The sequence below is a fragment of the Collinsella acetigenes genome, assembly GCF_012844445.1.
GTDB lineage: Bacteria > Actinomycetota > Coriobacteriia > Coriobacteriales > Coriobacteriaceae > Collinsella > Collinsella acetigenes.
Map to the genome: position 1 here is coordinate 288,357 of NZ_JABBCP010000001.1, position 57,671 is coordinate 346,027.

Here is a 57,671-nt window from a genome sequence, read left to right on the forward strand (position 1 = left end):
CGAGGATGGCTTTTTTCATGGGCGCTTCGTTGGTGCCGAGCAACGCTTCGAACAAGATGTCGGCTGCGATTACGCGTTTGCGGTCGAGGGCGTCGCCCAGCGCGTACCCCAATCCCACGAGGGCGTTATCCGGGGTGGTGACCATATCGATGCTCGTGTAGTCGCAGACGGTGGGCTCTTGGCGAGCAAGCTCGTTGGGGGCACCAGGGGTTTCGATGCCCTGCGCGCCACGTGCGGCAGCGTCATGTGCGCGCGCCTCGTCGCAAAGATAGCGTTCGTTGAGGAAGGCCAGGGCGCGCTCGGGGTCGAGGTTTCCGTAGAGCGTGATGTAGCTGTTTGCCAGGTTGTAGTGGCGCGCGTGGGTATCCAAGAACTGCTCATAGGTGAGCGAGGGGATGGCGCGCGGATTGCCGCCTGACTCGCAAGCGTAGGCGGTGTTGGGGAACAGCGCGCGGTTCACGGCGTTGTCCAGCACGTCCATGGGGTCGGAGAGGGCGCCTTTCATCTCGTTGAACACCACGCCGTTGTAGCGAAGGCGCTGGGGCGTGCCGTCTTCGGCGCGGTCGAGCTCGTAGTGCCAGCCCTCCTGCTCAAAGATGGCCTTTTTGGTATAGATGGCGGGATTTAGCACCGCGTCCATGTAGACGTCCATGAGGTTGTACAGGTCTTGCTCATTGGTGGACGCAACCGGGTAGATGGTCTTGTCGGGGTAGGTCATGGCGTTAAGAAACGTTTGCATGGAGCTTTTGATGAGGTCGACAAACGGTTCTTTGACGGGGAACTTGGCCGATCCGCACAGTACGGAGTGCTCGAGGATGTGGAAGACGCCCGTGTCGTTTGCCGGTGGGGTTTTGAAGCCGATGGCAAACGCCTTGTTCTCATCCTCGCAGGCAAGGAAAAGCAGGCGTGCTCCGGATGCGGCGTGATCGATGACGTAGGCCTCGGCGTCCAGCTCGTCGATGGTTTCGGCGCTTTTGACGGTAAAGCCGCTCACTGTGGCGCCGGGGACGAGGACCTTGGCAGCGCGTTCACGAGCGCTTATTGATTCGGTTGAGGGCATGGTGCCTCCATGAGTCGTGGTGAAGATGTGCTGTGCCCTTTTATACCCCCAAGTGGGGATGCGCGTCACGGGCATTCCTGCGGCATTTGGGGAGCGCATACTCCATTTGGGTGCAGTACCTGCGAAAACGTTGAAATTTGGCGCGTGACGAACGCCCGGTCACGACGTTTGGTGGGGTAAGGTTATACACGTGCGGCAGGTCGATTGGGCCTCTTGCTGCACGAAGAACAAGCGATGAAGATGCAAAGGGGTATGCACGTGGGCGTGCCGGCAGGGCAAACACAGCAGGAGACGGTATCGATGGGATCCGATGCGGAATCGCGCAAGCAGCGCCGTGCATGGCGCAATCGTTTGAATGGCCGCGAGTCGCGCAAGACCCTTGTGGGCGTGCTTGCTACGCTTGCGGGTGCAGGTCTTTGGGGTTTTTCGGGTACCTCGGCAAGCATGTTGTTCGACGTCTATCACGTGGACACGCTCTGGCTGCTCTCTGTTCGTCAGATCTTCGCCGGCTTGCTCTTCATGGTGCTCATCGCCTTTACCGCACGCGATCGATTCGTGCGACTGTGGACCAACCCGGCCCATATCCGTACTCAGCTGCTCTTCACCCTATTTGGACTTTTTGCTAATCAGCTCTTCTACTTGATTGCCATTCGTCTTACCAATGCCGGTACGGCGACGGTGCTGCAGTGCCTCGAGCTCATCATCATCATGGTGATCACCTGCGTGCGCCAAACGCGCGGTCCGCGTAAGCGCGAGCTTGCAGGCCTGATACTGGCTTTGCTGGGCACCTTTCTCATCGCCACGGGCGGCGATATCTCGGCGCTTGCCATCTCGCCTGCAGGTCTTATCGCCGGTTTGCTGACTGCGGTCTTTGCGGCGGCGACGGTCATGATCCCCGCAAGTCTGTTGCCCGAATATGGCTCCCCGGTGGTTACGGGTTCTGCCATGATGCTCTCGGGTATCATCACCTGCGCTTTCATCCAGCCGTGGAACAACGTGCCCGCGCTTGACATTGCAGGCATTGAGGCCCTGGTGGTCTTTATCGTTGCCGGTTCGTTCCTTTCCTACATGCTTTATATGCAGGGCGTCAAGGATTTGGGCGGCATGCGTGCGAGCATGATCGCCACGGTGGAGCCTGTCTCTGCGGCGGTGACGAGCGCCATTCTTTTGGGCGTGGCTTTCTCCGGCGCTGACATCGCGGGTTTTGCCGCGATCATCATCATGGTGTTTTTGACGGTCTAGGGTTCACGGCGCGTTTTTAGCCTTCGTTGTGCGGGCGAAAGCTTGCGATGCTTTGTAAGATGACGGCGCTTGCCAGAGGGTATCGAGGGCCCTGCACTCGCATACATAAAAACACCCGCGCAGGGTACGGGTCCATACGCGGGTGAAAAAGGAGTATGTGATGGCGCGGTGACAGATGCTACTGCTGCGGGTCCACCGGAGGAACGCTTCCCTGGCGCGTGGCCTCGCTGGCGCATAGCATCTGCTCAAACATGCTCGATGCCTGCTTGTAGTCGCTTGGCAGCACGACGGTCGCGCTCTTGCCGCTCTTGGCAAACTCATTCATCATTTCGGTCCACTGTGTGAACATGAATAGCTGATTTGCCTCGTCGTTGCCCACGCCCGTCTCCTGGATGGTCTCGAGCGAATCCTTGATGCCCAAGGCGATTGCCTTGCGCTGGTTGGCGATACCCTCGCCGGCCTTCTCCATGGCCTCGGCTTCTGCCTTGGCTTCGGTCACGCGGCGGATGCGGTCGGCCTCAGCCAGGTCCTGCGCGGCCGCCTTGGTGCGCTGCGCGGCGTTAATCTGGTTCATGGAGTCTTCGACCTCATGCGGAAGGGCGATCTTGGTGATAAGCGTCGAGACAAGGGTGAAGCCGTAGGCGTCCATCTGCTCGGATACGGTGGCGTTTACGTCTTTTGCGATGTCGTCCTTCTTGGCAAAGACCTCGTCGAGGGTGTAGACGGGAATGGAAGAGCGCAGGGCGTCGGTGATGAAGTCGCGCATTTGGGCAACCGGCTGCTGCAACATGTAGTAGCTCTTGTAGACGCCGGACTGCTCGGGCGTGGCGCCAAGCTCGTAGCTCACGTGGTACTGCGCGGAGACCTCGAGGCCGATGGTTACGTTGTCCTCGGTCTTCACGTCGATGTCAAAGCCGTTTTTCATGGTGCGCAGGCTTACCGTGGCTGCCTTGCGGTCCACGAAGGGAATCTTGGCGTGGAAGCCCGCGCCCACAATCTTGTTGAACTTGCCCAGGCGCTCGATGATCACGGCGTGCTGCTGCTTGACTACGAAGAAGATATTGCCGGTGAGGGCAAAGACAACAAAGAGAAGGATAAGAATCCAAAGGATGCTGCCGAGGGCTGCAAAAATCATCATGTCTGTTCCTTAGAACGGGCCGATATTAGTCTCGATTTTACCCGATATAGCAGATGACGAGTCCCCGTTTCGGGTTAGCGCTATGCAAAGGGGCGCCCATCGCGGCGGCCGCCCGATGTCGGGCTTGCCGTGCGATGGGCGCGTATGGACGGGTAAGGACGAGGGGCGTCTTTGTCTGAGCAGCCTACAAGTTATACAGCGAGCGGAACTTCTCGTTCAGATAATCGCAGTAGAAGTGGGCGTCGAAGGGGGCACCGCACGCGTTTTGGATAAGTTCCGGTGCGTCCTTGGCGCGGCCCCATTGCCAGATCTTGTTGCCCAGCCAAGCGCGGACGGGCGTAAGGTCGCCTGCGGCGCAGGCGGCGTCGATGTCCACGCCATCGGCTTTCATGGCGGGCACGTACTGCGCGTCGTAGGCGCTGCCCAGGGCGTAGGTGGGGAAGTAGCCAAACGAGCCGCCCGACCAGTGGACGTCTTGCAGACAGCCGTGAGCGTCATCGGGAACATCGACGCCCAGGTACTCGTCCATAAAACGGCTCCACAAGGCGGGGATATCGCGGGCCGTTGCCTCGCCGGCAAAGAGCAGGCGCTCGATCTCATAGCGCACCATGATGTGGAGGGGGTAGGTGAGCTCGTCGGCCTCGGTGCGAATGAGCGAGGGGCGCGCGATGTTGACGGCACGATAGAGCTCGTCTTCGCTCACCTGGCCGTAGACCTCGGGAACGTGCTTGCGCAAGACCTGCAGCAGCGGACCCATGAAGGCGCGGCTGCGCGCCACGGTGTTCTCAAAGAAACGGCTCTGGCTCTCGTGGATGCCCATCGAGGTGCCACCCTCGAGGCTCGTGAAAGCGTAGGCGGGGTTGACGCCCAGCTCGTAGATGGTGTGCCCGGCCTCATGGACGATGGAGAACACGTTGGAGAGGGCATCGTCCTCATAGAAGTGCGTGGCGATGCGCGCGTCTCCGGTGGCAAAGCCTTCGGAGAAGGGATGCTCGGTCACGGCGAGTGTGGTGTCGGCAAGATCGAGGCCCACGAGCTTCATCAGGTCGAGGGAGAGGGCCTTTTGTACCTCGACGGGCACGTGCGCATGTGCAAAGGGGGCATCCGGCTGCTGGCCGCGCTCGCCAATCTCGTGCACGAGCGGAACCACGGTGTCTTTGACCTGGGCACAGAAGGCATCGAAGGATGTGGTGGAAAGGCCGCGTTCGTGTTGGTCGAGCCAGACGTCATAAGGATCGGCCTTGGGATTCATGAGTTCTGCCTGGTGCTTGAGGGAATCGACGATGCGATCGATATAGGGCTCGAAGCTCGCCCAGTCGTTGGCGACCTTTGCCTTGTGCCAAACGGCCTGTGCCTCGCAGGTCAGGCGGGTCCAGGCCTCGGCCTCTTCGGCGGGGATGGCCAGTGCCTCGTGTTGATCGCGCGCGAGGACGCGCGCCTCGGCACAAAGCTGCTCATCTGCGATGTTGCTGGATTCTACGGCATCGAGCAGGTCTTTTACCTTTTTTACGGAGGATTTCTTGGTGAGCAGCTTGTGATATTCGCTTGCAAGCGTGCCCATCGCCTCGGTGCGTGCAGCGGCGCCGTTCTCGGGCGCGATGGTAGCGCCATCGAACTCAGCGATCTTCATCAGGTAGCTGCGGCACCAAAGCTTGCGCTCAAGTTTGCGCACGGAGGCGGCAGCCTTTTTGGTTTGATTTTTCTTTTTTCCCATGTTCACTCCCGTCGTGTGATGTCATAACACACCAAGTGTACCCACAGACGAGCTGGCGTGCGGTCGAGTGCCCCGGTCATTCTCCGAGCGGAAATACACGGCGGGGTGCCGTGCGCCGCGGGTTAGGCGTGGACGCTTTCGATTCGTCTACGCGCGTCGCTGAGAAGCGATTCAATGAGCGCACGCTTTTCGCCGTCGAGGCGGTAGGAGGGTGTGGTGACGCTCATGCCGTATGCCACGGTCCCGTTGATGTGGATGGGCACGGCGATGCAGGTCACGCCGTCGGTAATCTCTTCAAAGTCGGTGGCAAAGCCAGTGCGGCGCACCTCGACCAGCTGGTTCCAAAACTCATCGATGTTTTTGAGGGTATGCGCGGTGTAGGCGGGGAATGTCTCGGGCAGTAGCTTTTGGACCTCATCACGGTCCGATTCGGAAAGGATTGCCTTGCCAATCGCCGTGCAATAGGCCGGAAAGACCTTGCCGACATCCGAAATCAGACGGATGGGAGCGGGGGATTCGACCTTGGCAACATAGGCGACGTTTGAGCCCTCGAGAATGCCGAGCTGACAGGTCTCGCTACAGGCGTCGACGATGCGATGCATCTCCTCGGTGATAAACTGAAGCTCAACGTCTGAGCGCCCATACACCTTGCCTGCGAGGTAGGTGTTGACGCCGATGCTGTAGCGGCCAGTTATGGCGTTGCATGAAACAAAGCGCATGTGCTCCATGGTGTGAAGCATGGGGGATAGTGTTCCTTTAGGAATGTCGACCAGGCGCTGGAGCTCGGTAAACGTGAGGCCATCTTCATGTTGGGAGAGAATGCTGAGCAGAGTGAGCACGCGATAAGTCGTGCGATGGAGCTTGGTAGATTCGTCGGTTGTCATGAATGTTTCCTCTTTAGAGTGCAGCGGAACCGTCCCTGCCCAGAGTGTCGGGGGCTTTACTGGCCAATACTAACTCAAACCGCATCAGTTCGAATATACAAACTGAGTTTGCCATTTGCAGCCAAAAAATTACCGTTCATCTAGAAGCACCATCGCCATGCGAGCGAAAAAATGTAGAGTTTGAATTGCACCGAACACAGTTCGATATATCGAACTAGCGAAGGAAGGATGGATATGTTCGGATCCTCAGCTGGCCTCATCATTGCGGCGCTTATTGGCATCGCTGTGATTGTGTGCCTCATCGTGTTTGCCAAGGTCCACGCGTTCTTGGCCCTCATGCTCGGTTCGTTCGTCATGGCGATTCTCGCCGGCGTTCCGCTGACCGACTCGTTTACCTCGTTCACGACCGGCTTGGGCAGCACGGTTGGTAACGTGGGCGTTCTTATCACCTTGGGATCGATGATTGGCGTCTTGCTTACCAAGACCGGCGCGTCCGATCAGATCGTCGACACGATCGTTGCCCATTCCTCCAAGAAGGCGCTCCCCTGGGCTATCGCAGCTGTCGCCTTCATCATGGGCATCTCGCTGTTCTTTGAGGTCGGTCTGGTTCTTATGATCCCGGTGGTCATGAGCCTCGCCAAGCGTCAGAATATGCCTGCTATCGCTTTGGGTATTCCCGCTATCGCTGCGCTCGGCTGCCTGCACGGTTTTGTTCCGCCGCACCCCGGCCCGCTGACCGCTATCTCCTACCTCAATGCTAACCTGGGCATCACACTTGCTCTCGGCTTGCTCATTGCCATTCCCACCACGATCATCTCCGGTCCGTTGGTTGCTAAGTGGATGGCCAAGGCTGTGCCCGTCAAGGCAAACGAGGCCTATGCTTCGAGCGACACTTCAATCGCTGTCGAGGACCGTCCCTCCTTCCTCGCTTCGCTCATGATTGTGCTGCTCCCCGTTATCCTCATGCTCCTGAACGCCGTGTTCGAGCTTACCGGTCTTGATATCCCCTATGTCACCACGCTCGTTTCGTTCTTTGGCAGCTCGGTCGTGGCTCTGCTTACCGCTGTTATCTACGGCGTGTTTGCGCTCGGCCTCAAGGGCGGTCGTTCCTTCAAAGAGGTCAACGGCCTGCTCGGTGGTTCCTTCTCCTCCATCGCCGGCATCCTCATGATCGTTGGCGCTGGCGGCGGCTTCAAGCAGACCCTCGTTGACTCCGGCATCGCCGACGTCCTTGGCAGCTATCTCGTCGAGCTCGCTGTGCCCATCTTCGTCTCCGCTTGGCTGATCGCCGTGTTCATTCGCCTGGCAACTGGTTCTGCGACGGTTGCAACCATCACCGCTGCTGGTATCATCGCCCCGCTTGCTTCCTCTTGCACCACCGCTGAGCTCAGTCTAATCGTCCTCGCAATCGGCGCTGGCTCCATGTTCTTCTCCCATGTCAACGATGGTGGCTTCTGGATGGTTAAGGAGTATTTCGGGCTTACGATGGGTCAGACTTTTAAGACTTGGTCGTTCAGCTGCACGCTCATCTCCGTGATCGGTCTTATCGGCGTGTGCATTCTCAGCCTATTCGTCTAATGACACCGTATTGTTTGGAAAGTAGTACCTATGCGTAAACCAGAATTCATCGTCCCGGTCGTCACGGTCTTTGACGAACAGGGCCAGGTTGATCTCGAGGCCAACATCCAGGTTTGGAATGGGCTCATTGAGCGCGGCGTTGACGGCATCCTGCTTCACGGCAGCAACGGCGAGTTCTTCACCCTCTCTGCTGCCGAGCGCACTCAGCTCATCGAGGCGGCGGTTGCCGCAACCCGAGGCAAGGTTAAGCTCATCGTGGGCACAGGCACTAACGCGGTTGACGAAACCGTGGCGCTCTCGAACCGCGCCCTCGAGCTTGGCGCCGATGCTGTGATGGTCATCACCCCGTTCTACTTTGGCCTGGGGCACCAGGGCATCGTCGAGTACTTCTGCGCTGTTGCCAGCCAGATCGAGGGCGACGTCATGCTCTACAACTTCCCGGTTCGCACCGGCAACGACATTGACGCCGACGCTGTGCGCCAGATCGTGACCCGCTGCCCCAATGTTGTGGGCATCAAGGACACGGTCACCGACATGGGTCACACCCGCGCCATCATCGAGACCCTGGCAGACGTCGCGCCTGAGTTCATCGTATACTCCGGCTTTGACGAGAACTTCGCCCACAACGGCCTTGCCGGCGGCAACGGCTGCATCGCGGCACTCGCCAACATCTACCCCGAACTGACCCATGCTTGGGCCGAAGCTCTGGGCTCTGCTGACTGGGAGCTCGTGGAGAAGATCCAGCACGTGATCGACAAGCTTGCCGACGTCTATACCGTCGCGCCTCTGTTTGTCCCTGCGGTCAAATACGCCATGTCCGTTCGCGGCCTGCCCGTCAAGCCCATCTGCCGTTCAACGGTCCTTGAACTCACCGATGACCAAAAAGCGCAGGTCGAGGCTATCCTCGATAACGCGCGCCAGATCATCGAGAGTCAAGATCTTTTGTAAGCGCTTCGCATCCGTTTGATTTTGAGGGAAATCCTGGGCCTTGGACGGGCCCGGAAAAGAAGGGAAGCAATATGTCTACGCTCGATTCCATTTATTCCGATCAGCTTGAGGGAATCTACGATTCTCCTACGCATGCTGAGGGTGCCAAGGGTGAACTGCCCCTGACTGAGGAGATTCTGCGCGAGCGCCCCTCCGGCGATATGTTCGGCATGACGCTGAACGCCGGCATGGGCTGGGAGCCCAGCGAGCTTGCCAACGACGGCGTCATGATGATCTCCACGCTCGCCGGCATTCGCTCCACCGATGGCAGCCCCAAGGCGCTTGCTCTTCACACCGGTGGCTATGAGCTGGGAGTTCAGCTTGAGGCTGCAGCTGAGGTTTTCCGCGAGAACAACAAGCTGCCCTATGCCACGTTTGTCTCCGACCCCTGTGATGGCCGCACTCAGGGCACCATCGGCATGTTTGACTCGCTGCCGTATCGTAACGACGCGGCTGTCGTGTTCCGTCGCCTTATCCGCTCGCTTCCGACCCGCAAGGGCATTCTCGGCGTCGCGAGCTGCGACAAGGGCCTGCCTGCAACCATGATGGCGCTCGCTTCTCAGCATGATTACCCCGTCTGCCTGTGCCCTGGCGGCTCCACGCTGATGCCGACCTGCCACGGCAAGGACGACCCGGGCGAGGACGCTGGCACCATCCAGACCATCGGCGCCCGTTTTGCCTATGACGAGATCTCGCTTGAGTATGCTCGCCGTCAAGGCTGCCGTGCTTGCGCATCCGCCGGTGGCGGCTGCCAGTTCCTCGGCACCGCTGGCACCTCTCAGGTTGTCTCTGAGGGCCTGGGCCTTGCCATCACCCACTCCGCGCTCGCTCCCTCGGGCACCAAGATCTGGGAGGACATCGCTCGCGCTTCCGCTCGCGCACTCGTTACTCAGATGGACAAAGGCATCACCGCTAAGGACATCATCACCGAGGCATCGGTGCGCAACTCGATGATCATTCACGCAGCATTCGGTGGTTCCACCAACCTGCTGCTTCACATCCCGGCTATCGCCTTCGAGGCCGGCGTCAAGCGTCCGACCGTCGACGACTGGGCCGAGGTCAACAAAGCCGTTCCGCGTCTCGTCTCCGTCATGCCCATCGGACCCGTGCACTATCCGACCTCCATGGCGTTCATGGCAGGCGGCGTGCCCGAGGTCATGTTGCTGCTCCGCAAGCACTTCCCCGGCCTGCTCGACGAGTCCGTTATGACCGCTACCGGACAGACCCTCGGTGAGAACCTCGATTGGTGGGAGAATAGCGAGCGCCGCCAGCTCGTCCGTCAGCACCTCAAGGAGACCACGGGTGTCGATGCCGACGAGATCATCAAGACCCCCGAGGCTGCCAAGGCTGCCGGCATGACCTCCACGGTTACCTTCCCCAAGGGCAACATTGCCCCCGAGGGCTCCGTGGTCAAGTCGACCGCTATCGACCCGCGTGCCATCTCTGAGGACGGTTTCTATCGTCACACCGCTCCCTGCAAGGTGTACCCGTCCGAGAAGGCCGCTATGAAGGCCATCAAAGAGCATGAGGTCGTTCCGGGCGACATCATGATCGTCCTAGGCGTTGGCCCCAAGGGTACCGGCATGGAGGAGACCTACCAGCTCACCTCCGCGCTCAAGAAGGTGCCCGAGGGCTACAAGATCGCGCTGATTACCGACGCACGCTTCTCCGGCGTCTCCACCGGCGCATGCTTTGGTCACGTTGGACCCGAGGCTCTTGCCGGCGGCCCGATCGGCAAGCTGCGCGACGGCGACGTCGTCGAGATCATCGTCGACACCAACGCGCTCGAGGGCTCGATCAACTTCATTGGTACCGATCCCGAGAATCCGATTTCCTATGAGGAAGGCGCCACTGTCCTCGCAGGTCGTGAGACCGATCCGCGCGTCATGGAGGACGAGGACCTGCCCGACGACACCCGTTTGTGGGCTGCGCTGCAGGATGTTTCCGGCGGCACTTGGCAAGGTTGCGTCTATGACACCGACAAGATTGTCGAGGTCATCAACGCTGGCAAGAAGGCGCTTGCCGAGAAGTAATCTCTCGCTTCGCCCCCCTCTTTGGGGCTTGAGACTTGTCCAAAAGTCTTTCTCTCTCTTGAAACGGCGAGTCGCCTTATGCGGCCCGTCGTTTCTTTGTGCGTGGGGACGGAGGCGCGGGGCGTGCGCCCACGTCGGCGTCCCTCGCGGCTTCCAGCCTTTAGAGCGAGGCTCGTATTCCCGTGACGGTGCCTCTAGTACCTGCCTGATCCAAACGCGTGGATTTTTACGCGGCACCGTGCCCGACCTGTGCTATCAATTTGGCAAAAGTGTTGACTGAGAGGGTTTTTGTCCGCCGTGCCGGGTTTAGAGAAAAGAGGCCACAGGCTGCAAGTCCCTTCGCCTTGGCAAGGACAATGCGTCACTCCCATCATGTGATGTCGAAACACACCAAGTGTGCTCACAAGCGAGCCTGGCGTGTGCTCATGAAGGCGCCTAATCCCCGGGCGGACGGCTAATGCGGCTTGAGATGGCAGAAAAATCAAAATATGTACGATTGGAGGCTGACTTTTGTCGTGTATAGAGGCAGGGGGGCGGGTTACTGGCTGACCGCCTTCATGAACGCTGTTCATGAAGGCGGTCAGGGCGTTAGAAGGCTTTTTGAGTACTTTTGAGACGGCCGACATCGTACATACTTTGATTTTCCCGCCATTTTGACCAAGGGTCGCCGCTCAAATTCTCGAATCTGGATCATCTGGCGTTTTTCTATGCAAAACGATGACGTTTTTATTCATTTTAGAGGGCTCATCGCCCGAGTCCCCCGTCCCGTTTCCGCGGTCGGATGATGTCGTGGCGGGTCCAAGGGAGCTGGGGTCCATGCACTGGTAGAAGGGAGCGGCCCCGCCGAAAAGAAGTGCGAATGCGATGGCGCCGAGGGTGGTGCCTGCGAGCGCGCCCATAGCGACGAAGACGGCTGTGAAGTCCAAGACAAATCCGAGCGCGTCGCGCATTGCGGCGCACCCGCGAATTCCCTTGTGCTATCATTTTGGCCAATGCGTTGACGGAGAGGGTTTGGTCCGCCGCGCCGGGTTTAAGAGAGAAGAGGTCATGGGCTGCGAGCCTCTTCACCTTGGCAAGGGCTAAACGTTCACTCCCGAGCAGCGACCTGAACGGGCATTGCCTGAGTAGGGGAGCCGTGAGCCTCGCGACAAGAGGTCAAAAGAGGGTATGCCGGGCAAAACATCCGGTTGCCAAACAAGGTGGTACCGCGGAATTCAACCGTCCTTGGGTAAGCGAGAAGCGCCCAAGGACGGTTTTTTATTGCCGAGTGCGGGCGGGACGGGGCATGGGCCCCGTGCAGACAGGAAAGGAAGATAGATGAGTCTGATCGATGATCTGGCCAAGCTCGAAGCGGAGGCAAAGGAGCTTATCGCCAACGCCGACGACGCCGAGAAGCTCGAGGCCGCCCGCGTGGCCCTGCTCGGCCGCAAAGGTCGCGTGACCGGCCTCATGCGCATGATGGGCAAGCTCTCCCCCGAGGAGCGTCCCGTGATGGGCAAGCGCGCTAACGAGATGCGCCAGCTGGTTGAGGGCTTGTTCGAGGAGCGCAAGGCCGAGATGAAAGCTGCCGCCCTCAAGCACGCGCTCGAGCACGACGCCGTGGATATCACCCTGCCGGGCATCCGTCCGCAGATTGGTCACCAGCACCTCATCAAGCAGATCATCGAGGAGGCAGAGGACATTTTCTGCGGCATCGGCTACACCGTTGAGTCTGGCCCGCAGGTCGATACCTCCTACTACAACTTCACCGCGCTCAACGCCCCCATGGACCATCCCAGCCGCTCGGCACGCGACACCTTCTACGTGGTCGACAACAATCCCGGTAGCGTGGCGCACCCCGAGGCCCACGCTCATGGCGAGTCCGACATCCTGCTGCGCACCCAGACCTCGGGCGTGCAGATTCACACCATGGAGAGCCAGAAGCCGCCCATCTACATGATCTGCCCGGGCACCGTGTACCGCCCCGACACGGCGGACGCCTGCCACCTGCCGCAGTTCAACCAGATCGAGGGCCTCGTGGTGGACGAGGGCATTACCTTCGGTGACCTCAAGGGCACGCTCGATTACTTTGTCAAGTGCATGTTCGGTGAGGATCGCAAGACGCGCTATCGCCCGCACTTCTTCCCCTTCACCGAGCCTTCCTGCGAGGTTGACGTGAGCTGCCACGTGTGCGGCGGCAAGGGCTGCAACTTCTGCAAGCATTCCGGTTGGATTGAGATTTTGGGCTGCGGCATGGTCGACCCCAATGTGCTTATCAACTGCGGCATCGACCCCGAGAAATATACCGGCTTCGCCTTTGGCATTGGCGCCGAGCGCGTGGCGGCACTTCGTTACGACCTGCCCGACCTGCGCACGCTGATGACGGGTGATATGCGCTGCCTCAACCAGTTTTAGGTTGACTTGTCCCGGCGGCTTCCCGAAGCACCGCACCTTGCCCTTCAATCGTCGGTCGCGTACCTAAGTACGCTTCCCTCCTCTTTCAGGGCAATCTGCGGCACTTCGGAAAGCCGTATACCTGGTTGATTGTTCTAGTTGATTTTGTCTTTGCTGCTGTAATTCACTCCCATGCGTATGGGGTTAGATAAAAAGGAGAGCTAAATGCGCGTTTCGTACGACTGGCTCAAGACTATGATCGATGCGCCCGAGAGCCCCAAGGAGCTTTCGGACGAGTATATTCGCACGGGTACCGAGGTCGAGGCTATCGACGTTGTGGGCGAGAGCTTTGAGCATGTGGTCACGGCTCAGGTGCTCGAGAAAACGCCACATCCCGATAGCGACCACATGTATGTGTGCAAGGTCTCTGTGGGCGACAAAAACGTCGACGCCGAGGGCAACCCCGAGCCGCTGCAGATTGTTTGCGGCGCCCAGAACTTCGAGGCCGGAGACCATATCGTGACCGCCATGATTGGCGCCGAGCTGCCCGGCGGCATCAAGATCAAGAAATCCAAGCTCCGTGGTGTCGCGAGCTTTGGCATGAACTGCTCGGCGCGCGAGCTGGGCATCGGCGGCGACCACGCAGGCATCATGATCCTGCCCGAGGACGCTCCCGTTGGCATGCCCTTTGGCGAGTACTATGGCTCGTCTGATACCGTGCTTGATTGTGAAATCACGCCCAACCGCCCCGATTGCCTGTCCATGATTGGCATGGCGCGCGAGACGGGCGCCATCTTCGATCGCGATTACCACGTGGAGCTGCCCGCCATCAAATCCAAGACCGGCCGTGCGACGGCAGACGAAATTTCCGTCGAGATCGCCGACGAGGGCCTGTGCGATCGCTATGTCGCTCGCATCGTGCGAAACGTGAAGGTTGGGCCCTCGCCCGATTGGATGGTCAAGCGCCTGAACAGCCTGGGCATTCGTCCGCATAACAACATCGTCGACATCACCAACTACGTGATGATGCTCACCGGTCAGCCGCTCCACGCCTTTGACCTCTCAACCTTTGCCGAGCACGATGGTCATCGCTCCGTGGTGGTGCGCGCTGCCAAACAGGACGAGACGTTCCAGACCCTCGACGGCGAGGAGCGCGTGCTTGACGCCGGCATGGGTCTCATCACCGATGGCGAGCGCCCGGTGGCTCTCGCAGGCGTCATGGGCGGCATGGACTCTGAGATTACCGACGCGTCGGTGGACGTGTTGGTAGAGAGCGCCTGCTTCAACGCCGGCCGCACCAGCCATACAAGCCGTGACCTTTCGCTTATCTCCGATGCCTCCATTCGCTTTGAGCGTCAGGTGGACGAGACGGGCTGCGTCGACGTTGCCAACGTGACGTGCGCCCTCATTGAGGAACTCGCCGGCGGCGAAGTTGCCCCCGGCTATGTGGACGTGTATCCCGCTCCCAAGACCATCGATTCCATCACCCTGCGCTATCAGCGTGTTCTCGATATCTGCGGCGCTCCTATCGAGCGTGACTTCGTGGTGCGTTCGTTGACGCGTCTGGGCTGCACGGTTGAGGAGACGGGCGAAGATTACCTGGTCACGCCTCCGAGCTTCCGACCCGATCTTCCGCGCGAGATCGACCTTATTGAAGAGATTTTGCGCCTGTGGGGCATGGGCCGTGTGGAGGCCACGATCCCTGCTGCCAAGAATCACATTGGCGGCCTGACGCACGAGCAGCAGCTTACGCGCAAGGTTGGCCAGATTCTGCGCGCCTGCGGTCTTAACGAGACCACGACCTTTGGCTTTGCTGCCCCGGGTGACCTCGAGAAGATCCATATGTCCGCCGATGGTCGCGGTGTGCCTGTCGTACTCATGAATCCGCTGGTTGCCGAGCAGACCGAAATGCGCCGTTCGCTTCTCCCCGGCCTGTTGCAGTCTGTTGCCTACAACGAGGCCCATGGCACGACCAACGTGCACCTGTATGAGATCGGCACTCTTTTCCATGGCCGCGAGAACGCGAGCCTGCCGCGCGAGACGCAGTCCGTGGCAGGTGTGCTTACGGGTTCCTGGACCGATCAGACCTGGAATAACACTGTTGATAAGCTGCGCTTCTTTGCCGGTAAGGGCATTGTCGAAGAACTTCTTGAGCAGCTGCGCGTCCCTAAGGTGCGCTTCCGCGTGGCCGAGGGCGAGGGCTACGACTTCTTGCAGCCGGGCCGTGCCGCCGAGGTTCTTTCTGGCGGTACCGTGCTGGGCTGGGTGGGCGAGATTCACCCCGAGGCGCGCGAGGCCATGAATATCAATCAGATCGTGGTTGCCTTCGAGCTTGATCTTGACAAGCTCATCAAGGGAGCGCATAACCAGGAGAACTATCATGAGTTCTCGCCGTTCCCGGCTGTCCAGCACGACCTTGCCATCGTTGTTCCCGACGAGGTGACCTGCGAGGACCTGCTCCAGCGTATCACGAGCGCCGGTGGCAAACTGCTCGAGAACGTGCGCCTGTTCGACGTCTACCGCGATCCCATTCGCGTGGGCGTGGGCAAGAAGTCCATGGCGTTCTCGCTGACGTATCGCTCCGACGACCATACGCTTACGAGCGACGAGGTCGAGCGCGCGCACGGCAAGATCGTCACCAAACTGTGCAAGGCAACGGGCGGCGAGGTTCGCAGCTAGTCTGGCACATGTTGCGATAGATGTATTTGGAGCACCCTGAATTTAGGGTGCTCCCTTGTTTTACCTGCGGACATGTTGATTGAGGGGTAGCTTTCTTGCCAAGTTGGAACATACATATCGCCGAGGCCGAAAAGCTCCTTGCGCGCGACGGCTCCGTGGCGGCACTCGTGCGCGATCGCAATGCCTTCTTGTTTGGCAGCGTGGTTCCCGATGTCCCCGTGGGTTATATGGTGCCGGATATTGCCGACCCCATCCCGTATCGCATCACGCATTTTGCCGAATCTGAGCCTATCCCTAAGCCGCGTGCGCACGAGTTTTGGGATGGCTACGTGGTGCCGCTGCTGCACCATGCTGGCTGCGGCTCATGCGTGGAGACGACCACCATCGCTCAGGAGCGCGAACGCGTGAATCGCGTGCACTATCCGCATCGCTATGATGGCGTGCCGGACCTGCCCGCTGTTTCGCCTGCAGAATTCTCGACGCAGCCCGACGACGTAGAACAGTCCCTGTTTGACCTTACGCTTGGCACGTGGGTGCACTTGCTTGCTGATAACATCTGGAACACCCGCGTAAACGAATATCTTGCGGCGCAGGGCGGCAAACCCAGTGAGGAATTTCGCATTAAGAAACAGGGCGATTTCGATTGGTTTGGCAAAACGCTGCGTCTCGAAAGCATCGTGCGCGCTACGCCGCGCCTTAAGGCTGCGGCGGCTGCCTTTGCACAGTATTCCATTTCGAGCGACGATGTGCTCAAGACCGTTGGCGTTATTCACGAGGTGGTGCGCGAGAATCCCGGTCGAGCGGAGCATCCGCCGTATCGTCTGCTTACCGAGACGTTTTTTAGCGAGACGTTTTCCGAGGTATTGGATACAACGGAGCGGCTTATTTCCGAGGCACGGCAGAAGATGAGCTGCTAGCTAGAATAGCGGGCGCGGTAAGGCAATGGTCTAAATGAAAAGGGGTCCGGAAGGAATTTCCTTCCGGACCCCTTACTGCGGGTGCAGGGTGTTGCAGGCGCGATTATCGGACCTGAGCCACGTAGGCGACGTTCGTGGAAGAAAACTTGCCCTCTGCCTGGACGCACATGCGCGGATCGCCGGCGGTTGCCACGGTGAGCTCGCCCGGATTGACGTAGCCAAGCTCCTTGGCGGTCTCGATTGCCTTCATGATGGTGCCGTTAACGGTACCCTGCGTGATAGCGGCAAGGTGCGGCTGCACGCCCCAGTACATGATCATCTGCTGGACGGCCCACTCATGGCGGGAGAATGCGCAGATGGGCATATTGGGACGGAAGTGCGAAATCAGGCGTGCCGTACGGCCGGTGGTGGTAGGAACGGTGATGCACTTGGCGCCGATGGTGGTGGCCATGTTGACGGCAGAAAGACCCACGACGTTGTTGACGGCGCGCGTGGTCGAAGCGCCCTCGGGCACGACGAGCGGAGCGTGATCAGCCAGGTACTTCTCGGTCTCGAGCGCAATGCTGGCCTGCATCTTCACTGCCTCGACCGGGTACATGCCGGCAGCGGACTCGCCGGAGAGCATGACGGCGTCGGTGCCATCGTAGATGGCGTTTGCGACGTCGGCAACCTCGGCACGGGTCGGGCGCGGGTTATGCTGCATGGAATCGAGCATCTGCGTAGCGGTGATGACGGGCTTGTAAGCGTCGTTGCACTTGCGGATGATCTCTTTTTGGATATGCGGCACCAACTGCGGGGCGATTTCGATGCCCAGGTCGCCGCGGGCAACCATGATGCCGTCGGAAGCCTCGAGAATCTCGTCGAAGTTCTCGACGCCCAAAGCACACTCGATCTTGGGGAAGATCGTCACGTGCTCGCCGCCGTTCAGGACACAGAGCTCGCGAATTTCCTCGACTGCCTTACCGTCGCGGATGAAGGAGGCAGCGATGTAGTCGATGCCCTCCTTGAGACCAAAAAGGATGTCTGCGCGGTCGCGCTCGGTGATGGCGGGCAGGCTGATGTTCACGTTGGGCATGTTGACGCCCTTGCGCTCGCCGATTTCGCCGCTGTTCTTGACGATGCAGTGGATGTCGTTACCCTCGACGAACTCGACTTCAAGACCGACCAGTCCGTCGTCGATCAAGATCGTGGATCCCTTGGTGACTTCTTTGGGGAGGTTGAGGTAATCAAGCGAGATGTGCTCGGCGGTGCCGAGGTTGTCCTCGGTGGTCGGGGCGGCGGTTACGATGATGGGGTCGCCCTCGGTGACAGTGACCTTCTTGTGGTCTTTGAGCAGACCGGTGCGAACCTCGGGGCCCTTGGTGTCGAGCAGGATGCCGACGGGCTGGCCGAGCTCTGCGGCAAGACGGCGCACACGCTCGATGCGCTCGTGATGCTCCTCGTAGGAACCGTGAGAGAAGTTAAAGCGGGCGACGTTCATGCCGGCCTTGATCATTTCGCGCAACGTATCCTCGTTGTCGCAAGCCGGGCCCATGGTGCAGACGATTTTCGTACGTTTGAACATGCATACCTCCATAGAAGTCTGTGCCGATGCTTCCACTTTGAAAACAGTATACGACAGGATGTTGCTTTCGATTACGAAAGAATCCGAAACTTACAAACTCTCCTACCTGCAGAAATAATAAATGAAACGAAAGAAATTAGCTTCGTTACGAAGCGCGTTCGCTGAGAAGAAAGGAACGCGTACGCAGGGGAAACGGGTCTGGGGCATCGAGGCGACCTGGATGCGCTCGAGCCGCCAGGGAATGCAGACTTTCGGAATAATACGGTACAAATAGCGCAACAAAACGATGTTTGCCCTGCGTTAGGCTTCGATAAAGAAAATGAAGCAAGGTGGCGCTGCGGTAAGGATGTCGATGAAATTGCGGAGCCTGGACGATGTCTGCCGCTTGGCACAGCGCGTCTTCGACCTTTTGGGTACTATAAGAGGACTGCAAATCGCTGCTAAGCACGGCAGCCTTGATGAGCCCTTGCCCTTCTCCTGGGAATTATGATCGGGCATCAATCTGCTTGGCAGCTCAATCATCCCAGGAGGGGAATCTATGCAACGTGAATACTTGGCCGACGCCAAGGACGTGCTCGATGCGCAGGCAACGAGTGCTGAGGACGGCCTGACCTCTGCTGTCGCTGCCGACAGGCTGCGCCAGACAGGCCCCAACAAACTTGACGAAGCGGCTCCTGTTCCGCTGTGGAAGCGCTTCTTTGAGCAGATGGCAGATCCTATGGTCATCATGCTTATCGCGGCAGCTGTCATCTCGGCTCTTACCGGCTTGGTGAAGGGCGAGGCCGATTTTGCCGACGTGATTATCATCATGTTCGTCGTCGTAGTGAACTCCGTTCTCGGCGTTGTGCAGGAGGCGAAGAGCGAAGAGGCTTTGGCTGCCCTTCAGGAGATGAGTGCGGCCCAGTCCAAGGTCATGCGTGACGGAAAGCTGTGCCATCTGCCGAGCGCCGAGCTCGTTCCTGGCGATATCGTGCTGCTCGAGGCCGGCGACTCGGTGCCTGCCGACTGCCGTGTGCTCGAGAGCGCCACGATGAAGATCGAGGAGGCTGCGCTTACCGGAGAGTCCGTGCCTGTCGAGAAGCACGCTCGCACGATTGAGCTTGCCGCCGGTGCCGATGATGTGCCGCTCGGCGATCGCAAGAACATGTGCTATATGGGTTCTACGGTGGTCTATGGCCGTGGTCGCGCCGTTGTGGTGGGAACCGGCATGGATACAGAGATGGGCAAGATCGCCGGCGCCCTCGCCGATGCCAAGGAGGAGCTGACGCCCCTTCAGGTCAAGCTGGCCGAGCTCAGCCGCATCCTCACCGTTATGGTTATCGTTATCTGCGTCGTTATCTTTGGCGTGGACATCCTCCGCCATGGCGTGGGTAACGTCATGGCCGATCCGACCGCGCTGCTCGACACCTTTATGGTTGCCGTCTCGTTGGCCGTTGCCGCAATCCCCGAGGGTCTTGTTGCCGTTGTGACCATCGTGCTTTCGCTCGGTGTGACCAAGATGGCCAAGCGCCAGGCGATTATTCGCAAGCTCTCTGCCGTTGAGACCCTCGGCTGCACGCAGACTATTTGCTCCGATAAGACGGGTACCCTTACCCAAAACAAGATGACCGTGGTCAAGCACGAGCTCGCTGCTCCCGAGGAGAAGTTCCTTGCCGGCATGGCCCTGTGCTCTGATGCCACGTGGGATGAGGAGCTGGGCGAGGCCGTGGGCGAGCCCACCGAGTGCGCTCTGGTAAACGATGCCGGCAAGGCAGGCCTCACGGGCCTTACTGCCGAGCACCCGCGCGTGGGCGAGGCGCCGTTCGACTCGGGCCGCAAGATGATGTCCGTTGTGGTGGAGACCCTCGATGGTGCTTACGAGCAGTACACCAAGGGCGCGCCCGACGTTGTTTTGGGCCTGTGCACTCATATATATGAGGGCGATGCCGTCGTTCCGCTGACCGACGAGCGCCGCGCGCAGATCGCCGCTGCCAACAAGTCCATGGCCGATGAGGCTCTGCGTGTCCTTGCTCTGGCAAGCCGTTCGTATGATGAGATTCCTGTCGATTGCTCCGCCTTGGCCCTTGAGCACGACATGGTGTTTTGCGGCCTTTCGGGCATGATCGACCCGGTCCGTCCGGAGGCAGCCGCTGCCATCAAGGAGGCTCATGCCGCGGGTATCCGCACCGTTATGATTACTGGTGACCATATCGATACCGCTGTGGCTATCGCCAAGCAGCTGGGCATCGTTACGGATCGCAGCCAGGCCATCACCGGCGCCGAGCTCGATCGCATGAGCGAAGAGGAGCTTGACGCCCACATCGAGGACTTTGGCGTATACGCACGCGTTCAGCCCGAGCATAAGACGCGCATCGTCGAGGCGTGGAAGAGCCGCGACCAGATCGTGGCCATGACCGGCGACGGCGTGAACGATGCGCCCTCCATCAAGCGCGCCGATATTGGCATTGGCATGGGTATCACCGGCACCGACGTGACCAAGAACGTGGCCGATATGGTGCTTGCCGACGACAACTTTGCCACCATCATCGGTGCTTGCGAAGAGGGCCGTCGCATCTACGACAATATCCGCAAGGTCATCCAGTTCCTGCTCTCGGCAAACCTCGCCGAGGTCTTTAGCGTCTTTATCGCCACGCTCATTGGCTTTACCATCTTCCAGCCGGTACAGCTGTTGTGGGTGAACCTTGTGACCGACTGCTTCCCGGCGCTGGCGCTTGGCATGGAAGAGGCCGAGGGCGACGTTATGAAGCGCAAGCCCCGTAATGCCAAGGACGGTGTCTTTGCCGGTCACATGGGCGTGGACTGCGTTGTTCAGGGCCTGATCATCACCGTACTGGTGCTCGCGAGCTTCTTTGTGGGCGTCTACTTTGATATGGGCTACATCCACATCTCCGATATGATTGCGGGCAATGCGGACGAAGAGGGCGTCATGATGGCGTTTATCACGCTCAACATGGTCGAGATCTTCCATTGCTTCAACATGCGCAGCCGTCGCGCTTCCCTGTTTACTATGAAGAAGCAGAACAAGTGGCTGTGGGCCTCTGCCGCGTTGGCGCTGGTGCTGACGGTGATCGTGACCGTGCAGCCGACGCTCGCCAATATGTTCTTTGGCCCTGTGACGCTTGAGCCTAAGGGCGTTATCGCCGCGCTGGCCCTGGCGTTCCTGATCATCCCCATCGTGGAGATCCAGAAGGCCATCATGCGCGCTATCGAGAAGGAGTAGGAGACACACATGGGCAAGGCAAAGAAGCGAGCGGGGTTGGCTCGTCGTTCGCGCGAGGTGTCGCGGGAGCAGGCCTGCACTGTCGCCGATTTGCCCGCCCTCGAGTCTTTGCGTGACGTTCCCACGTTTGAGGATATGGGGGCAGATGCTGTTCAGGCTGCCGCGTTCGAAGCATGGGTTGCCGATGCTGCCCGTCGTGACGAACAAGCTGCCTCCGAGATGCACCTGGGCGTTGTCGTGCGCCTGGATCGCGGGTTTCCGCTGGTAGCCTGCGTCGGTCAGACCTTGCGTGCCGAGCATGCCGTGGGTTTTGCCAAGGCGCACAGCGACGAGCAGGTGCTTTTGCCCGCCGTAGGCGATCGTGTTGTCGTTCGTATCTCTGCTGGTCACGACATGGGCGTGATCGAGCACGTGTTACCGAGGCACAGCTCTTTTGAGCGCTGGCGCGGCAAGAAACGCGGCGAGCGTCAGGTGCTTGCGGCGAACATCGACGCTATCTTGGTCGTGCAGGCGTTGGGCTCTGTGCGCGATACGCTTGAGCTGGTGTGCGACCGCATTGCACGCTCCATGGTGTTGGCACTCGATTGCGGGGTTGATCCTGTGATCGTGCTTACCAAGGCGGACCGCTGTGACGACGTCGAGCTCGAGTGCGTGGTGCGGGCGGTTCGACAGCTGGTGGGGCCGCAGATGCGCGTGCTTGTTACGTCTTCGGTAGCAGGGCAGGGTGTCGATGAGGTGCGCGCCTGCGTTCCAGCGGGTTCCTGTGCCATGATTTTGGGCGAATCGGGGGCTGGCAAATCGACGCTTCTTAACGCCCTGCTTGGCCATGAGGCGTTGGAGACCGGAGATGTGCGTGAGCGTGATGACGCGGGCCGTCACACCACGGTCGCCCGCGTTATGGTCTCGCTGGGTCACGATGCGGGTGTCATCGCCGACGCTCCGGGCTTGCGCAGTTTGCCGCTTGTCGGTCATGAGCGGGGGCTGGCAAAGATGTTTCCCGAGATTGTCGAGGCAGCTCGTGCCTGTCGCTTTAACGATTGCACGCATACCCATGAGCCGGGATGCGCGGTGTGCGAAGGCGTTGAAGAGGGCACTATCGAGCGTATTCGTCTGGATGAGTTCCTTTCGCTTGCGCGCGAGATGCGCGTGAGCGCTCAGTCACTCGATCCGGATATTCATTTAGGGTAGAGTGCGGCGCCGATTGGCGCACATGTACATAGCTAAGAAAAAGGCCGCCGTTTTGGCGGCCTTTTTCTTAGCGCGATTGTTTGAAGGGCATCGATGCTGGTCGATGCTCTTTTTTATGTTTGTGGGGCATGTTTGGTGCCCTGGCGCCGCGAAGGTATCGCACAAGTGTCGCGGCATTCTCCCCTCAAATCTAACAAGGCGTGTGAGAAATGGGGGAGAGATTTGTAAGGCCGTGATTTGACTTCTCATATTGATTACGGCGCATGCCAGGTTCCTGAGCACAATCGAGATAGCAAAGACACGGGTCTTTGCTGCAAGCATTTGGGGGTGGCGATGAGAAAGAAGGCGCGTGTTGTCGTAAGCGTTGCTATGGGCTTGCTTGCTGCTGTGTTGACCTGCTGGTATGTGACTTCGGTGCGTGAAGAGGCCCAGGTGAGGCAGCGCGAGACGATCGAATCGTACGGGGGAGACGTGACTCGGGTTTGTGTTGCCACCCGTGATATCGAGCCGGGCGAGCGAATCGATGACGGGAGCGTTGCCGTTGAGGATTGGGTTTCGAGTCTGCTGCCCTCGGATGCATTTACGTCGATGGAGGAGGTCTCCGGAAAGACGGCGACCTCGCGCATACCCAAGCGTGCTGTGGTAAGCGCTGCGTACTTTATCGAGAAACCGGTGGGCTCATTGGAGGTTCCAGACGGAATGGTTGCGGTGTCGGTTGCAAGTGATGAGGAGCATGCCCTGGGCGGGGCGATCAAAGCGGGGGATCGCGTGGATGTCTATGCTTCGCGCGACTCCGTGGCAGACCTGTTGCTTTCGGCGCAGGTGCTCGATACGAGTTCGGAGCGTCTTGGGGGCGCTGCGTTGAGCTGGGTAACGCTTGGGGTAGAGCCTGAGCGGGTGCCGGAGCTTTTGGCGGTGACCTCTCAAGGGATGGTGACGATTGCAACAGGCGGTGCTTTCTCTTCGGGGGCCGCTTCAGAAAAAGGAGGCACGTCATGAGTTCGGTGTGGCTGCTGTGCGCCGCGAGATCCAATGTGCGCGAACTGACGGAGGAAGTCGAACGCCGGTGTCCTCGCGCGCGGCTGATGCGCATGGGGTGCGAACAGGGCATATCCGACGTTGCTCGGGTGCTATCGCAGGTGGCGGTGGGGGCGGCTGTCTCGTTTGACGAGCCGGCGACGGCGCAGCGCGTTGTGCGCGAGCTTGTCGGCGCGGGCTGGAGCGCTCCGATTGTGGTTCTTGTTGCGCGCAAGGATGTAGAAGCGGCGGCGCACCTGTTTGCCGCGGGCGCTACGGAGGTGATTGCAGCAGAGGGCGCGGCATGTGATTCACCTATATCAAGGGCAGAGACGAAGGATTGTCCCAAAGACGCAGGGGTGGCCGCGTCCCCTGCTGGAACTCATGAAGAAGTAGAAGTGCACCCGGCGGAGGCGGATGAACTTGGGGATGTGCCCGAATGGCAGATCGACCGTTTTGCGGCTGATCTGGAGGAACCGCCATGGGTCGAGCCGCATGGTGTGACGGGGCCGTTTCCCGAAAGCGGGGGCATGGCGTCCCATGTGCGTGAGGTCGACGAGAATTCGCACAGCGTGGCGACGCCGATGGCGGTGCCTGCCTTTGCAAAGATGACTGTGGGAGATGAACTGCCTGAAGAGGGGGCAACGGAGCCTGATTCGGTGGATGGCAAGCAAGCTTGCGAGCGGGAAGCGGTGTCTTCCGCGCACATGGGCACGGTTCTCGAGGAGAAGATTGCAGCCCCTGTCTCCATCTCTTCTGGCGGGGCGCCGCTTGTCACGGTCATATCCGGAAGGGGCGGAGTGGGCAAGACCACGTTGACCGCTGCAATGGCGTTTGCTGCGGCGTCGATGGGATTGCGCGCCGCGGTGCTCGATTTGGACCTGATGTTTGGAAATATGTACGACATGGTGGGAGTCGATGAGCCAAATGACCTGGCATCTCTTGCTGTGGAAGACCCCGATTTTAAGGGGATTGAGGCTGGCGCTGAGGCAACAGCCATGCGCGTGGCTCCAGGGGTGACCTTGTGGGGGCCGGCGCTTTTGCCCGAGCGTGCCGAATTGCTTTCGGGTCCTGTGGAGCGGCTGATTGGGCTTTTGCGACAAGAAGCGGACATTATCTTTGCCGATACTTCGACGTTTTGGGGTGATGGCGTTGCCTGTGCTGTCGCGCAATGCGATCGCTGCATTGTCGTTGGACAGGCAGGGTGCGCGTCTTCGGCGGTTCGTGCGATTGAGCTGGCAAGCCGAATCGGCGTGGCAAAAACAAAGATGACGTCGGTGTTCAATCGGTTTGGACGCGCGGGCAATCAGGAGGAGCAAGCGCTTCGCTTTGAAATGGCGATCTCGTTGCGTTCTCGCATGCGCGTATCCGAAGGCGGCGATGCCCTGGAGCAAATGCAGGCGTTTGGTCGCTTGGGGGAATTTGTAGCACAGGAGTCGGCCTTTTCTCGTGATGTGACAGAGCTTGTGCGTTGTGTGGCAAAGGAGCTCGGTTGCGACATTGGAGCATGGGAGCAGGCTTACCAGGCGCGAACCCAGCAGGCAAACGGGCGCGGGCGCCGACGCTTTTTGCGCAAAAAACAGCGGGGTGAAAAGTCATGAGCGTGTTGGAGCGCGTTCGACGTGCCGAGTCGATTCCGAGCGCATCTTCGCCCATGCCCTTGCGTTATGCGGAGCTAAAACGAAGCGTAAAGCAAGAGATGCTGGAGCGCGTGGGCTATGACGAGGTGTCGCGAATGGCTGCGGCTGTTTCGTCGGAACGCTCGCGCGAGGAGTTGCGCCCGGCAATCGAAGCCGTGCTCAACGCGCGAGAGACGGTCTCGTTGACGGCACAGGAGCAAACGCGGATTGTCCGTGAGATTCTCGATGACGTGGTGGGACTCGGCCCCTTGCAAGAGTTGCTAGATGATGACAGCGTGAGCGAGATCATGGTCAACGGGTGCGATGCGATCTTTTTCGAACGCGCGGGAAAGCTCTATCCGATGCACGACGTATTTGCAGACGATGAGCAAATTCGCGTGATCATCGACCGGATTATCTCGCCATTGGGTCGCCGTATCGATGAGCGGAGTCCTATCGTGAACGCTCGCCTCCCAAGCGGGTATCGCGTGAATGCAGTGATTCCGCCCATTGCAATTGACGGGCCGGTGCTCACGATTAGGAAGTTTTCTGACCGGATCACCTCTTTGGGCGAGCTGGTGGAATTGGGCTCTTTGCCTTCGTGGTATGCGCAGCTGCTTTCTTGCGCGGTTTCGTTGCGACAAGATTTGGCGGTTGCCGGCGGCACGGGATCGGGTAAGACCACGCTGCTCAATGCCCTTTCCTGCGAAATTGATTTGGGTGAGCGCATCGTGACCATCGAGGATTCTGCGGAGCTTAAATTTGCGCGTCATCCCCATGTAGTGCGCCTGGAGGCTCGCACGGAGTCGATAGAGGGCAAAGGCGAGGTGAGCATCAGGCAGCTGGTGGCAAACGCGCTGCGTATGCGCCCCGATCGTATCGTGGTGGGTGAGGTGCGCGGCGAAGAGTGCATTGACATGCTGCAGGCCATGAATACGGGCCACGATGGCTCGCTCACCACATTGCATGCGGGTACGGCGCGCGAGGTGATTGTGCGCCTAACGCTGCTTTCTCGTTATGGCATCGATCTTCCGGGTGATCTGATTGAGGAGCAGATTGCCATGGCGCTTGACGGAATCGTTATGTCGCAGCGCATACCGGATGGACGGCGCTTCGTGTCGTCGTTTACGGGCGTGACACGCGCCCCGGAAGGCGGCGTGCAGTTGGAGGAGTATGTCTCGTTTGATCCGGCGACAACAACCTGGTTGCTCTTGCGAGAGCCGCCGTTTATTGCAGAGGGAGTGCGCTCTGGCGCGATTGCTCGGGAGGAGGTCGAGCGATGGAGATCCTTGTGTCCGCGGGAAGCGGAGCCCTCGTATGCCTAAGCGTTTGGATAGCGCTTGGGACAACTGCCGGTAAGCCTGCTCTTGCATGGGGATCGAAGCCGTCTTCGTTACGTGCGTGGTGCCGGTCTTTGGGGTCGTTTGGTTTTGCGCGACGGCTGAGGTTGCTCCCGGGGGTGGAAGGGGCGGTGAACGAGATTGAGGAACTCTCATGGCGCGGCAAGCGTCCCTTTGCACTGTATTCGTTTACCGAGCGCCTGGGCGCTTTTGTGCTGGTTGTCTTTGCAGCTGGGGTGCTCGGTCTTCTCTTGGCGTGGTCGCCATGGGGCGTGCTGTTTGCGATTGTACCCCCGGTTGTTCTGTGCTTGGTGCGCTCTCGTCGTTTGCGCGATCGCGCAAGAAGACTTGAAGTTGCCATGCCAGAGGCTTTTGGCTCCCTTGCTATCTCGCTTGCTTCGGGCTATTCGCTTCCACAGGCGATGCGATTTGTCGGGGCGCGTTCGGCGGAACCTATTCGGACGGAGTTTATGCGCGTCTCGTTTGCAGTGGACTGCGGTGTGCCCGCAACTGAGGCGCTCGATGCCATGCTCGAACGCCTCGATGCCCCTGGCCTCGAGCTTGTTGTTTTGGCTCTCAAGGTATCCAAACGCACGGGAGCCCCTTTGGGGGAGTTGCTGCGCGAAGCGGCCCAGCTGTGTCATGAGCGACTGGAGCTCAAGCGCATGCTGGATGTAAAGACGTCGCAGGCGCGCATGTCTGCCCGGCTTGTTGCGGGGATGCCAGCGGCGATGGTCGCGTTTTTGACACTGCTGTCGACGGATTTTAGGGCAGGTCTTGCAACGACCGTGGGGGCAATGTCGATCGCTGTGGCGTTGACGCTCAACGCCGGTGCTTGGGTGACTATTCGAAAGATCATGCATGTGGAGGTGTAGGCATCGTGTCGGTGGATGCTGCGATGTTGCTGCTTGTGGGTAGCGCATGGGGCGCATGCGTTTGGGCGGCAGGTGGCCTTATGCCGTCTGATGTTCGGCGGTGGTTGCTGGCTTTGCGCTCGAGGGCCATTGCGCGCGGGAAGCGCGCGGCGTCTATGAAAAGTGGTGCGAAGAGCGAAAAAACCTCGCTCTCGGATGTGTCCGAGATGACAGATATCGTGCGCCTGGGTTTGTTGGCGGGGCTTTCTTTTGATGCTGCGCTCGAGATGTACTGCGCGAACAAGACGGGTCTGCTTTCGCGCTCGCTGGGTCGTGCCCGCATGTGCTGGCAGACGGGTATGGCTTCGCGCGAGGATGCCCTTGCCGAGGTCGCCCGGGTGACGCATGTGCGTCAGCTCGAATCGTTTGCCGCGGCGGTTGGACAGGCGCATGTGCTCGGTGCCCCTCTTGCCGATACGCTCGCTCGCCAGGGAATCGAGATGCGAAGCGCCCATAGGGCAGATGTCGAGCGCCAGATCGAGCGCGCTCCCGTCAAGCTGCTTGTGCCCACGGGGACGCTGATATTGCCTGCTTTGTTGCTGTCTATATTGGGTCCGCTGCTTGCTGCGAGCGGAATGATCTAAGGAGGAAAGAGATGGGGCATTGGTTTGAGGGCGCGAAGCAAAGACTGTATTTCTTGGTACAGAAGGCTGCGAGTATGGTTCGTATCGTTGCAAACGAGCAGAGCGCGCAGGGGACGACGGAGTACGCCATTCTTGTTGGCGTATTGGTGGTGATTGCCATTTTGGCCATCGTTGCGTTTCGCGGTAAGGTGACCGAACTGTGGGATGCAATCGCATCGGGAATTAACAGTCTGTAGATCATGAGGTCATCTTCCCGTCGCATTTTGTGGATCGCGCTTGCGTTGGCGCTGGTTTCGGTGTCACTTCTTTTGATTGCGCAAAGACAAGATAAGAAGCCATCGTCTGCCGGTGTCGAGCTTTCCGAAGAAGAGCAGCAGGCGGTGCGAGAAATTCAAAACGTCCAGACAAAAGAAAGCTCACGCGCGACGTTTCTCGATGATTTGCAGGCACAGGGATCGGTTGAGGCCGAAGGGCAATCGCGTGCGGTGATCTGGCGGGAAGAGTCTGACGTGCCGCAAAGTGCGGCAGCTGCGCTCGAAGCGTATCGGGCACAGGGCGCAGGCAAGCTTATGTGCAGCGGCTACATGGACATCAAGGGAAATGTATGGGGCGGCATCGTTATGTCTCGTACATGGGTCGACATCATCTATGTCACAAGCACCGAGGACGGTGCCGCCAGTACGCTGCGTATCGTGCGCCTGTCTGCCGAGAACGTGGGGTGAGGTGCATATGGATGAAATGGCGCGGTCATCATGCGAAGCGAAGCGCTGTAAGAAGGTGCTTTGCGAGACATCGGCGCAAGCGACGCTGGAATATGCGCTTACGGTGTTCGCACTTTTGGCAATCGTCTTGGCGCTGGGGCTACTGTGGCGTGCGGGGCAGGATGGAACCTTGGCAACGTTGGTGGAGGCGGCGGCATCGCACGGCCTTGACGCGGGAGGGCTTATCGACATCTCCTTGTATTGAGCCGGTACGCGAGTGCTCCGCTCAGGCGACGGTGGAGGCCGCATTGCTGCTGCCCTCGTTTCTCATTCTTTTGCTGCTGATGATCCAACCGGTATGCCTGCTATATACGCGAGCGGTTATGGAATCGGCGGCTTCGAGTGCAGCGCGAATCATGACTACGTCGGGAGAAGACGCCGACGAGGCGTGCCGCGCGTTTGTGCTCCGCAGGCTTCAGGCCGTGCCCAACGTATCCATCTTTCACGAGGGAGGGCCCCTTTCGTGGGATATCGAGTTTGGGCATGCAAATGGCGAAGGGGTCTCGCGCGTGAAGATTCGCGGCGTTGCCAAACCCCTGCCGATTCTTGGTGCATTTGTAAGTGCGTTTGCAGCCGGTGAGTCCCAAGGAAACGTGGCGATTGAAGTGGAGGTGCTGTATGCATCGCGCCCAGAATGGCTGGAGGGTGATTACGAAACGTGGATTTCCTCATGGGGAGCGTGAGGAGCGGGCAGATGCCGATTCGCAAAGCGGTTTGTGTGCAATCGACCTGTTCATCACGGAGGAGGGCGCCTATACGACAGTGGCATCTGCAGTGGCGATGCTCGTCGTGCTCGCTCTGCTTTTCTCGGCCGTCTCGGCGGTATGGAGTCTATCTCGCAGCGCGGATGTGCAAGCAGTTGCCGATGGGGCGGCGCTTGCGGGGTCAAACGTCGTGTCGTCCTATCACACGGCGGCAACGGTTGTCGATGCGAGTATTGCAAGTCTGGGTTTTGCCGGCCTTGCGATAACGGGAACGGGACTTGTCGCGCTGCTCGTACCGGGCGCTCGCTCTCAGGGAGTGAAGGCGATTGATGCCGGGCTGCGCATTTTGGACATGAGAAACGACTTCGCGCGTTCTGCTTCCAAAGGGTTAAAGACGCTCGAGGTGTCGCTGCCGTATCTTGTTGCGGCAAATGCAACGCGCCTGTGCGCGGAGAGCAAAACGGATGCAATGGCGTATACCGGTACAGCGCTTGCGGTGCCCTTTGCCTCGGCATCCGAGTTTCCCGCGCTTGAAGGTGAGGGTGTCAATCTCGAGGCATTGAGCGAGGCGGCGTCGGATCTGGACAAAACCGCGAGCGAGCTCGAGGAAGCGTCGCGCGAGACGGCGCAGGCAAGGAAGCGGGCCTGGATTGCCGACTGCGGCCGCGAGGGCCATAACATGCAGGAGCGCGCGTCAAGCTTGACGGGTCTTTCGCCCCAGCAGAACCCGGATTACGCCTCGAGCGTGGCCTGGAGCCCAGAGGTTGGCATCGCGCGCACGAAGGCTTATTACCAGTGGCGCTTGGATCACGAGAAGCCCGACGGCACGAGCGTCGAGGCAGCGGTCGATTCCGCGGCGAGAAGTGCGTTTTACCGATATGCGCTCGATGCGTTTGAGCCTGCTCAGGTTGTTGAGTATGACGGGAGTGTGGTCTCCACGGTTCCATTGCTGCCCCGCAACAAGCAGGAGATCAAGCAGACGGCCCTTTATACCCAGGCTTTGTGGCCCACAACGTATGAGCCCGAGGGGCAAACAATCCATTATGGTGTCGACTGCCCTGGTGCGACAGGGGCAGCGGGCCCCGTTATTTCGCTATCGGTGGCGGATGGTGGCCAGGCGCGCACGTGCGCAGTATGCCATTTTGACACGAGCGATATGGGGAAGACCCCTGCGGCTTCGACCTCTATCGACAACGGATATGAATACCATCTGCGTGAGTACACCCTTGCACTTAACGAATATATTGACTGTCGCAATCGGGAGCTCGAATTGGAGCAAAAGGCTCAAACCCAGGCAGAGGAGGCAGGAGAATCGTTCGAGGAGGCGCTCACGGCGCTTTCGTCCAAACGTCCGCGCATTGCGCCGCCCGGTCGATTTGGCTGTGTGGCGGCGGTCACCTGTGGCGAGATCGAGGCGCCCGATGCGCTTGATACGTCGTTTGCGGCAAGCCCCTCGTTGGGATCGCGCGCTGCCGTCTCCGCCTCTGCGCTAGCAAAGGACCCGGCAACGCGGGAGAACAATGTGCTCTCTCAGTTCTTCTCCACAGTGGAAGAACGAAGTTCGGATCAAGGGCCGATGGGCCTTGTGGGGAGCGTCATGGACTTGTGGGGAAGCCTGCTTGTTTCATATGACGATATGGCCTCGGGGCTGAATTCGGCGTTTGACGGACTGACCTCGAAGCTCGATGGGATGGGCCTTGGCCCGGTTGGCTCTTGGCTCAAAGGCCGCCTGACCGATGCCGTCCGCGCATTGGGCTTGGAACCGGTGGACTTGAGCCTTCGGAAGCCGGTGCTTGTCGATTCTGCCAAAGTGATTGAAAAGGCCGATATTCCTGCTGTGGCTCAAGTTCAGCAGGCGGTGCGTTCGATTCCCTTGAGTTCAACGGATCCGCGAGCGCTCATGCAGGCCTTGGGCTATCAGGTGGGGGAGTACATCGCGCAGCAGGAGTTTACGATCGCGGAGATTCCCCTTCCCGGTGGCGGGTCGATTCCGCTCACCATACGTTTGCGTGACATCGCGGGCGTTGCGGGAGGCGACAGATGATGGCTTGCATATTGGGGGAGAAGCGCGCGCAGGCGACGGTTGAGATGGCGGTGGTGGCGCCGGTGATGATTATCTTGGCGCTTATCGTCTACAACCTCATGCAGTTTGCCTGTGCGGTAGCTCGCTTTGATCGCGTGGCACCAGATATCGTGCTTGCACAAGGGGTGTCTCCCCAAGGCGATGCCACCTTGGGTAAAACCGCGACGGTGGAATCTGCATTGCAAGAGGCGATGGACCCTTATACGGTGCGGGTGGCGGTGACAAGCGAGGCAGATGAGACGTCGGGCACGGAGCTGCTTTCGCTTGTTGCTGCGCCGCAGCGGTATCACTGCGAGATGACCTTCGAACCCTGGCCGCAAAACATCGCGATTGCGGGCGTTGCGTTGGGGTCGCCTCTTCAGCTTAAGCATGAACGAACAGTGGTGATCGACCCATGGAAGCCGGGGGTGGTCTTGTGAGGTTGCTCCGAACGCGAGGGGAGACCGATTGGCTTTTGCAGGAAGTGGACCCGGTGTTGCGCATCCTTGGTTGGGAAAACATGCGCGTGGTCACGGCGCAGACCTTTTTCGAGCGTCTCTTGGGGCTGCTCGCTCCTGTCTATCGGGCGGGCATGCGCGCCGACGGGGTTGCCATTGTCTTCCCTTGTTGTTCTTCGGTACATACGTGGTTCATGAAGCGGGACCTCGATATTGTCTTTCTGGATCGCAAGGGTGCCATGTTGCGTGTCTACTGGGATGTGAAGCCGGGGCGTCTGATTTTTTGTCCTGGTGCGAGTTTGGCAATCGAGCGCGTATCGACTAAAGAGTTCCCAGGTCAAGAGTAGAAGACTCGCGCCTGTCTTGCGATTGTAGAATCCCAAGACAGGCATTTTTCAAAAAAAGTTGGGTTTTGCCGCTTGACCCCTTTCTTCGATTTGGTATAGTAATCGAGCTGTCGTTCGCGACAGACATAGTGGCCAGATAGCTCAGTTGGTAGAGCAGCGGACTGAAAATCCGCGTGTCGAGGGTTCGACTCCCCCTCTGGCCACCCTTCGAATTTTGAAAAGCGTTCGGCATCGAGCCGGGCGCTTTTTTTATCGCTCCGTTCGATAGGGGGTCGGTATGGCAGAGAGAATTCACGGCGTCAACCTTTCCGGCTGGTTTATCCCCGAGACGTGGGTCTCGCCTTCGCTCTTTGCGGCGACGGGCGCCGCCAACGCGCTTGAGCTGCAACGCGCGTTGGGGCCGGCGGTGTATAGCGAGCGCCTGCGCCATCACTTTGAGACCTTTATCACCGAAGATGATTTTCGCCGCATCGCCGCAATCGGTTTCAATTCGGTGCGCATTCCTGTACCCTGGCATGTCTTTGGTGCTCGGGAAGATGCGTTCACGAATATCCCCGCAATCGACTATGTGGACCGTGCGATTGAGTGGGCCGAGAAATATGAGCTAAGCGTTTTGCTTTCTTTGGCAACGGTGCCCGGCGGCCAAGGGGATTCCAACGAGAGCCCTACGACCCCCGAGAGCACGGCGGACTGGCATTCCTCTAAAAACGGGCGTCACGTTGCGCTTACTACGCTCGAGAAGCTGGCCGCTCGCTATGGGTCTGCCGCGTCCTTGCTGGGAATCGAGTTGCTGGACTCGCCCGTGGTGAGCGTTCGCAAGAACATCTTTACCGTGACGGATGGCATTCCCGCTCACTACCTGCGCAATTTCTATCGCGATGCCTACGCGCTCATGCGCGTGCATATGCCCGAAGAGAAGGCCATCGTGTTTTCTGCTTCGGGGCATCCGGACCTATGGAAGGGTTTTATGCGCGGCGGCAAGTACAAAAACGTCGTGATGGACCTCCACTTGTATCACTATCGCGATGAATCGGCTTGCGATATCACGTCTCCCAAGGGCATATCGCAGGCGATTGCGCGTAACAGGAAGCTCTTGCGCGAAGCCGCTTCTACTGGTTTTCCCATTCTGGTGGGTGAGTGGTCGGCTGCCGCCGTACTTTCGAGCGCGAGCATGACCCCCGAAGGCCGCGCTGCCTACGAGCGCGTGTTCGTATCGAGCCAGCTGGCGAGCTTCGACACCGCATGGGGCTGGTACTTCCAGGCATGGAAGACCGAGAAGCGCATTCCCGCGTGGGATGCTCGTGTGGCGCTTGCGCCGCTTGAGCGCGCGATGATCGACTGACGGTAAAGAGAAGAGGTAGCGCATCGTATGAGCGGATGCCTGTATATGGTGGGCACGCCCATCGGCAACCTGGGCGATATGAGCCCGCGCGTGGCAGAGGCCTTTCGTGCCGCGGACGCCATCTGTTGCGAAGATACTCGCGTGACGTCCAAGCTTTTGGCGCATCTTGGTATATCCAAGACGCTTATTCGCTGCGACGAGAACGTTATCGTCCAGCGCGCTCCCGAACTCGTTGATCGCTTGCTGGCGGGCGAGACTTTGGCGTTTGCCTCCGACGCGGGCATGCCGAGCGTTTCCGATCCGGGCCAGGTCCTCGTTGACGCTGCTCGCGATGCGGGCGTCGAGGTGCAGGTGATTCCCGGCCCCTCTGCCTGCGTGACCGCCTTGGTGGCGAGCGGTATCTCCTGCGAGCATTTTTTCTTTGAGGGGTTCTTGCCGCGTAAACACGGAGAACGCGTGCGTCGTCTAAGCGAGCTCGCGTGCGTTCCCGGCGCCTTGCTTTTTTACGAGTCGCCCCATCGTGCAGCCGCCTCGCTCCAGGCGATAGCCCAGGTGTTCCCCAAGCGCCGAGTGGCGCTTTGCCGCGAGCTTACCAAACTGCACGAAGAGGTCTTGCGCGACAAAGCCCCGGCGTTGTTGGAAACGGTTCTTGCGCGCGGCGAGATGCGCGGCGAGATGGTCATTGTCGTGGCACCTCCCGATTCCGACGAGATGGCGGGCATTGCGGTGCAGGTGGATGCTCCCGACCAGCAGGAACTTTTGGCAGAAGACATCGCTTGCGCCCTTGAGGCGGACGAACCCGCCTCTGCTATAGCCAAGCGTCTGTCGCAAAAGTACTCCCTGCGCAAGCGCGAAGTGTATGCGCGCGTGCTCGTCATGCAAGAAGAACGCGACGCCGCCGCGCGCTAGAGCTTTTGTTCAGCACCATCTGCACCTGCGCATATGTCGCAGTTTGCGCTACAATGACCTGCGGCTCATTCGCCTGCGGGGCACCATACGCCGCCGCACGTTCGTAAAAGAGGTTCATCTATGGCAGACAAGCCCTCCTTCTTCATCACCACGCCCATCTACTACGTGAACGCCGATCCACACCTGGGAACGGCCTACTCCACGATCCTTGCCGACGTGCAGGCGCGCTATCGCCGCGCTGCCGGCTATAACGTCAAGTTCCTCACCGGCATGGACGAGCATGGCGAGAAGGTGGCCGAGGCTGCCGAGAAGCACGGCATGACTCCTCAGGAGTGGACCGACAGCCAGGCTCCGCACTTTAAGGACCTGTGGAGTGAGCTCGAGATTTCAAACGACGACTTTATCCGTACCACCGAGAAGCGTCAGCATGACGCCGTTCAGTACCTGTGGGAGCGCATGAAAGAGTCGGGCTACCTGTATAAGGGCAGCTACGACGGCTGGTACTGCGTGCCCGATGAGACCTACTTCACCGAGACGCAGGTTGAGAAGGGCGACGAGGAGTACGGCAGCCAGGGCCAGCATCTGTGCCCCGATTGCCATCGTCCGCTCGAGCGCGTGCAGGAGGAGTCCTACTTCTTCAAGCTTTCCGCGTTCCAGGACAAGCTGCTCAAGCTCTACGATGAGCATCCCGATTTTGTTCAGCCCGATTTCCGCATGAACGAGGTGCGCTCATTTGTCGAGGGCGGACTGAACGATCTTTCCGTCTCGCGCACGAGTTTTGACTGGGGCATTCCCGTCCCCTTTGACGAGGGCCATGTCACCTACGTGTGGTTCGACGCCCTGCTCAACTACATGACCTCGGTGGGTTACGGCGTCGATACGCCGGAGGCCAAGGCCGAGTTTGCCTATCGTTGGCCCGCCCAGTTCCATATCGTGGGCAAGGACATCATCCGCTTCCATTGCGTGATTTGGCCTGCCATGCTCATGGCTATCGGCGAGTCCCTGCCCGAGCACGTTTTCGCTCACGGCTTCCTCATGGTGCGCAACGAGGAGACCGGCAAGGGCGAGAAGATGTCCAAGAGCCGCGGCAACGCCATCGCTCCGCGCGAGGTCATCGACATGCTCGGCGTCGAGGGTTACCGCTACTACTTCATGACCGATGTCGTTCCGGGTACGGATGGCGCCATCAGCTTTGATCGTATACAGCAGGTCTACAATGCCGACCTTGCCAACAGCTGGGGCAACCTCATTTCCCGTTCGCTCAACATGAGCGCCAAGTACTTCGATGGCTGCGCCCCCGCGCGTCCTGCCGATGCCGCCGCGTTCGCAAACCCGCTGGCGCAAATCGCCGAGGGCCTCTACGATCGCTACGCTGCCTGCATGGACAAGGTCGATTACGTGGGCGCCAAGGATGCCGTGATGGAGCTCATCCATGCTGCCAACCACTACATCGAGGATTCCGAGCCTTGGGGCTTGGCAAAGGACGAGACCAAGCACGACGAGCTGGCGTTTGTGATCTACAACCTCCTCGAGGCGATTCGTATCGCCGCTCACCTGCTGGCACCGTTTATGCCGCAGACGAGCGCGGAGGCCTTGCGTCGTATCGCTTGCGCCGATGAGGCCCAATGTGACGACCTTCGCGCCGCTTGCGCATGGGGCGGTCTTGCCGGTGGTGCTCTCGTAGAGAAGGGCGATCCGCTGTTCCCGCGTCTTCAGGCCGACAAGTAAACGCCATAGTCGTTTGCTATAACGCGGTGTCGCGCCCTCGAGCAATCGGGGGCGCTTTTTATGCGTACTTGCATGAAGAGAAATGAAGAGAAGTAAAATCATGCGGGATACATGCCAAAAGTAGGAGATGTATATGATTCCTTCGCCGCAAGAAGCCTATGAGCTGCTCAAGCAGTACAACTCCGACCCGTTCCACCTGGCGCATGGGCGCATTGTGGGCGAGGTCTTGCGTTGGTATGCCGTGGATATGGGCCACGCGGAGGATGTCGACCTGTGGCAGACCGTGGGCACGCTTCACGACCTGGACTTTGAGATGTGGCCCAACGAGCATTGTGTGCGCGAAGAGCAGCTCATGCGCGAGGCGGGTATCGACGAGGCTGTGGTGCGCGCTTGTTGCAGCCATGGATGGGGTCTTACGGGCACGCCTTATGAACCCGAGTCCGATCTTGAAAAGGTCTTGTTTGCAGCCGACGAGCTTACCGGCCTGATTGGCGCCGCGGTGCTGATGCGCCCCTCCAAGAGCGTTGATGATCTGACGGTCAAATCGCTCAAGAAAAAGTTCAAGGACAAGAAGTTCGCCGCCGGCTGCTCGCGTGAGGTTATTGCTCAAGGTGCCGAGCGCCTGGGCTGGGATCTTTCCGAATTGATGGAAAAGACTATCGAGGCCATGAAGGCGAGTCCCTCTGCCCCTCATGGTGAGGAAGCTGCGGACTCCGAATAACACGCGCGCCATACCTGCGCTCCGACGAGAATGAGGATAGTTTCATGACGCAATCGCCGCTTGCAAGCGCTTCTGCCACGCGCCAGCTCCTTGAAGAGTTTGGCCTTGCGACAAAGCATCGCCTGGGTCAGAACTTTTTGATCGACAATCATGTAATCGAGCGCATTTGCAACCTTGCGGAGCTCGATGGAAGCGAGCTGGTGCTCGAGGTGGGGCCGGGTATTGGCACCCTCACTTTAGCGCTTACTCAGGAGGCATCGCGCGTGGTCTCTATTGAGGCCGACTCCGAGCTGGAACCGGTGTTGGCATCGCACGAGTACGATACCGATAATTTCCGCTTTATCATGGGCGACGCCCTTAAAGTGACGCCGGAGCAGATCGCGCAGGTAGCGGAAGGCGAGCCCACGGTCTTTGTGGCAAACCTGCCCTATAATGTTGCCGCGACGATTATCTTGCAGTTCTTCCAAACCATGCCTGCGCTCAAGCGCGCGGTGGTGATGGTTCAAAAAGAGGTTGCCGATCGTATCGCCGCAGCTCCTGGCAACAGGACGTACGGTGGCTATACGGCAAAGCTCGGACTCTATGGCACGGTGACGGGGCGCTTTGAGGTGCCGCCGCGTTGCTTTATGCCTGCCCCGCATGTCGATTCTGCCGTGGTGCGTATCGACCGCGTGGACATGGCACTGCCCGATGGTCTGGGCGAAGAACAGGTGGTGCGCGTGATCGATGCCGCCTTTGCCCAGCGCCGCAAGACCATTCGTAATTCCATGAGCGCAAACGGGTTTGAGAAAGACGTGCTCGATGCCGCCTTCGCCGCCGCCGGCATCGCGCCCACGACGCGTGCGGAGACGCTTGCGACTCCCGATTTCATCGCGCTTGCCCAGGAGCTTGAACGTGTTCGATAGCATCAACCCGCCGACATTCATCAAAAAGAAGAAGACCGTCGAGGCGCCCGATCCTTGGGCCCCTTTGTACGACACCCATGCGCATCTGCTCTCGTTTTGGGACAAGGACCCGCTTGAGTGTTTGAGGCGTGCCCGCCGTGCCGGCGTGGATGCCCTGGTGACGCTCATCGACCCCGTGGGCGACAAGATGGACCCTGCTGCTTTTTCGAAGTGGTTGCGCACCTCGATTATCGAGGCCGTACCGGCAGGGGAGATTCCCGCTCTCAAATATCTGGCGGGTGTGCACCCGTATGGTGCGCTCGATTATACGGACGATATCCATGCGCGCATCGAGGCGGCACTTGCCGATCCTCTCTGTGCGGGCATCGGCGAGATTGGCCTTGATTATCACTTCGATGCCGAAGACGATGTGTCGCCGTGCGACCACGACGTGCAGATGTCTTGCATGGCTCGTCAGCTTGACCTTGCCCGTGCGCATAACGTGCCGGTCGAGCTGCATCTGCGCCACGAAGCTTCCGACGCACAGCGTACATCTCATGTGGATGCCGAGCACGTCTTGCGCGAAGTGGGCATACCGCAGGCGGGATGCGTGCTTCATTGCTTTGGCGAGGACCGTGCCACGATGGAGCGCTTTTGCGACCTGGGGTGCTATATCGCCTATGGTGGAGCGGCTACGTTCAAGCGCAATACCGAGGTTCGCGAGGCCTTTGCGGCAACGCCTCTCGATTGTCTGCTTTTTGAGACCGACTGCCCCTATATGGCACCCGAGCCCATTCGCGGCCTTGAATGCGAGCCCGCGATGATCGGCCTTACGGCCCGTGCCCTTATTAACGATCGCGTCGACCGTACGGGAGAATCTGCCCAGGTTATCGCGCAAGCAGCGTGGGATAACGCCCAGCGTCTGTTTGCCGATCGCTCGGATGTCTAATCTCGGCTCCTAGCACGATATCCCGTTTGCTGGCATAAGATTGCCAATGCGCTTACAAACCGTCGCTTCTATGAGACGCGGGAGATAAAGCATACGCATGTCAAGCTCACGATGGGGCTGTAGGATCGGCATCTTTTTATAATGCGCGGGCAATCGAATTGTCTGCCCGCGCGACGACGGTGTAGGATTGCCTCAACCATCACGAGAGGGAGGGTTCTATGTCTAAGAAAAAGCCTTGTGAGCTTAAGGGAACCGCAGGCGCGATTGCGGCTATTCCGTATCGTGAGCCGCAGCAGGCAGATAACCATTGCCTTGAGGGCTCATGGGACCTGCATACTCATTCGACGTTCTCAGACGGCGAATATACGGTAGATGAGCTTATCGAGCAGGCACGTGCGTGCGGATTGGCACGTCTTGCCATCACCGATCACGATAGCGTATCTCAGCTATCCTTCATTCGCGATCGAGCGCGTGCTCTCGACTTTCCGGTGCTTGCGGGGTGCGAGGTCTCGGCCATCAACCCCAAGACTGGCAAGAAGGTCCACATTCTGGCGTATGGTCTTGAGGCTACACCCGACGGCTCGGGTCCGCTTGAGCGCATCGTTGCCCAAACGCAGTACTTGCGCACGGCGAACAGCCTGTGGCAGGCTTGGCGCCTCAAGCAGGCAAACGTTGAGTTTTCGGGCAAGCATCTCTCCATCGATGAGGTCTGTGAGGTTGCCGCCCAAAGTACGAGCGTCTACAAGACGCATATCATGCAGGCGCTGACGGGGCGCCCTAAAAACGATCCCGACTATCAGTTCTGCTGGGATGTGTTCTTCAAAAAGGACGGTATCGCCGCGCGTTCCATCGAGTATCCCAAGGTAAAAAAGGTTGTGCGCGCCATTCGTGAGCAGGGCGGCGTGCCGGTGCTCGCCCACCCGGGTCAAAAAGACTCGTGGTCTGCCATTCCCGATTTGATTGCCTGCGGTCTTATGGGCATCGAGGCGTATCATCCTTCGCATACGCCCGATGACGTTGATCGCGCCTTTGAGGCGGCAGAGCGTTTTGGCCTGTTCGTTACCGGCGGCAGTGATTTCCATGGACGCTACAGCTCGGCTCCTTGTTTAGGTACCGCGTACCTGGCGCCGCAGGAGGCCACCGAGCGTCTGGAGGCCCTTTTCGAGATTGAGCAAACGCTGCAATAGGATTGGGCTTTCGGCGCCATCGGCCATTCAAAGCGTGATGCAAAACGAGCCTGTGCAAGACCGCGGGTCTGCACAGGCTCGTTTTTGCGTATCGATATGCCGGGACGTATTACTTCGTGCCGTCGATCTCTAGGGGCGAGGGCGCTGTGGCGACGAGGCTGGATTCTGCTTGTTGCGGCTGACCCGTCACCAGGCGGAAGAGGCGGTCAAGCTGGACCAGACACCACTCTAAAGGATTTGGTGCCGCCTGGTCTTGGGCGCAGACGAGCTTGACGGTGGCGACGGTATGGCCGTCCTGCACAAGGGTGAGGGTGCCCGCATCGTCACCGCGCTTGATATCGCCCGAGAGCGTCTTGAGGTCGAGTTTTTGCTTGACCTCTCCGGCGAGGCTGAATATCTGTGCCGTTTGCGTGGGATCCTCGGCGGTGACGTCGATGGTTTTATCGGTCCAGTCGGAGTCGGTGGCGCGCGCTACGAGCAGTTGGCCATCCGCTGCGGTCATGTTTGAGGTGACGGCGGGGTAGTCGACGATATGGTCGTAGTACCAGTTGGCAAGGGTGAGGGTGTCGGCAAAGCGTACTTCGTCGCCATCGCATCCAAGCACAACGGTGTAGATTTCGCCGCCATTCTCGCGCGAGAACGCGCCCACAAAGCACTGCAGGGCTTCGTAGGTGCCGCCCGTTTTTCCGCCGATATTGCCGTTCGTGCCCAAAATCTTGTTGCGTTCGACCATCGTGATCTCGCGCTTGGTGCCATCGGCGCCGGTGACGTGCGCGACATTATCGGTAGAAGAGGTAAGTGCACGGAAGTCGTCATTGCGCATGGCGTAGGAGAACATGGTTGCGACATCGCGTGCGGAGGAGTGCATGTCGCCTTCCCAGCCGTCGAAATCAAGGCCGTGAGGGTTGGTGAACTTGCTGTCCATGCCCAGCTCCTGGGCTTTTTTGTTCATGGCGTCGATGAAGGTGCCGTAGGGGTCGTCGGAAGAGGGGTCGATAATCGCGCCGACGGAGCGCGCAATCGCCATGCCGGCGTCATTGCCCGAGGGGATGAGAAGTGCCCTCAGCGCCGTCTCGAGTGTCATGGTGTCGCCCTCTTTGAGGTCCGCTGAAGACTGACCCACGGTTGCCGCGGCGTGGTCGACGGTGATGGTGGTGTCGAGCGGGGCATTGTCGAGCGCCACGATGGCTGTCATGACCTTGGTGATCGATGCAATCTTTACCTGCTCGTCGGCCGCACGCTCGTAATAGACGGTGCCGTCTTTGCCCACCACGATGGCGTGAAGTGCCGAGATGTCGGGACGGTCTGCCGCGGCGTCCTGGCGTTCGGATTCGGCAGTGCCGCAGACGATATCGGTGTCGGGTTGGTCGGCCAGTGCAACGGCGGGCATGGCCGTGATGCACAGGGCGCAAAGAAGTGCTGCCATAAAGGCAGAAAGACGAAGGTTCAGGGCGTTATGGCGGGTGCTCACAATCGCTCGCTTTCATTCAGTGTCGGAGGGTGATGTCAGCGCAGTCGCGCAACGGCTCCCAGTATAGCTGCAATTGACCTGGAGAGGGCGGTTGGGCCGGGCGGGACGGGCCTATATATCGTCCTGGCGCAGTTACGCAGAGAGGGTTCACCCGTTCGAGGCGAACGGGTGAACCCTCTCGAGTATGTTTGAGCACAGGACGATATATAGGCCCGCCCCGCCTGCCCAAACCTGCCTCGAGGCAAAACCTTTCGCAAGCTGCGTCTTTACGATTCCCTGACATATCGCTTATTCCGTCATGAAAGCGTACGCGTACTATCGGCAAGGTACCGTTGAAATGATTGAGGAGGTATCGCGCGTGAGTGAATCTGCTGTTGATATAGCGCCTGTTGAGGTTGGTCTCGATCCTGCAGATGCCATGGCCCTGGCGGCCAAGGAGGCGCATGAGCGCGAAATGATGGGGGAGATGCCGCAGGATGCAGTGCGGCTGCCTCATCATGAGGTGCGCATGTCGGTGTCGCATCTTGACCTTTTCTATGGCGATCACCAGGCCCTCAAAAACGTGAATATCGACATTCGCGAACGTGAGATCACCTCGTTTATCGGTCCTTCTGGCTGCGGAAAGTCGACGCTGCTTCGTTGTCTCAATCGCATGAACGACTACGTAAAGGACTGTCGCGTAGAGGGCAAGATTACCCTCGATGGCCGCGATATCTATCACGATTACAACGTCACACGCCTGCGTCAGCGGGTGGGCATGGTGTTTCAGCGTCCCAATCCTTTTCCAATGAGCATTTACGACAACGTGGCATACGGTCCGCGCGGACTTGGTATCAAGAGCCGCTCTGAGCTCGATGGCATTGTCGAGGAGTCGCTACGTTCCGCCGCGCTTTGGGATGAGGTCAAGGACAAGCTCAAGGCATCGGGGCTGGGTCTGTCTGGTGGCCAGCAGCAGCGTTTGTGCATCGCGCGCGCCCTTGCGGTCAAGCCCGAGGTCCTGCTTATGGACGAGCCCACGAGCGCCCTCGACCCCGTCTCGACGGTGCAGATTGAGCAACTCGCATGTGAGCTGCGCGAGCAGTACTCGCTTGTGGTGGTCACACATAACATGCAGCAGGCTTCGCGCATTTCGGACTCGGTGGCGTTTTTTCTGCTGGGCGAGCTTATCGAACATGCGCCTACGGCAGAGCTGTTCCGCGCGCCTAGGGATTCGCGTACGGCCGATTACCTGACGGGCCGCTTTGGCTGATATGGCCCGGTGGCGCATGTTGCCGGTGTATGATGGCACGCAGATGCAAACGGGAGGAGTACCTCATGATTTACTACGTGGAAGACGATGACAACATTCGAGGGCTTACCCTGTATGCACTCAAACAGCAAGGCATCGAGGCAGAGGGGTTCTCGTGCGACAGCGAGTTCAAAGCGGCGGTCGCGCGTCGCGTACCCGATGCCGTGCTCTTGGACATCATGCTTCCCGACACCGATGGCCTCGAGATCATGCGTCGCCTTCGCGCCGATTCCGAAACCGCAACGGTGCCCATCATGATGCTTACGGCAAAAGATACCGAGCTTGATAAGGTTGTTGCCCTTGATGGCGGCGCCGATGATTACCTCACCAAGCCCTTCTCGCTCATGGAACTCACCAGCCGCTGCCGCGCGCTTCTTCGCCGCGGAGGTATGACCAAAAAAGTGAGCGACACGTTGTCCTCCCAGGGCATCACACTGTCTCCCAGTCGTCGCGAGGTCGCGGTTGACGGCAACGAAATCAAGCTCACGCTGCGCGAGTTCGACCTTCTTGAGTACCTTATGCGCAAGCCCGGCATCGTCTTTTCACGCGAGGCCCTGCTGCAAAGCGTTTGGGGCTGGGACTTTGACGGCGGTTCACGCACAGTTGACGTACACGTGCAGACGCTCCGTCAAAAGCTGGGCGATCATGCCTCTTGCATCGAAACGGTGCGCGGCGTGGGTTATCGCTTTGCTGGACACGAGGGGTAGTCGAATATGGCGGCGGCAATAGCTGCGGCGGCGCATCGATCGCTTTCGAAGCGTGTGTTTGGAACTATCTTCACCATCGCCATGGTGATCATCGTGGCGCTTACAGGCGTGGGTACGGCCCTTATTCAAAACCGGCTGGCGACGCTTACACATGAGGAGATTTCCAACCAGCTCGATGTCGTGGCGGCGGCGCTCAATGGGTCGGAAGACGAGATTGCGATGCTGTCCCATCTTGAGCTTGATAATGCGCGCGTCACGTTGGTGAATCTCGATGGATCTGTGCTCTACGACAGCCAAGAATCCCCCGCAATGATGCCCAATCATAAAGATCGGCCCGAGATTTCCCAGGCCTTTAAAGAAGGCAGGGGCTCTTCCGAGCGTTCGAGTTCAACGCTTGGTGAGGTCATGCTCTATGAGGCGAAACGATTGGATGACGGGCGCGTGGTTCGCCTCTCGCAGGCCCAGTCGGGCTTTTTGACTGTGCTGCTTTCGGTAATCGGTCCCATTCTCGCTATGGCTCTTGTCTGCATTGTCGGCTTGCTTTTTGTGGCCCGCCGCGAGGCCCGCGCGATCATCGCGCCCCTGCGTGATGTGGATCTTGACCATCCGCGTCGGAATGCCGATGCCGCGTATGCCGAGATGGTCCCCATGCTCGAGCGTATCGAATCGCAGCGCCAGGAACTTAAACGGCAGATGCGCGTTTTGGCCGATAACGACCGTATGCGCCGCGAGTTTACGGCAAATGTAACCCACGAGCTCAAAACGCCGCTTACAACCATTTCGGGCTACGCCGAATTGATTGAGAACGGTTTGGTGGCGAGCGAGGACGACCAGCGTGATTTTGGCCGTCGTATCCATAACGAGGCCACGCGTCTTGCGGCGCTCGTCAATGATATCTTGACCCTTTCGAGTCTCGATGAGGCCGAGCGTGGCGACGCGGAGGTTTCGAAGAGCGTTTTGGGCGCCTCCGAGCCGGTTGACCTATCACGTGTCGTGGATGCGGTCTGCCAGCGCTTGGAGCCGGTTGCAGATGCGGGCGGCATTGCCTTGGGACAAGATACGGGCCCGGTAATCGTTTTTGGCTTGCCGCGTCTGCTTGACGAGATGATTTACAACCTGACGAATAACGCCATTCGCTACAACTGCGAGAACGGTTCGGTCAACCTGTACTGTGGCACCGATGATGAGGGCCGTCCGTATGTGCGCGTGCAGGACACCGGCATCGGTATTGCTCCCGAGGAGTGCGGCAAGATTTTCGAGCGCTTTTATCGAGTGGACAAAAGCCGCTCTAAGGCGCGTGGCGGTACGGGTTTAGGACTCGCCATCGTCAAACATGCTGCGGTTTTTCACCATGCGCAGATCGACGTGCAAAGCGAACTTGGGCAGGGCACAACCATCACGGTGCTCTTCCCCGTGCAGGACCCTTCGCTTTGGAGTTAAGGCTTCGCTTTGTCCAGTGCGTGCTTCGTGTAGGAACGGCTGCTATCGAGTTCTTGTGCCGAGCGTGTTCCAATCGATAAAGAGCTTGTGACGCAGGGCTTTTTCTGCTGCCTGCTCCCCTGGCGTCTTTGGCTTGACGGGTACGCCAAGCTTGAGTGCGATAAGCTCCTTTACCGCTTGATAGCTGCGCTCGTTTGAGAACTGCTTATAAGATAGTTGGATGACCTGGATTCCCATGCGTTCTAGCGCCGCCGCCCTATCGGCATCGGAGATTCCAGCGGCTTCGCTATCGTGGATACTGCGGCCTTGGCACTCGATATCAAGGGCGGGATGTGATCTGCTTGCCTCTATATAGATGTCGGCAAAGCAATGGTCGTGTCCGTAGAGTGCTCGGGCTTGCTTGTTAAGGCGGATGCGGTGATTGTTCTGGATGGGAAGACCTTCGCCTCCAAGCCTTCGCGAGAGGCCCAGCAAAATGGATGCCTGTACCTCAAAGGGGGAAGCGCAGGTCCCTGTTACGCGATCGATGGCCCAGGCGAGATTTTTGGACCCGCGCAGGCCCTTTGTCTGGTCGAGGAATGAACGAAGCGATTCGGGACTGGTTACCGGGTCTCGTTTCCAGAGCGATGTCTGGGCATCCTTCGTATCGACGACCCGTTTCCATCCGGCGTTTTCGGGGATAAAGCCCTGATCGGCAGCCTCCTTGAGCAAGCTCTCGGTTTGTACTGTCGGTTGAAAAACGGAGAACGAGCCGCAAAGTTCATAGGTTGCCATCAAAAGCTCAATGCGGTCGATGCTGGGCGCCATAGTAAGAAGCGTAAGCTCGGGCCCGGCGAGCAAAAAGCCGTGATCGGTTTCTTGGATGCAGCCAAACGGAAGCTCTCCGCCAACGAGATGCGATTGATAGGTGGCGCCGGAATTAACAGCGGACCTTGCGCGAACAAGGCGATGAATGGGGGTACCGAGCAGGTCAGAAGCCGTGCTGCACGATGCGAGCTTGCGATGATTCGAGTCTTGATATGTGCCCGGTAACGGGGGATAGAGCGCTCGGAGTTGTGGGGGAACCCGGTGAAAGCGAAAAGCGCTCTGTGCACAGACGATTTGAGGCATTAAAACCGATCCATTCAAGCCGCGTCGAAAGAAACTTCCTGATTTCAGTAGCAGTATGGGTATTCGCTGAGTAGAGGTGTCTTTTTCAAAGAAAAAGACCAGATAATGAAACGCTGTTTATAGAGTCTACTAGGCAAAATCAAATACTGGTACTGAAATCAGGAAGTTCCTCCGGCGACCGGTTGTTTTGAAGAGGCTTACCGTCTCTTCATCCTTGCTTTATGCGAAAAATGAACTAGCAACGTATATATGCGCGATGTTGGGATATAAAATCTAAGTCTCAACGTATGAGGTCTGATGCAGCCCGCCTGTCGGGCTGTTTTTCGGGCGCCGTCAAAGCGAAAGGATGCGTATATGCGCAAGTTCAAGACAGAGAGCAAAAAGCTGCTCGATCTGATGATCAACTCCATCTATACCAATAAAGAGATCTTCCTGCGCGAGCTTATCTCCAACGCTTCTGACGCTGTGGACAAGCTCAATTTCAAGAGCCTTACGGATAATGATGTGGATATCGACAGTGCCGATCTTGCCATCCGTGTCTCCTTTGATAAGGACAATCGTACGCTTACCATTTCGGATAACGGCATTGGCATGACTGCCGAGGAGCTGGAGAAGAACCTGGGTACCATTGCCCATTCCGGCAGCCAGGAGTTCAAGACCGAGAATGCCGAGAGCCAGGGCAACGATGTGGATATCATCGGCCAGTTTGGCGTGGGCTTTTACTCTGCCTTCATGGTAGCGAGCCGTGTGCGCGTTGTGAGCCGCGCTTTTGGTTCTGACGAAGCCAACATGTGGGAGAGCGACGGCCTTGAGGGCTACACCATCGAGCCCGCCGAGCGCGCCACCCACGGTACCGATGTTATTCTGACGATCCGCGAGGACGAGGGCGGCGAAGACGGCGAGGGCTTTGATGCCTACCTGTCCGAGTGGGGCCTCAAGAACCTGATCAAGCAGTACAGCAACTACGTGCGCTATCCCATCCAGATGATGGTCACCAAGCATCGCCAGAAGCCCACGCCCGTGGATGCCGACGAGAACTACCAGCCTGAGTGGGAGGATTACCAGGAGCTCGATACCGTCAACTCCATGACTCCCATCTGGAAGAAGCGCGCCTCCGAGGTTGAGCAGAAGGATTACAACGAGTTCTACAAGAGCACCTTCCATGATTTCGAGGACCCGGCGCGCACCATCTCGTTTCATGCAGAAGGTACGCTCGAGTACGATGCCCTGCTGTTTATCCCTGGTCGTGCGCCGTTTGACCTGTATAGCAAGGATTACGAGAAAGGCCTCTCTCTTTACAGCTCCAACGTGCTGATTATGGAGAAGTGCGCCGATCTGCTGCCCGACTACTTCAACTTTGTGCGTGGCGTGGTCGACTCTGCCGACGTTTCCCTCAACATCAGCCGCGAGACTCTGCAGCAAAATCGCCAGCTGCGAGCCATTGCCAAGCGCGTGGAGAAGAAGATCTCTTCCGACCTTGAGGATATGCGCGATAACGATCGCGAGGCGTACGAGAAGTTCTTTGAGAACTTTGGCCGTGGTCTTAAGTACGGTATCTATTCGAGCTACGGCATGAAGGCCGATGAGCTTGCCGACCTGCTTTTGCTCTACAGCGCCAAAGAGCAGAAGATGGTCACGCTGGCTGAGTATGCCAAGGCGATGCCTGCCGACCAAAAGGCCATCTACTACGCTTCTGGCGACTCCCGTGAGCGTCTGTCCAAAATGCCCGTGGTGACGGGTGTACTTGCTCGCGGTTACGACGTCTTGCTGCTTACGGCCGATGTCGACGAATTCACCTTCCAGGCCATGCATTCCTACAAAGCCCAGGGCTTGCCCAAGGTTTACGAGGACGATGCCGCTCGCGAGGCTGCCGAGAAAGCCGTTGCCGACGGTGCCGAGCCCGAGACCGAAGACCGTACTCTCGAGCTCAAGAACGTGGCGACCGGCGACCTCGATCTTGCTACCGAGGACGAGAAGAAGGATGCCGAGGAGGCAACCAAGGAGAACGAATCGCTCTTCACGGCGATGAAGGACGCCTTGGGTGACAAGGTTGAGAAGGTTGCTGTTTCTGCACGTCTGACCGACGCCCCCGCCTGCATCACCACCGAAGGCCCGCTTTCGCTGGAGATGGAGCGCGTGCTGCGCCGCGATCCGTCCGCGGAGGCCGAGGGCATGCCCAAGAGCCAGCGCGTACTCGAGCTCAATGCCAAGCATCCCGTCTTTAAGAAGCTCGTTTCTGCAAATGAGGCAGGCGATGCCGAGAAGATCAAGCTGTACGCCGGCCTTCTGTACGACCAGGCGTTGCTGGTTGAGGGCATTCTTCCCGAGGATCCCGTGGCGTTTGCCGCAAGCGTCTGCGAGCTAATGTAGTTTAACGCCTGCGAATCCCTTTGGGCCGGTCCCCTTCACTCAGTCGAACGTGGTTGCACGAACGTTCGCCCGACTGAAGGGGACCGGCCCTTCTCTTATGGCGTTGGGAATATACTGCGGGGATATCTGCTTGTGGGGTTGTGCCGCTCTCCCCGGGAGTGTGGCTTTGCGAACACTCCCGGGGAGAGGGCAGACGCAACTTGGTAGCCGTAAAAACGTTCTGTTCGAGCCTGGTCCCCATCCCTTCCCCCGGAATGTTCGCGAAGCCACATTCCGGGGGAAGGGATGGGGACCAGGCTCCAAATATCGAAACGATTTGGAGAGATTTTCTACAAGTGTACATTTATATACACTTGTAGTATATTTCGTTGCGTTAAAAATAAGGCCTGGACTGCGCAGATGTACAGATGTACGCGTAGAATAGGCTTAAATGTAGCTCACTCGAACTCGTGATTGGACGGCTCTGCGTGAAAAAAGCCCTCGCAATCTTCAGGCGCGACATCAAACGACTGCTCTGCAATCCCGTTGCGCTTGTCATCACCATCGGCGTATGCATCATTCCGTCGCTTTATGCGTGGTACAACATCGTTGCCAATTGGGATCCGTACGGAAACACCCAGAACATAAAAATCGCTGTCGCCAATAACGATAAAGGCACTACCAACGATTTGGTGGGCGAGCTTAATGCTGGCGATGAGGTTATCGACAAACTCAAGGACAATGACCAGCTGGGCTGGACCATTGTGGACTCCGAAAAGGAGGCCAAAGAAGGCGTCGAGGCGGGGAAGTACTACGCCGCGCTCGTCATCCCGTCCGACTTTAGCGAGGGCATGCTGAGCATGCTCTCCGGCGACTTCCACCAGCCCAAACTGACCTACTACGTCAACGAGAAAAAGAGCGCCGTTGCCGTCAAAGTAACCGATACGGGTGCAAATACGGTGGAAGAGCAAGTTAACGAGACCTTTGTCTCCACCGTGAGCCAGACGGTGGTGGAGATTGCGCAGAGGGCAGGCGTCGACTTGGAGGCGGGTGCGCAGACCGCCCAGGACAACCTTGTCCTGACCATTCAAAACGCAAGCGGCTCGGTGCAGAAGGTGCGCGATGCACTCGATGGCATGACCGGCACGATTGATACCACCAAAGATGCCATTGCTTCGGCAGATGCCGCACTCGGCGGCTTGAGTGGGCAGATGCCCTCCCTCAACGATGCCCTCGACCAGGGAAATCAACTTCTTACGTCGACTCGCACCTCTGCTGCCAAGCTCCACACCTCGCTTTCGGGCGCTCTTGCGCAAGGCAGCACGGGCTTGGCGCAGGCTTCGTCAAAGGCGAACGCTGCCGTGGGTAAGCTCTCGGGCACGGTGATCGCTGCCCAAACCAAGGTCGACCTTGCCCTCTCGGATGTTCAGGGTCTCGTGGATAAGAACAATGCCGCCATCGAGGCGCTGCGCAGTACGCTGCCCGACGATGCCGAGTTCAATAGCTCTATCGCGCGGATTATCTCTTCGCTGCAGCAGCAAAACGACAACCTGGCCGGCGTTGTGAGCGGCCTTCAGGCGCAAAGCGACGCTATCAAGACGGATGCCGACAATCTTGCCAACGCCTCTGATTCCATCAATACGAGTGTGCAAGATGGCGTGACGGCGCTGGGAAAGATGCAAGAAGACCTCAATACCAGCGTGATTCCGCAGCTCAATTCGGGCCTCGATTCGTTCTCTGATTGCTCGGGGGACCTTAAGGGCGTTCTGGCTTCGCTTACTCCCACCATTTCTCAGGCGCGCTCGTCGCTCACCCAGCTTTCTTCCCTGCTCGACCAGGCGAAGGCTACGCTCGCCGACACGAGTGATCAGCTGGCGACGATTCAGCAAAAGCTCGATGTGGCCGCAAACGACGTTGCGGCACTTCGCAGCTCCGAGGTGGCGGGCCAGCTTGCCGACCTGCTCGACGTCAATGTCGACGACATCGCCGACTTCATGACCTCGCCGGTGAAGATCAAGAGCAAGGTGGTGTACCCCGTGGCGAGCTTTGGCTCGGGCATCGCGCCGTTCTACACCAATCTCGCCCTGTGGGTGGGCGGCTACGTGCTTATCGCCATCTTCAAACTCGAGGTCGATCGCGAGGGCATTGGCGCCTATACGGCAAAGGAGGGATATTTTGGCCGCTGGCTGCTGATGATACTCTTGGGAATCATGCAGGCGATTATCGTCTGCGTGGGCGACCTGATCATTGGTGTTCAGTGCCTGCATCCGGTGCTGTTTGTCCTTGCGGGCATGTGCATCTCGTTTGTCTACGTGAATATCATTTACGCGCTGAGCGTGGCCTTCAAGCACATTGGCAAGGCTATCGGCGTCATATTGGTCATCGTGCAGATTCCGGGATCTTCGGGCATGTACCCCATCGAAATGATGCCGCCCTTCTTTAACTGGCTGCACCCGCTGCTGCCTTTTACCTACGGTATTAACGCCATGCGCGAGTGCGTGGGTGGCATGTATGGCATGAACTACATCATCAACCTGGGCGTGTTGTTTATCTTTGTGGCAATCGCTTTGATGATCGGCGTGTGGCTGCGCCCCTTGCTGCTCAATCTCAACCTGCTGTTCGATCGCCAGCTCGCCGCAACCGGTGTGATGATCTGCGAGAAGGACGACTTGCCGCGCCAGCGCTACTCGCTGCGCACGGCCATGCGTGCTATTCTCGATACCGCCGGGTTCCGCCAGGCGCTGATCGAGCGCGCAGCGCGCTTTGCTCGTACGTACGGCAGTCGTGTGAAGGCGGGCTTCTTCGCCATCTTTGCCGTACAAATCCTGCTCTTTATTCTGACGTCCACGCTCGATTTGGATAACAACGGGCGCATCTGGATGCTCGTGTTGTGGATCGTTAGCGTTATTGTCATCGCCGCCTATCTCATCAATCTCGAGTACGTGCGCGAGAGCCTTAATACGCAGATGCGCGTCTCCGCTCTGTCTGACGAGAGCCTGCGCAACGAGATCCGCGAGCACACCTCGGCTATGCCTGGAGTGGCAAAGATGTTTGGCGTGTCGGTAGCACCGCAGCCTACGGCAAAGACTGCCAAAAAACCCGCTGACGTCGTTGACGATGCCGATGAGGACACTGCCGCTAACTCCGCACCTCTCGGCGCCCATGCGGAGCCGGGCGTGGTGCAAGATTTGGATGTAATCGCTCCCTTGCCGGGGGCGCACCTCAAGCAAGACGATTCAAACACGAAGGGCGGTGATGCCGAATGAAAAATATCCTGAAGCTTTTCCGTCGTGACTGCGAAAATGTGCTCCATAGCGTTATCGGCATGGTCGTGGTCGTGGGTCTTGTTGTGGTTCCTGCTCTCTACGCTTGGTTCAACATTGCGGGCAGCTGGGATCCGTATGGCAATACCGGCAATCTCAAGGTAGCTGTTGCCAATGCCGACAAGGGCTACAAGAGCGATTTGATCCCCGTCGAGGTGAACATTGGCGACTCGGTGGTCAACTCTCTGCGTGCCAACGATAGCTTTGACTGGACCTTTGTGGATAAGGACGAAGCGGTCGATGGCGTCAAGTCGGGTAAGTACTATGCCGCCGTGGTGATTCCATCCGACTTCAGTGCGAACATGATGACGCTGTTCTCTACCGAGGTGAAGCATTCGGATATTGAGTATTACGAGAACCAAAAGGTCAACGCGATCGCGCAGATCGTGACCGAAAAGGGCTCCAGCGCTGTCCAAAACCAGATCAACAAGACGTTTACCGAAACGGTTGGCAATATCGGTTTGGCAACCGCCTCGAGCTTACTTGAGTTTATGGATAGCGACCAGGTGGCGAACTTCGTGGCGCATCTGTCCTCCTCGCTGGGCGATGGGGCCAATGAACTGACGCGTGCTGGCCAGTCGGTGTCCTCCCTTTCGGATGTCCTTGCGTCTTCCTCGGACCTGCTTGCCAACGCCGGTTCTTCGTTATCGCAGAATTCGAGCACGTCTGACGCGGCAAGCCAGCTTCTCACGGATGCTCAAAACGGACTTGACGATATCAAGTCCGCGCTTTCGGGGGCCTCATCTTCCATCAATCAGGCGCTGCGGGATAGTGCCGGCAGTTTTGATGCGGTATCGAGCGCAGTGGACCAGGCGTTTACTGACGCAGGCAGCCATGTGGACCTTACCGTGGGCCAGCTTAACGATATCGCCGGTAACTTGAGCTCGCATGCCGAGGAGATTCGCGGTATCCAGCAGGAGATCTTGGATTTAAAGACCAAGTTCCCGCAGGTTTCCGCCCAACTTGACCAGGTTGCTGCGAGCGTGGGCAAGCTTGCCGATTCGTACGATACGCTGTCGAGCGGCATTTCGGATGCGGCTTCTAAGCTGTCTTCCGGTGCGGCAGACGTCGCTGCGACCAAAAAAGAGGTCACTGATCTGATCGCGCAGGTCAAGTCGGGCATCGGCGGCGTGAAAGACGACTATGAGGGCAACCTGAAAGATCAGGCTTCTCAGCTCCAGTCCACCATCTCGGGCATTGCCGCCTCAAGCGCCGATATCTCGAAGAATTTGGATGACACGGTGGCGTCGCTTTCTGATGCAGCCGCTTCGCTGAGCGGCAACCTCAACGACCTCAATGGCGTGTTGAGCGACACCTCAACAGCGCTCACCAATGCGGGCAAGGACCTTTCCACCATCAAGGAAAAGCTCGATACCGCGGTTGCCAATAACGACCTTGAGTCCATCCGCTCGATTATCGGCGAAGATCCCGAGGGCCTTGCCGATGCCCTTGCGGCGCCGGTGGGAATCGACCGCAAGGCCATTTATCCCATCAAGAACTATGGCAGCTCCATGGCGCCGTTCTACACGATTCTCTCGCTGTGGGTGGGAAGCATCGTCCTTGCCGCCATGATGAAGGTGTCGGTGGACGATAAGCTGCTCAACGAGCTAAAGCCGTTCCGTTTGCACGAGATTTACCTGGGCCGCTACATGCTCTTTGGCATGCTTGCGCTGTGCCAGGCGACGCTCGTGTGCCTGGGCGACATTTTGTTCTTCCGCATCCAGTGCATCCATCCGTTCCAATTCATCTTGGCGGCATGGATCGCGAGCCTGGTGTTCTCTAACATCATCTATACCTTTACCGTTTCGTTTGGCGATATCGGTAAGGCGCTTGCGGTGGTGTTGCTGGTCATGCAGGTGGGCGGTTCGGGCGGCACGTTCCCCATCGAGATGACGGCGCCGTTCTTCCAGGCGGTCTACCCGTTCTTGCCCTTCACGCATGGTATTGCGGCCATGCACGCGGCCATCGCGGGTTCATATGGGGCTGAAGTCTGGATCGAGATGGGTATCCTTGCCCTGTACCTGTTGCCGTCCTTGGCGCTTGGCCTGCTGTTCCGACGTCCGGTGATTCGTGCGAACAACTGGATTATCGAGAAGCTCGAGGAGACGAAGCTAATGTAGCGCTTGCGCTGTCTGCGCTTAGGTTTGGCGCTTCTGTAGATGTGCGAGGCAAAGCTCATGCGGCGCGGTATACAATAGCGCCAACTCGATGGTAGCTATGCCTTTGGCCCATATAAGATTGGCAGGTGTCATAATGACCGAAGAAGAGCTGAACGTACAGGTACAGGCTGCGCAAGATGAGATTGCGCGTTTGCGCGAAACGTTTGGTCCCGCCTATGCCAAGCTAGGCGAGGCGCTGTACCCGGTCGCGCGCGAAACCGAGCTCGCTACCCGTTTTGCCAATGAGTTTGCCGAGGTAGACGCCATTAACGCGGCGATTGATGAACAGAACGCGGCAATTGAGGCCGCCCGTGCCGAGTATGAGACCGAGCAGACTCGTATTGCCGAGGAAGAGGCTGCCCGAGCCGCCGAAGAGGCCGCGCGCGCCGAGGCCGAGGCCGCCGCTGCTGCGAAAGCCGCTGCTGTGGAAGAGCCGTTGGAGTCTGCCGACGAGCCCGCAGCCGAGCCCGAACCCGCTCCCGCAAAGGTTCGCACCTGCCCCAAGTGCGGCACGACCCTCCAGCCTACCGACAAGTTTTGCGCCGGTTGCGGAAGCAAAGTGGCGGATCTCTTTGCCCCCACAGCCCCGCATTGCCCTAGCTGCGGCAAGGAAGTCGACGAATCTATGAATTTCTGCATCTACTGCGGAACGCCGCTCAAGTAGTTCCTTGCAGCGGGTTTCCCTGCTGTAAACAGGGTTGGAGACGTTGGTTTTGCGTGCCCGTCATTCCGTTTGGGATGGCGGGCTTTTTTGTTGCATGGGGCTGCGCGGTAAGCGCCGCTGGTGGATTGATGGGCCTCATGGGGCTGTTGCACGGCTGATTCCCGTATACTCAAACGTTAAGCAACACATGTATCCAAATGATGCAGGGGGAGTTACCATGGCAGCGAAGCAGCAGCGCATGTTCGTATTCATTAATGCGACGATTCTCGATGGCACGTGTGACATGGAGCCGCAACGCGGTATGTCCGTGCTTGTCGACAAGGGGAGCATTGTGCGCATTGAGCCTGCGGCGACGGCTCAGCTGCCCGCCGAGGCCGAGATGATCGACCTGCATGATTCTTATCTGCTGCCGGGTCTTATCAACATGCATGTTCATTTTTGCGGCTCGGGAAAGCCCGTGTCGGCGGGAAACGCCGGCGACCTTATGCGCCGCTTGGATAATGCTCCTGGACGCATGATTGTGCGCCATATTCTTAAAGGCTCGGCCCAGCAGCAGCTTGCAAGCGGTGTGACGTGTGTGCGCGGTGCGGGTGACCCTCTGTATGCCGATATCGCTGTGCGCGATGCTATCAATGCTGGACGTTATCTTGGCCCGCGCATCGTGGCGCCGGGTACGGGCATCACCGTGCCCAATGGTCACGGTGCGGGCCTTTTTGCCCAGGTGGCCACAACGCCGCAAGAGGCGAGCGACTACGTATGCGATTTGTCTGCGCGCGGTGCCGACGCTATCAAGCTCTTCGTGACGGGAGGCGTCTTTGACGCCGAGGTTCCGGGAGAGCCGGGCGTTTTGCGCATGTCGCTCGAGGTGGCTCGAGCTGCGTGCAAAACGGCCCATGACCTTGGGCTCCCCGTTATGGCGCATGTCGAGAGCACTGAGGGTGTAAAGGTTGCCTTGCAAGCAGGTGTGGATTCTATCGAGCACGGCGCACCCATGACCGAAGAAGTACGCGATCTATTTCTCGGTGCGGCGGGAACGCAGCTCCCCGGGCGTCCCGCGTCGCTCACTTGTACGATCTCTCCTGCCCTGCCGTTTGTGCTGCTCGATTCCAAGAAAACGGCATCGACAGAGGTTCAAAAGCTCAACGGCGACATTGTGTGCGAGGGAATCATCAAATGCGCACGCGAGGCACTTGATGCGGGTATTCCCGTGGGCCTGGGAACCGATTCGAGCTGTCCATATGTCACCCAGTACGACATGTGGCGCGAGGTTGCCTATTTTGCCAAGTACGTGGGTGTATCTACGACGTTTGCCTTGCATACCGCCACGCAGGTCAATGCGGAGCTTTTGGGTCTGGGCAAGGAGACGGGAACTATCGAGGTGGGTAAGGCGGCCGATATCATCGTCTGCCGTAACAACCCGCTGGAAGATCTTTCGCGCTTAAGCCACCTTGAACATGTGATGTGCCGTGGCGTGCTGGCAGACGGCCTCAAGGTTAAACACATGCCCAAACTCGACGAAGATTTGGATTGGATCATGGCCCAGCCGGCCACGGTTCGGTAGTGTGGGAGCTTGCCTTTAGCTACCGTGCCGAGCGAACGATGCCGATAACGCGTTCCATCGTCTGGTCGATGCGATTGCGCTTGAGCTCGCATTCCCAGATCACGATGCTCGTCCAGCCGGCTTTAGCGAGTTCTGCTTGTGCCTTGGCATCGCGCGCGACGTTGCGTGCGAACTTCGCTTCCCAAAACTCGACGTTTCGCTTAGGCACACTGGGGTTGCAATATGGGCAGCGGTGCCAAAAGCAACCGTTGACAAAGATGGCGATCTTGCGGCCGGGGAAGGCGATGTCCGGCCTGCCGGGGGCTTTATTCCACTGCAGGCGATAGCCCGTGAGGCCCGCCTGGCGCAGACGCTGGCGCACGAGCATCTCGGGTTTGGTATTGGCGCGCTTGTTGCCCTGCATGGACTTTTTGATTGCGGCACGGCGACGCACGAGTTCGGTTTCGCTTGCGGAAAGCCCCTGTGTATTCAAGGCGTCCACCAGGCTTTTCTTGGTGCGTTTTTTGGTGGATGAGCGTCTCTTGGGGGCAGGGGGTTCCAGGTTCGCATCGGGAATTTCGCAGGCAATATCGGTTGCCTTTGCGGCGGCGATGAGTGCGCGTACGAGTTCGACATCGGCGGGCATCCACGTGAGGTCTGCGAGCGAGCGCTGCGGCACCCAGCGGATGGCCTTTTGCTGATCGGCGGCAGAAACCTTCCCGCGCGCGATATCGCAAAAGAAGCACTCCATGGATAGGTGAAACGCCTCATAGTCGTATTCAACCGTGTAGAAGGCGCGTAGGTTGTGCACCTCGACGCAGAGCTCTTCTTGTAGTTCGCGGATACAGGCGTCGTAGGCGGTTTCTCCACGCTGCACCTTACCGCCGGGAAACTCCCAAAGCCCTTGCATGTCTCCGTAACCGCGCTGGACGGCAAGTACCGAGTTGTCCTGGGGATTGCGAATGATGCCGGCGGCTACGTGCACGGTCTTCACGGGCAGCAGACTCCTTTGCGGGCTGTTAATCGAGTTCGATGCGGTAATTTTCCACCCGAAGGGGAATGTATGCAAGCGGACACACCATGCTGTCTTACAAAAGTGCAAGGGCCCTGTAAGCCAAATCGATGGCGCCCCGCTCCTTAAGAAACGACTATAGATAGCGAGCATATGCCCTGTTTCTTGACGTACGATGAAAGCTGATTCTAAGGAGTGGATACGATGTCCCCAGTGTTTTCGGCACAGGCGAACAGTATGCGCGTTGGCGCACCGCCCGTTTTGGAAGTAAACCATATCGAGAAGGTATACGGTTCTCGTGGCGCTGTGACACAGGCACTCAACGATGTTTCGTTTATCGTGGAAACCGGCGAGTTCGTGGGCATCATGGGTGCCTCGGGATCCGGCAAATCGACACTGCTCAACTGCGTTTCTACCATCGATGCCGTGACGAGCGGCGGTATCTTCGTGGACGGCCAAGACGTTACGAAAATTAAGAGCGCAAAGCTTGCAAAGTTCCGCCGCG

Annotated in this window: 45 protein-coding genes and 1 tRNA gene (2 of these 46 cut by a window edge); 38 read left to right on the forward strand and 8 right to left on the reverse strand. The window is 58.8% G+C overall.

Annotation, left to right across the window (positions count from 1 at the left end; genetic code table 11):
* Positions 1-1,060, reverse strand: partial view of an insulinase family protein gene (locus HF320_RS01270; protein ID WP_169276721.1) — the beginning only. It extends 1,931 nt beyond the left edge of the window; the window shows 1,060 of its 2,991 coding nt (coding positions 1-1,060); the start codon lies at positions 1,058-1,060; its stop codon lies off the left edge, out of view.
* Between the two features lie 234 nt (positions 1,061-1,294).
* On the opposite strand from HF320_RS01270, the gene HF320_RS01275 reads away from it, so the two are divergent.
* Positions 1,295-2,302, forward strand: a complete 1,008-nt coding sequence (locus tag HF320_RS01275; protein WP_248276545.1) for a DMT family transporter — start codon at positions 1,295-1,297, stop codon at positions 2,300-2,302.
* Positions 2,303-2,480: 178 nt separating this feature from the next.
* Here the strand turns inward: HF320_RS01275 and HF320_RS01280 are convergent, their stop codons facing one another.
* From HF320_RS01280 to HF320_RS01290, 3 genes are all read right to left on the reverse strand, one after another.
* Positions 2,481-3,440 (reverse strand): SPFH domain-containing protein, encoded by a 960-nt coding sequence (locus HF320_RS01280; RefSeq protein ID WP_171022783.1) that lies wholly within the window; start codon positions 3,438-3,440, stop codon positions 2,481-2,483.
* 184 nt (positions 3,441-3,624) lie between these two features.
* On the reverse strand, positions 3,625-5,154 hold the full coding sequence (locus tag HF320_RS01285) for a carboxypeptidase M32 (RefSeq protein WP_169276722.1): 1,530 nt from the start codon (positions 5,152-5,154) through the stop codon (positions 3,625-3,627).
* A gap of 122 nt (positions 5,155-5,276) precedes the next feature.
* The gene (locus HF320_RS01290; protein ID WP_169276723.1) at positions 5,277-6,038 is read right to left on the reverse strand and encodes an IclR family transcriptional regulator; all 762 of its coding nucleotides are present in this window, start codon (positions 6,036-6,038) and stop codon (positions 5,277-5,279) included.
* Between the two features lie 234 nt (positions 6,039-6,272).
* Between HF320_RS01290 and HF320_RS01295 the strand changes: the two genes are divergently transcribed.
* The 6 genes from HF320_RS01295 to HF320_RS01320 all read left to right on the forward strand — a co-directional run bounded on the left by HF320_RS01295 (position 6,273) and on the right by HF320_RS01320 (position 16,605).
* Positions 6,273-7,616 (forward strand): GntP family permease, encoded by a 1,344-nt coding sequence (locus HF320_RS01295; RefSeq protein ID WP_169276724.1) that lies wholly within the window; start codon positions 6,273-6,275, stop codon positions 7,614-7,616.
* Positions 7,617-7,646: 30 nt separating this feature from the next.
* Entirely contained in the window at positions 7,647-8,564 is a 918-nt protein-coding gene (locus HF320_RS01300) for a dihydrodipicolinate synthase family protein (RefSeq protein ID WP_169276725.1), read from the forward strand.
* Between the two features lie 71 nt (positions 8,565-8,635).
* Complete coding sequence (locus HF320_RS01305) at positions 8,636-10,636, forward strand: YjhG/YagF family D-xylonate dehydratase (protein WP_169276726.1); 2,001 nt, start codon at positions 8,636-8,638, stop codon at positions 10,634-10,636.
* Positions 10,637-11,953: 1,317 nt separating this feature from the next.
* Positions 11,954-13,030 (forward strand): phenylalanine--tRNA ligase subunit alpha, encoded by a 1,077-nt coding sequence (gene pheS, locus HF320_RS01310; RefSeq protein WP_075844592.1) that lies wholly within the window; start codon positions 11,954-11,956, stop codon positions 13,028-13,030.
* Positions 13,031-13,234: 204 nt separating this feature from the next.
* Positions 13,235-15,688, forward strand: a complete 2,454-nt coding sequence (gene pheT, locus HF320_RS01315; RefSeq protein ID WP_169276727.1) for a phenylalanine--tRNA ligase subunit beta — start codon at positions 13,235-13,237, stop codon at positions 15,686-15,688.
* Positions 15,689-15,783: 95 nt separating this feature from the next.
* On the forward strand, positions 15,784-16,605 hold the full coding sequence (locus tag HF320_RS01320) for a hypothetical protein (RefSeq protein ID WP_169276728.1): 822 nt from the start codon (positions 15,784-15,786) through the stop codon (positions 16,603-16,605).
* A 103-nt stretch (positions 16,606-16,708) separates the two neighbouring features.
* Here HF320_RS01320 and pyk read toward each other — a convergent pair whose 3' ends face one another.
* Positions 16,709-18,169, reverse strand: a complete 1,461-nt coding sequence (gene pyk, locus HF320_RS01325; protein ID WP_040221284.1) for a pyruvate kinase — start codon at positions 18,167-18,169, stop codon at positions 16,709-16,711.
* 538 nt (positions 18,170-18,707) lie between these two features.
* On the opposite strand from pyk, the gene HF320_RS01330 reads away from it, so the two are divergent.
* The 22 genes from HF320_RS01330 (at position 18,708) to HF320_RS01435 (ending at position 40,103) form a co-directional block, all read left to right on the forward strand.
* The gene (locus HF320_RS01330; RefSeq protein WP_169276729.1) at positions 18,708-21,389 is read left to right on the forward strand and encodes a cation-translocating P-type ATPase; all 2,682 of its coding nucleotides are present in this window, start codon (positions 18,708-18,710) and stop codon (positions 21,387-21,389) included.
* A gap of 9 nt (positions 21,390-21,398) precedes the next feature.
* A complete protein-coding gene (gene rsgA, locus HF320_RS01335) occupies positions 21,399-22,577 on the forward strand; it encodes a ribosome small subunit-dependent GTPase A (RefSeq protein WP_169276730.1) in 1,179 nt (392 codons plus the stop codon).
* Positions 22,578-22,910: 333 nt separating this feature from the next.
* On the forward strand, positions 22,911-23,576 hold the full coding sequence (gene cpaB, locus HF320_RS01340) for a Flp pilus assembly protein CpaB (RefSeq protein WP_169276731.1): 666 nt from the start codon (positions 22,911-22,913) through the stop codon (positions 23,574-23,576).
* On the forward strand, positions 23,573-25,195 hold the full coding sequence (locus HF320_RS01345; RefSeq protein WP_169276732.1) for a CpaE/TadZ family protein: 1,623 nt from the start codon (positions 23,573-23,575) through the stop codon (positions 25,193-25,195). Before cpaB ends, HF320_RS01345 begins: the two co-directional genes overlap by 4 nt.
* Positions 25,192-26,538 (forward strand): TadA family conjugal transfer-associated ATPase, encoded by a 1,347-nt coding sequence (locus tag HF320_RS01350; protein WP_169276733.1) that lies wholly within the window; start codon positions 25,192-25,194, stop codon positions 26,536-26,538. The genes HF320_RS01345 and HF320_RS01350 overlap by 4 nt, the downstream gene beginning before the upstream one ends.
* A 146-nt stretch (positions 26,539-26,684) precedes the next feature.
* Entirely contained in the window at positions 26,685-27,428 is a 744-nt protein-coding gene (locus HF320_RS01355; protein ID WP_349290679.1) for a type II secretion system F family protein, read from the forward strand.
* Positions 27,429-27,634: 206 nt separating this feature from the next.
* A complete protein-coding gene (locus HF320_RS01360) occupies positions 27,635-28,051 on the forward strand; it encodes a type II secretion system F family protein (RefSeq protein WP_248276546.1) in 417 nt (138 codons plus the stop codon).
* Positions 28,052-28,125: 74 nt separating this feature from the next.
* Positions 28,126-28,287, forward strand: a complete 162-nt coding sequence (locus HF320_RS01365) for a hypothetical protein (protein ID WP_169276735.1) — start codon at positions 28,126-28,128, stop codon at positions 28,285-28,287.
* Positions 28,288-28,290: 3 nt separating this feature from the next.
* Positions 28,291-28,773 (forward strand): hypothetical protein, encoded by a 483-nt coding sequence (locus HF320_RS01370; protein ID WP_169276736.1) that lies wholly within the window; start codon positions 28,291-28,293, stop codon positions 28,771-28,773.
* Positions 28,774-28,780: 7 nt separating this feature from the next.
* Complete coding sequence (locus HF320_RS01375; RefSeq protein WP_169276538.1) at positions 28,781-29,017, forward strand: hypothetical protein; 237 nt, start codon at positions 28,781-28,783, stop codon at positions 29,015-29,017.
* A 31-nt stretch (positions 29,018-29,048) separates the two neighbouring features.
* Positions 29,049-29,495 (forward strand): TadE/TadG family type IV pilus assembly protein, encoded by a 447-nt coding sequence (locus tag HF320_RS01380; RefSeq protein ID WP_349290680.1) that lies wholly within the window; start codon positions 29,049-29,051, stop codon positions 29,493-29,495.
* Positions 29,458-31,560 (forward strand): hypothetical protein, encoded by a 2,103-nt coding sequence (locus HF320_RS01385; RefSeq protein ID WP_349290681.1) that lies wholly within the window; start codon positions 29,458-29,460, stop codon positions 31,558-31,560. The genes HF320_RS01380 and HF320_RS01385 overlap by 38 nt, the downstream gene beginning before the upstream one ends.
* Positions 31,557-32,018: a hypothetical protein gene (locus tag HF320_RS01390; protein WP_248276547.1), complete on the forward strand. Its 462-nt coding sequence runs from the start codon at positions 31,557-31,559 to the stop codon at positions 32,016-32,018. Before HF320_RS01385 ends, HF320_RS01390 begins: the two co-directional genes overlap by 4 nt.
* Positions 32,015-32,383: a DUF192 domain-containing protein gene (locus tag HF320_RS01395; protein ID WP_169276737.1), complete on the forward strand. Its 369-nt coding sequence runs from the start codon at positions 32,015-32,017 to the stop codon at positions 32,381-32,383. Before HF320_RS01390 ends, HF320_RS01395 begins: the two co-directional genes overlap by 4 nt.
* Before the next feature lie 130 nt (positions 32,384-32,513).
* A tRNA-Phe gene (locus HF320_RS01400) sits at positions 32,514-32,586 on the forward strand.
* A gap of 74 nt (positions 32,587-32,660) precedes the next feature.
* Positions 32,661-33,725, forward strand: coding sequence for a glycoside hydrolase family 5 protein (locus HF320_RS01405; protein ID WP_169276738.1), 1,065 nt, complete (start codon positions 32,661-32,663; stop codon positions 33,723-33,725).
* A 27-nt stretch (positions 33,726-33,752) separates the two neighbouring features.
* Complete coding sequence (gene rsmI / locus HF320_RS01410; RefSeq protein ID WP_169276739.1) at positions 33,753-34,634, forward strand: 16S rRNA (cytidine(1402)-2'-O)-methyltransferase; 882 nt, start codon at positions 33,753-33,755, stop codon at positions 34,632-34,634.
* A 120-nt stretch (positions 34,635-34,754) separates the two neighbouring features.
* Complete coding sequence (metG, locus tag HF320_RS01415) at positions 34,755-36,362, forward strand: methionine--tRNA ligase (RefSeq protein WP_169276740.1); 1,608 nt, start codon at positions 34,755-34,757, stop codon at positions 36,360-36,362.
* Between the two features lie 133 nt (positions 36,363-36,495).
* On the forward strand, positions 36,496-37,083 hold the full coding sequence (locus HF320_RS01420) for a hydrolase (RefSeq protein WP_169276741.1): 588 nt from the start codon (positions 36,496-36,498) through the stop codon (positions 37,081-37,083).
* 44 nt (positions 37,084-37,127) lie between these two features.
* A complete protein-coding gene (gene rsmA / locus HF320_RS01425; protein ID WP_169276742.1) occupies positions 37,128-37,988 on the forward strand; it encodes a 16S rRNA (adenine(1518)-N(6)/adenine(1519)-N(6))-dimethyltransferase RsmA in 861 nt (286 codons plus the stop codon).
* Positions 37,978-38,916 (forward strand): TatD family hydrolase, encoded by a 939-nt coding sequence (locus HF320_RS01430; protein WP_349290682.1) that lies wholly within the window; start codon positions 37,978-37,980, stop codon positions 38,914-38,916. Before rsmA ends, HF320_RS01430 begins: the two co-directional genes overlap by 11 nt.
* A gap of 218 nt (positions 38,917-39,134) precedes the next feature.
* Positions 39,135-40,103 carry a PHP domain-containing protein gene (locus HF320_RS01435; RefSeq protein WP_169276744.1) on the forward strand — a complete coding sequence of 323 codons (969 nt, stop codon included), beginning with the start codon at positions 39,135-39,137 and terminating at the stop codon, positions 40,101-40,103.
* A gap of 109 nt (positions 40,104-40,212) precedes the next feature.
* Here HF320_RS01435 and HF320_RS01440 read toward each other — a convergent pair whose 3' ends face one another.
* Positions 40,213-41,574, reverse strand: a complete 1,362-nt coding sequence (locus HF320_RS01440) for a D-alanyl-D-alanine carboxypeptidase family protein (RefSeq protein WP_349290683.1) — start codon at positions 41,572-41,574, stop codon at positions 40,213-40,215.
* Between the two features lie 466 nt (positions 41,575-42,040).
* Between HF320_RS01440 and pstB the strand changes: the two genes are divergently transcribed.
* The 3 genes from pstB (at position 42,041) to HF320_RS01455 (ending at position 45,009) form a co-directional block, all read left to right on the forward strand.
* Positions 42,041-42,823 (forward strand): phosphate ABC transporter ATP-binding protein PstB, encoded by a 783-nt coding sequence (gene pstB / locus HF320_RS01445; protein ID WP_248276570.1) that lies wholly within the window; start codon positions 42,041-42,043, stop codon positions 42,821-42,823.
* Between the two features lie 65 nt (positions 42,824-42,888).
* Entirely contained in the window at positions 42,889-43,569 is a 681-nt protein-coding gene (locus HF320_RS01450; RefSeq protein ID WP_169276745.1) for a response regulator transcription factor, read from the forward strand.
* 6 nt (positions 43,570-43,575) lie between these two features.
* Positions 43,576-45,009 carry a sensor histidine kinase gene (locus HF320_RS01455; protein ID WP_248276548.1) on the forward strand — a complete coding sequence of 478 codons (1,434 nt, stop codon included), beginning with the start codon at positions 43,576-43,578 and terminating at the stop codon, positions 45,007-45,009.
* 42 nt (positions 45,010-45,051) lie between these two features.
* Here the strand turns inward: HF320_RS01455 and HF320_RS01460 are convergent, their stop codons facing one another.
* Positions 45,052-45,783, reverse strand: a complete 732-nt coding sequence (locus tag HF320_RS01460; RefSeq protein WP_169276746.1) for a hypothetical protein — start codon at positions 45,781-45,783, stop codon at positions 45,052-45,054.
* 690 nt (positions 45,784-46,473) lie between these two features.
* Here HF320_RS01460 and htpG point away from each other — a divergent pair.
* From htpG to HF320_RS01485, 5 genes are all read left to right on the forward strand, one after another.
* On the forward strand, positions 46,474-48,489 hold the full coding sequence (gene htpG / locus HF320_RS01465; protein WP_169276747.1) for a molecular chaperone HtpG: 2,016 nt from the start codon (positions 46,474-46,476) through the stop codon (positions 48,487-48,489).
* Positions 48,490-48,956: 467 nt separating this feature from the next.
* On the forward strand, positions 48,957-51,734 hold the full coding sequence (locus HF320_RS01470) for a YhgE/Pip family protein (RefSeq protein ID WP_169276748.1): 2,778 nt from the start codon (positions 48,957-48,959) through the stop codon (positions 51,732-51,734).
* On the forward strand, positions 51,731-53,911 hold the full coding sequence (locus HF320_RS01475; protein WP_169276749.1) for a YhgE/Pip domain-containing protein: 2,181 nt from the start codon (positions 51,731-51,733) through the stop codon (positions 53,909-53,911). The genes HF320_RS01470 and HF320_RS01475 overlap by 4 nt, the downstream gene beginning before the upstream one ends.
* A 133-nt stretch (positions 53,912-54,044) precedes the next feature.
* Positions 54,045-54,614: a zinc ribbon domain-containing protein gene (locus HF320_RS01480; RefSeq protein ID WP_169276750.1), complete on the forward strand. Its 570-nt coding sequence runs from the start codon at positions 54,045-54,047 to the stop codon at positions 54,612-54,614.
* A gap of 217 nt (positions 54,615-54,831) precedes the next feature.
* Positions 54,832-56,175 carry an amidohydrolase family protein gene (locus HF320_RS01485; protein WP_169276751.1) on the forward strand — a complete coding sequence of 448 codons (1,344 nt, stop codon included), beginning with the start codon at positions 54,832-54,834 and terminating at the stop codon, positions 56,173-56,175.
* Between the two features lie 19 nt (positions 56,176-56,194).
* Here the strand turns inward: HF320_RS01485 and vsr are convergent, their stop codons facing one another.
* Entirely contained in the window at positions 56,195-57,148 is a 954-nt protein-coding gene (gene vsr, locus HF320_RS01490) for a DNA mismatch endonuclease Vsr (RefSeq protein WP_169276752.1), read from the reverse strand.
* Between the two features lie 222 nt (positions 57,149-57,370).
* Between vsr and HF320_RS01495 the strand changes: the two genes are divergently transcribed.
* Positions 57,371-57,671: the start of an ABC transporter ATP-binding protein gene (locus tag HF320_RS01495; RefSeq protein WP_284697652.1), read on the forward strand. It continues 512 nt past the right edge of the window; the window shows 301 of its 813 coding nt (coding positions 1-301); its start codon is at positions 57,371-57,373; the stop codon falls past the right edge of the window.

Coding starts and splice junctions, on each gene's coding strand:
- metG (WP_169276740.1), top strand. CDS start 34,755: ATGGCAGACAAGCCCTCCTTCTTCATCACCACGCCCATCTACTACGTG.
- HF320_RS01475 (WP_169276749.1), top strand. CDS start 51,731: ATGAAAAATATCCTGAAGCTTTTCCGTCGTGACTGCGAAAATGTGCTC.
- HF320_RS01370 (WP_169276736.1), top strand. CDS start 28,291: ATGAGGTCATCTTCCCGTCGCATTTTGTGGATCGCGCTTGCGTTGGCG.
- HF320_RS01420 (WP_169276741.1), top strand. CDS start 36,496: ATGATTCCTTCGCCGCAAGAAGCCTATGAGCTGCTCAAGCAGTACAAC.
- rsmI (WP_169276739.1), top strand. CDS start 33,753: ATGAGCGGATGCCTGTATATGGTGGGCACGCCCATCGGCAACCTGGGC.
- HF320_RS01300 (WP_169276725.1), top strand. CDS start 7,647: ATGCGTAAACCAGAATTCATCGTCCCGGTCGTCACGGTCTTTGACGAA.
- HF320_RS01375 (WP_169276538.1), top strand. CDS start 28,781: ATGGATGAAATGGCGCGGTCATCATGCGAAGCGAAGCGCTGTAAGAAG.
- HF320_RS01480 (WP_169276750.1), top strand. CDS start 54,045: ATGACCGAAGAAGAGCTGAACGTACAGGTACAGGCTGCGCAAGATGAG.
- HF320_RS01455 (WP_248276548.1), top strand. CDS start 43,576: ATGGCGGCGGCAATAGCTGCGGCGGCGCATCGATCGCTTTCGAAGCGT.
- HF320_RS01290 (WP_169276723.1), bottom strand. CDS start 6,038: ATGACAACCGACGAATCTACCAAGCTCCATCGCACGACTTATCGCGTG.
- HF320_RS01350 (WP_169276733.1), top strand. CDS start 25,192: ATGAGCGTGTTGGAGCGCGTTCGACGTGCCGAGTCGATTCCGAGCGCA.
- cpaB (WP_169276731.1), top strand. CDS start 22,911: ATGAGAAAGAAGGCGCGTGTTGTCGTAAGCGTTGCTATGGGCTTGCTT.
- HF320_RS01280 (WP_171022783.1), bottom strand. CDS start 3,440: ATGATGATTTTTGCAGCCCTCGGCAGCATCCTTTGGATTCTTATCCTT.
- rsmA (WP_169276742.1), top strand. CDS start 37,128: ATGACGCAATCGCCGCTTGCAAGCGCTTCTGCCACGCGCCAGCTCCTT.
- rsgA (WP_169276730.1), top strand. CDS start 21,399: ATGGGCAAGGCAAAGAAGCGAGCGGGGTTGGCTCGTCGTTCGCGCGAG.
- pheT (WP_169276727.1), top strand. CDS start 13,235: ATGCGCGTTTCGTACGACTGGCTCAAGACTATGATCGATGCGCCCGAG.
- HF320_RS01390 (WP_248276547.1), top strand. CDS start 31,557: ATGATGGCTTGCATATTGGGGGAGAAGCGCGCGCAGGCGACGGTTGAG.
- pyk (WP_040221284.1), bottom strand. CDS start 18,169: ATGTTCAAACGTACGAAAATCGTCTGCACCATGGGCCCGGCTTGCGAC.
- HF320_RS01295 (WP_169276724.1), top strand. CDS start 6,273: ATGTTCGGATCCTCAGCTGGCCTCATCATTGCGGCGCTTATTGGCATC.
- HF320_RS01305 (WP_169276726.1), top strand. CDS start 8,636: ATGTCTACGCTCGATTCCATTTATTCCGATCAGCTTGAGGGAATCTAC.
- HF320_RS01460 (WP_169276746.1), bottom strand. CDS start 45,783: ATGGCAACCTATGAACTTTGCGGCTCGTTCTCCGTTTTTCAACCGACA.
- pstB (WP_248276570.1), top strand. CDS start 42,041: ATGCCGCAGGATGCAGTGCGGCTGCCTCATCATGAGGTGCGCATGTCG.
- HF320_RS01435 (WP_169276744.1), top strand. CDS start 39,135: ATGTCTAAGAAAAAGCCTTGTGAGCTTAAGGGAACCGCAGGCGCGATT.
- HF320_RS01275 (WP_248276545.1), top strand. CDS start 1,295: ATGAAGATGCAAAGGGGTATGCACGTGGGCGTGCCGGCAGGGCAAACA.
- HF320_RS01485 (WP_169276751.1), top strand. CDS start 54,832: ATGGCAGCGAAGCAGCAGCGCATGTTCGTATTCATTAATGCGACGATT.
- HF320_RS01365 (WP_169276735.1), top strand. CDS start 28,126: ATGGTTCGTATCGTTGCAAACGAGCAGAGCGCGCAGGGGACGACGGAG.
- htpG (WP_169276747.1), top strand. CDS start 46,474: ATGCGCAAGTTCAAGACAGAGAGCAAAAAGCTGCTCGATCTGATGATC.
- pheS (WP_075844592.1), top strand. CDS start 11,954: ATGAGTCTGATCGATGATCTGGCCAAGCTCGAAGCGGAGGCAAAGGAG.
- HF320_RS01345 (WP_169276732.1), top strand. CDS start 23,573: ATGAGTTCGGTGTGGCTGCTGTGCGCCGCGAGATCCAATGTGCGCGAA.
- HF320_RS01330 (WP_169276729.1), top strand. CDS start 18,708: ATGCAACGTGAATACTTGGCCGACGCCAAGGACGTGCTCGATGCGCAG.
- HF320_RS01285 (WP_169276722.1), bottom strand. CDS start 5,154: ATGGGAAAAAAGAAAAATCAAACCAAAAAGGCTGCCGCCTCCGTGCGC.
- HF320_RS01405 (WP_169276738.1), top strand. CDS start 32,661: ATGGCAGAGAGAATTCACGGCGTCAACCTTTCCGGCTGGTTTATCCCC.
- HF320_RS01450 (WP_169276745.1), top strand. CDS start 42,889: ATGATTTACTACGTGGAAGACGATGACAACATTCGAGGGCTTACCCTG.
- HF320_RS01360 (WP_248276546.1), top strand. CDS start 27,635: ATGACAGATATCGTGCGCCTGGGTTTGTTGGCGGGGCTTTCTTTTGAT.